Consider the following 57,671-nt stretch of genomic DNA (forward strand, 5'->3'; position numbering starts at 1 on the left):
AACCGAATTAGTCGCGCCGCAATCGCACGTGCAAGTCCCGCCAGCCTGCGCGGGCGTCACAGAAACCGATTCGCCGCAAGTACAGATGATTGAGTAGGTCAACGTTCTATTTTCGTCGGGTAACGCCTGCCGTCACCTTGCGGCCGCGATTAAGTTTGTGTTCAAAAACGCGTGTTTCGGCCGCTTAGGTGCACGGCATTGTTCTGCCTTTTGGCTTTCAAGTACGCGTCCGTCTCGCTCAACCGTCATCGAGCAGTTTCCATGCGATTCTGTGTTCGTCATACTTTGGCACGGGAAAGTTGATCTTCACCCGACGTCCACCGGGGGCTTGAACCGACCAGTTCGCTACAACAAATCCAGGGCCTGCATAGTTGTCACCCTCGGGCAGCAGGTCATTAGAAGAGTCGAACAAACGGCGGACGCGGGGATGCAATTCATTTGATACGTATTCGCCGACGAAGCAGTCAGGTTGAAATTCACGAACATTGTAAATTTCGAACGTGAGATCATCACGCCAGTAGATGCGGTAAGGCTCAGAATGTTGCGTCAATGGATCATCTGGGTTCACTGGCAGAACGGTTCGGTTCAGCGGGTGGCGGGAGTGCCCTTGCAAGCAAACGAAAACGGCGACCACCGCCACTCCGTTGCAACCGTTGGTTATCCGTCGTTTTCGGGGGAGTCAGGATCGGGAACAATGGGAGCAGCAAGCCATTCCAACAGAGCGCCACCTTGGTAGGTTTCGATGCTATCGGAGTCGAATTGGCGCAGTTGGTCAAGTGCGGCGTCATTGCCATCACGTTCAGACGTTTCTATCACGGCGGAGATAAACTGTTTTATCGCCCCAGAGTAGCGGATTGAGTTATCGAAAGAAGTGGCGAGCGTGCAATAGGCAGCAACAATTCCGCACGCAGCGAGTGTGAAGAGCGGTGCTGTCACGCGTCGAAGCCACGGCGTGTCGTTGGCCTCGCCAGCAACCCACCCGATTGCGAGCATCGCCGTCACAATGAGGAATATTAGTGGTTGCAATGTTGTCTAGATATTCGTGGGTAGGGTCATTCAGTCGGATAACGGTAGGGTTTTGCGGGCGGCGGCGATTGACTTGCAAGCAGAAAAAAACGGCGACCACCGCCGCTCCGTAACAACCCATGGTTATCCGTCAGCAAGAGGTCACGGATGGTCCGTCGTGAGTGCATACCGATCAACGATCTTGGTCGCGCGAACGATCACACCACGTTCGGTAATGTTCCCAGTGTCGATCCACTGCCAGTAATGTACCAATTCGTGTGCAAGAGAGTGAAGGTAGGATGCCAGGGCGTCGTCACGATCGCGTGTCGCGCTCGGCCTACGGTAGTCGCCAGTCGCGATCCGGATGTAGGGTTCAACGTTAGGTTGCCATGGAGCGAAAAACGTAGCGGACGCGGTTGTCCCGTGCATTGTCGTGAGTTCAGCGTGCGGCGAGAGGTAGACCGGACAACGAACGGGAAACGTGTAGGCAGTCCGAAGCCATCGCGAGAAGCGAACGATTGCGTCGCGAACGTCGGTTGAAGCACGGTGTCCGCGAATACGTAGTCCGCCTGTACGGTATGGCGTCGCCCACATCATGTGCTTCAATCGGATAACTTGTTTCTCACCTGTTGAGGTGAGTGTTAATACCGTGATTTGACTTGTTATCACGTGTTGGACCTTCGGTACCGTGGGGGGCGGGCAGACTTATTATCACCTGACGAGCTCTCGGTACCGGGTTGGTCATGGGCTTATTATCACCGGTTCTGGTGGGGGATGCAATCACATAATGCTGGGGTCCCCTGCTTCGGTTCGGGAATTGAGGCGACAAGGTGGTGAGGGCGTTTCGGGGAATGGGCGGGATCGATGCTGGGTGGATTGGTTGTGAGTTCACTTGCTCGCGCATCGTGCCTGAAATGCCGCATCTGGCTTGCAATGACCCTGTATTGCTTGTGACTGCTTGCTCGGTGTTTCTGGCTTCCGAGGTCGCTGTTTATCCCGTGGCGCTGTTGCGACCCTCCCGCGGACTGGTGTACGTTAATGCAGTGGTTCGGCGTGCATATGACTGAGATGTAGACGGCCGGGCGAATTGCAAGAAACGCTGTTTGTTGTTGGCGGGCTGGTTGGCGTGATCGCTGGTTGCCGCCTTGGTGAACGTTAGGGCAAGGGAGCGGCGAACATGTCAATGTTTGAAAAGCCATCGCAACAAGAGCAGGAATTGAAGTGGGCCAAGATTTGGTTCAAGCAGTTCAGCCACTTTCACAAGCGCAGCGGTAAGCCGAATTGGGATTTTTCACCCGACGATGTGATCCTGTTTTTGCAATCCAAACGTGACCAGCGGATGCCGGCATGGAAACGCATGAAGATCCTGAAGGGGCTGATGGTCTATCGTCGGTTTGAACAAGAGTTGCCGATCGATCCGTTCTCTTTCATCGTTGAAAAGATGAAAGAAATCGTTGCTAACGAACGAGCAAAGCAAGACGGCTATGACACGATCGAGGATGTGGTTGGCAAGATTGATCCGAAGGAACCGGATGCAATTCAGCAATTCAGACGGGCCCTCCGCAAGGATGGCATGCGGTTGCAGACGGAGCGTTCGTATGTCGCCAAAGTAAAAGCGTTCATGGCGGATCGCGGCCTGAGTTGCTTGGCCGATTTTGCGACAGTGGGGGCGTCAGATGTCGAGGCTCATTTGACGGATCTTGCTGTCGATGGCAACGTCGCCCCGTCGACGCAGAACACTGCGTTCCACGGCTTGCTGAAGTTCTTCACTTTGGTGCTGAAGCGTGACATGGGGCCGATCGAAGCGATCCGCGCGAGCAAAGGTAAACAGGTCCCGACGGTGATGAGCACTCGCGAGGTGGCTTTGGTTTTCGACGGACTGGAGGGACTTCATTTAACGATCGCTCAGTTGTTGTACGGATGCGGTATGCGGATCAGTGAGGCGATTCGATTGCGAGTGAAAGACATCGACTTTGACAATGGGTTGATTGAGATCCACGGAGCAAAGGGGAACAAGAGTCGTTTGGTGCCGTTGCCAGCGGAGCTTGCCGAACCGTTGCGACGATACGTTGAGTCTCGGCGGGCGCTTCATGAGCATGACTTAGCGAATGGTACGGCGTCGGTATGGTTGCCACACGCACTGCATCGCAAGTATCCGACGGCTCATCGTGAGTTTCGCTGGCAGTACTTGTTTGCTTCGCATCGATTGTCGCGTGACCCGCGAACCGGCGATCGTCACCGACACCATCTGCACTACGAAACGTTCCCGCGACATTTGAAAGTGGCGGTTGACCAGGCGGGCATCGACAAGCACGTGACTAGCCATACGTTTCGGCACTGCTTCGCAACTCATTTGTTGTGGACGGGCACGGACATCCGGGCAGTGCAAGAGTTGCTAGGGCACAGCGATGTCAAGACAACGATGATCTACACGCATGTCATGAACCGACCCGGCGTGCGAGTGGTTAGCCCGCTGGATCGATTGACGGGTGACGCGAATCGGCGGCGTGTTGATGCAGGGCCTAGCGAAGCAGGGCCTAGCGAAGCAGGGTTCGGCGATTCAGGGTTCGGCGATTCAGGGCGAGGCGATGCGGGACGTAACGAGTTTGCGAAAGACGAATTTGCCAGTTACGGCCAAGCGGGCGACGTCCAAGCAGGTGACGATTCGAATGGTGTTCGTGAGACGCCGTCGAATTATTTGGTTCGCTGACAAGGATGGGGGGCAAGCCCGATCAATTTCGTGTTTCGGCTTTCAAAAGCAAATTGTGCGAGTTGACCAGTGATGAGAATGCCCCGCGTGGCTCGCCTTCGTGTTTTAAGGAAGACCTGAGCGTAAGCGAGGGAAGGGGTCAAGTGACCGGCTATCTCCTCGCATAGACGCGACTCTCCCAAGGGCATTGGTATCTACACAACTAATCTTAACCCTCCTTGGGGAGGGTCGGATCCGAGGTACGAGGTTTCGGGGAGGGGATCCGCGACGGACGAAGACTTCCCATCTTGCCAGACGCCCCTCCCCGCGTCGTCGCAAGCTCCTCCGCGACCCTCCCAAGGGAGGGTGGATTCAATTCGTCAGACTTGTGTAGATACCAATGCCCGAGGGAGAGTGAATTTACATTCGTAAAATACGGTCCGGACTCAATGCGCTAAACCGAACGTTCTCTTACGTGTTGGCGGCTGACGGGTCGAAAGTCTCGACGTGTTTCGCTACGACAGCGTTGTGCGAGACGTTGGCGTCTGACGCATCCTAGGTGTCGCCGGTTAGCTTTTGGTTGAGGCGTAGGAGTTCGAGAACAGCTTCGGCGGTTTCGACTCCTTTGTTGCCAACTTTTCCGCCGGCGCGGGCTTTGGCTTGGTCGAGGGTGTTGCAGGTGAGGAGACCGAAGCCGATCGGTAGTCCACTTTCGACACCTAGATCCATCAGCGCGCTGCTGACGGATCGGTTGATGTGTTCGTCGTGGGTGGTTTCACCTTTGATGACGCATCCTAATGCGATCACGGCGACGACGTCATCATCATCAACGACGGTTCGTGCGACGGTTGGGAGTTCCCATGCGCCGGGGACTCGAACGATTGGCGTTAGGTGTTCAGGGTATCCTGCGTCGCGGATCGTTTTGACAGCACCATCAACGAGGGCGTCGCAAATTTCGCCGTTGTAGCGACTCGCTACGATGACGACTTTGCCTTCGGGTAGATCACCTTCGATACCAGTAATCTCGCCTTCGCGTGCGGCAGAAGCTGGCATTTTATCAGTCGACATCTTTTTGGCTCAGTAAGAATTCAGCGTTGTTTTGGGTTTTACACAGACCCGTAATCAGAGTTTTCATCGCATCAGCAGGTGACATTTCGGCGAGTGCACGACGAAGGTTCGATACTCGGCGATATTCGTCGGGATCCATCAGCATTTCTTCGCGGCGAGTGCCACTGCTGCTGATATCGATCGCCGGCCAGATTCGCCGGTCCACGAGTTCTCGGTCGAGGACGATCTCGAGATTTCCGGTGCCTTTGAATTCTTCGAAGATAACATCGTCCATGCGGCTGCCGGTGTCGACCAGCGCGGTGGCGAGGATCGTTAACGAGCCACCTTCTTCGACCTTGCGGGCCGACCCGAAGAGGGCTTTGGGTTTTTGCAGTGCGCCGGCGTCGAGACCGCCCGTCAACAACTTGCCGGTTGATTCACCGTCGGAGTTGTGGGCACGGGCTAGCCGTGTGATGGAGTCGAGGAAGATTACGACGTCGGTACCCGATTCAACCATCCGTTTGGCTTTTTCGATGACCATCTGGGCGACTTGGATGTGTCGCTGGGCTGGTTCATCGAACGTGCTGCTGATGACTTCGCATTGTGGGCCGCGGATTTCGCGCTTCATGTCCGTCACTTCTTCTGGACGTTCGTCGATCAGAAGAATGAAGGTGTAGGCGTCGGGATAGTTTTTCAGAACGGCCCGCGCCATCTGTTGCATCAAGATCGTCTTGCCCGCACGCGGAGGGCTGACGATCAGTCCGCGCTGTCCGAACCCGATCGGCGTCAGCATGTCGACGACGCGTGTCGACATTTCGGCCGCATCGTGTTCCATGATGATGCGCGAGTTGGGATGGAGCGGCGTGAGTTCTTCGAACGGAATCGCCTTTCCTCGCGCCGACGGGTCGAGGCGATTGATGGCCTCGATTCGCAAGAGCGCAAAGTAGCGTTCGTTTTCTTTTGGCGGACGAATTTGCCCTGCCACGTGAGAACCGGTCTGCAAACCGAAACGCCGGATCTGGCTTGGTGAAACGTAGATGTCGTCGGGACAGGACAAGTAGTGGTACAGCGGTGAACGGAGAAACCCGAATCCATCGGGAAGGATTTCGAGGGTACCTTCGCCGTACATCAAGCCATTCGCTTTCATGCGATGCTTGAGGATTTGGAAGATCAGTTGTTGACGCGACGTGATATGGCCGTCGGTGTCAGTATCGGTGTCGGAAACAGGCAGGCCGTCGGCGCGTGCGAGTTCAATCAGAGTTTCGAGCGACGAGTTCTGGAGATCCGAGATGCTCCAGACAGCTTGCGTGTTGTTTGTCGTTGGGATGCCAACACGCTTTCCAGCTTTGTTTGCTTCGCTGACGATTTCTTCGGGTAGTGACAGCGGATCACGTTCGGCGTCGAGTTCGCGTATCCGTTGGTCGACTTCTTTATCGGGATGCCGCGGACCGCTTTGCGATCGCCGGTAGTCACGATACTCGCGCGGACCAGTCTTGCGATTCGGTCCGGAATTGTCCCTGGAGGGATGCCGGTTAGGAGCCATGATGGACTTAGGAGAAGAGAAGAGCGGAGGAGGGAAGGCAGAGAGGGAAGGGAAGAGTTGGAAGGGGCAGTGAGGAGTTGCAATGCCTGGAGGTCGCGAGTGCGTCACGCCTCAGATGCAGTGCTTTGAATTGTCGGCGGGGGCTAGGGAGAGTCGTTCGTAGTTGTGGTCGACCTTTGCGATAAGTTCCGAAAGGGGCCCGTAATTGTTGATGACCAGTGTGCTGAGCTGCTTCTTTCGATGAATGTCGAGTTGGTTGGTTTCGCGGCGGCGGAGTTCGTTCGCATCCCAGTTTCGGCTGGCGGCTCTATCTAACCGTTTTTCGAACGAAGCGTCGATGCACCAAATTTGATCGCAGGCGAGATGCCAGTTGGATTCGAACAAAAGCGGCACGTCCAGTATGGCGACCGGTGCGCCGGCGTGAGCGGCTTTTTCAAGTTCTTGTTGGATAAGCTGCCGAGTTCTCGGATGAACCAAGCTCTCAAGATAGTTTAATGCGGTTCGATTTGGATCGTCAGCCCTGAAAACCAAGTCAGCTAATTTTGCACGGTCAATTTGGCCGTCGTGACCCGCAATTCCGGTGCCCCAACGGTCTATCAGTTGCCGGCGTACATCGGGCTGTTCGAGGACGCTGTGAGCGATTCGGTCTGCGTTGATCCAGGTCGCCCCGAGTTCCTGTAGGCGTGCAGCAACGGTCGATTTGCCCCCCGCAGGACTACCAACGATGCCAACGATAATCACAGTTTAGGCTCTAATTGTAGTGGCTGGGTGGATAATAACGGCTGGCAGAACGATCGATGTCGTGCCGAAACAGGGCAAGAATAGGCCGCCGAAAAATCTGGAAAAAATTTCGGTACTCTATGTGTTTCCGCTTGAACAGTCTCGGCAAGATGAGCGAAATCTCGATTCAGACCGCAAGGCTAGTTCGGTGGGATCGCGTCGATCTGTTCCAGCAGCGCTTTGATTGACGGACGATCGGAAGGGCTGGAGCCCACGTAGGAGAGCCGAACATTGCCCATTCGGTCGATCAGAAAAGTGGATGGGAACGCGAGGTGAGCAGCGATGCCTAGTTTTTTGACGGCTGCGAGGTCTTCGTCTAACAATACTGGGAATGGGAAAGCGTCAAGATCGGTCGACTCGCGACTGGCTTGTTGAAATTCGGGAAGCTGGTCTGTCGATCCTGGGTAGACCAACAGGACTTCCGTGTTCCGTTTCTTGAATTCGTCGTAGTTCGCGATCAACCGCGACGTCTGCGTGGTGCAAAACGGACACAGCATGCCGCTGAATCCGCGGGTGAAGACGAGCAGGACGTTTTGTTTGCCTTCGAAAGACTTCAGTGCGACCGTGTCGCCGTTAGTATCAATGAATGACAGATCGGTAATCGAGTTGTCATCTTCGCGATTGCTGGCGACGAGTTCCTTGAAGACGACGGCACGATGGCTGACTTCGGCGATTGAGTCCGGTGAGCCCGCGGCGGTTTCGACCGCGGACTTTGTGTCGCAACCGCCGATGAAGGCGATCAACAGCAAAATCACAACGGCGAGCGAGCCCGTTGTCTGCTTTAACGAGATCGACGAGATCATGAGGCTGTCCCTGTCGTTTCGGATTGACGTCGTTGCGGTTTGACGTTGGGGATGATAGGTAACGTAGGTCGTCGCTAGTTTGCGGTCGCTGGATTACGGTCGCAGGTCTTCGGGCATGTACAGGAAGGCGTTGCAGTTTGGGCAACGTAGCAGGACTGACATGCGAAGTGTTTCGAGGTGCTGGGTCGTCAACGTCTGGTAGCAGCCCCCACAGGACTGATCTTCCACGGCGGCGAGACCGTCCTCGCCTTTTGCATCGGTGACCCGCTTGTACTCGCCCTTGGCTGCAGCAGGAATTTTTTCTTCGTAAGCCGCTAATTGCGACTCAACGCGATCGAGATCCTCTTGAAGCTGTTCGCGTTTTGACTCGACATCTTGGGTCCGAGCCAGATGGTCGGATTCTTGTTTGGCAACTTCAAGTTCCGCGGCGCTGGCGGCAGCTTCGAGTTGGTCGATCAATTCGAGAGCTTCGAAGATCTCGTCACTCAAAACGAGGTTGGCTTGCTTGTCGGCTGCGATCTGGTCTTTCAGTGTCGAGAATTCGCGGTTGCTCGCAGCGTTGTTGAGTTTGGATTCGAGATCCGTAATTTTGGCTTCGCGGCTAGAGAGTTGAAGCTGCTTTTCGTCACTGACCAGCTTGGCGGCTCGCACGGCCGCGAGGGCCTCTTTGGCGTCGGCGGTGGCCTTAGCGACCATCAATTCGCCAGCTTTGATTTGTCTTGGCCCACGGTCTAACCGCGAACGAACGTCGGTTCGTTGACGATGGATTCGGTGCAGCGAGCGAAGGAGTTCGGTGCTGATTTCGATTTTCGATGCGCTGGACATGGACAATGGACGTACCGTCGGGGGTGAATCTCGCTAAGTCGGATCTCCAGCATATCGCGCTGGCGGCATTTTGGGGATAAGCTTGCCCGCCTTGAGCGCGATTTGACGGCGGTTAGGCATTGGTAGCGAAACAACGGCGCAGATTCGTTACTCTATCAGCGTTGTAATTCGCTTCTTTGTTGGGAACTTCGAGTGAACGGTTGGCTCATTGCGTTGGCGATCCTTGCGATTGTCGTTGTTGGTTTAGTGGTTCTGGCGATCATTTCGCCACGTCGATTCGTTCGGCTGCCGTTCCAGATTTTGCTGCCGATCCTGTATCGCCGCAAAATCGTGGGGCTCGAGAATTTGCCCACCACGGGCGGGTGCGCGGTGATCAGCAACCATGTTTCGTGGATCGACGGGATTTTGATCCTGTGGATGCTGCCTCGGAATGTTCGGTTTATCGTCGACGGAGGCAACTTCACTCACCCGATCGCGACGTATTTAGGCAATGCCTTCGACACGATCTTCATGATGTCGAACGTCAAGTCGATCGGGCGGGCGCTGAAGGCTGGGCGTCAGGCCCTGAACGATGGCGACGTGGTTGGATTGTTTCCCGAAGGCACGTTAAGCCGGACCGGTCAGTTGCAGGGGTTTCGGCCTGGGCTTAGCAAAGTGGTGAAAGGCACCGAGGCGCCGATCGTCCCGATGTGGATGGACGGGATGTGGGGCAGTATTTTCAGTTTTTCGGGCGGGAAGTTTTTCTTCAAATGGCCGAAACAGTTTCGCCGAACACTGACGCTCTACATTGGCGAGCCCTTGCCAAACGATACACCACTGGAAATCTGTCGCACTCGGGTGCAAGCACTTGGCGCGCAAGCGACGATCGAACATCGATCGATCTTTCCAGTGCTTGCCAAACGCATGATCCGGGTTTGTCGGCGTCGCGGCAGTGGTATGCAGGCGGCTGATTCGATGGGCACCGAAGTAACGGGACGCGAGATGTTGATTCGCATCTTGGCGCTCCGGCGGACGTTGCGACGTGAAATCTTTTCCGATGACGAGAAGTATGTGGGCGTTTTGTTGCCGCCAAGCGTTGGTGGCGTGATCGTGAACATCGCGTTGGCGATGGATCGGCGGATTTCGGCGAACCTGAACTACACGGTCAGCAGTGATGTGGTTAACCACTGCATCAAAGAGGTCGGTATCAAGCACGTTTTGACTAGCGAACGGTTTTTGTCGAAGATCGATTTGCAGATGGACGCCGAAGTCGTGCTGCTTGATTCGTTAAAAGACAAGGTCACGAAACTCGACAAGGCGCTGGCATTCATTCAGGCCACCTTGGTGCCGGCCTGGTTGCTGGACCGAGTGTTGGGGTTAAACAAGATCAAAGCGGATGATTTGCTGACCATCATCTTCACCAGCGGTTCAACTGGGATGCCCAAGGGCGTGCTGCTGAGCAATGCCAACATCAGTCACAATGTGGACGCAATCGAGCGCGCGGTAAAGTTGGACATGGACGACACAATCCTGGGGATTCTGCCGTTCTTCCACTCGTTCGGTTATTCGGTGACGTTGTGGGCTGCGATGGCGCTCGGGCCGCGAGGTGTCTATCACTTCAATCCGCTGGATTCCAAGCAAGTCGGAAAGTTGGCGGAGAAATATGGCGTGACTGTCTTGTTGGCGACACCGACATTCTTGCGTGGTTATGTGCGGCGGGTCACGCCCGAGCAGTTTTCGAAGTTGGATGTGGTGGTTGTGGGTGCCGAGAAGATGCCGGCCGAACTGTTTGATGCGTTCGAAAAGAAGTTTGGTGTGCGACCGGTCGAAGGCTATGGCACGACCGAACTTAGTCCGCTGGTTTCGGTCAACATTCCTCCGTCACGCTCGTCCGCGCTCTATCAAGCTGACCGTATCGAAGGGTCGGTGGGACGACCGCTGCCGGGTATTTCAACTCGAATTGTTTCGCCGGATTCGGGCGATGAGTTGATGGCAGGCGAAGACGGGATGCTGTTGGTGACTGGACCGAATGTCATGTGCGGCTATGCGAATCAGGAAGAAATGACCGGGAAAGCGATCCAGCAAGGTTGGTATGTGACGGGTGACATCGCGAATGTGGACGACCAAGGATTTATCCACATCACGGGCCGGTTGAGTCGCTTTTCGAAGATTGGTGGCGAGATGGTGCCGCATGTTCGAATTGAGGAAGAACTGGCAAAGCTGTTCTCCGAAGGCGAGGATGACGACCTGTTGAGAGTCTGCGTTTCGGCAGTGCCGGACCCCAAAAAGGGCGAACGTTTGATCGTGCTGCACTTGCCGACGGCCAAGGATATCGACGAGATCCGCAAGGGTTTGAGCGCAGCAGGTTTGCCAAATCTTTTCATTCCCGGTCGCGACGGATTTGTCGAAGTCGAAGCGATCCCCATGCTGGGAACTGGAAAGTTGGACTTGAAGGCGGCGAAAGACTTGGCAGCGGAACTCGCGGTCGGGAAGCAGACGCAGACGCCGACGAGTGATGATGGTGACGAGTAGGTCAGGATGCGCCAGCGCCGAGTTGCTGAGCAGACGAGCAGACGAGCAGACGAGCAGACGACGCTGAGGTTTAAACTCAACGCCACCCGAGCAAAAATGCTAAAACAAACGTGACTCTCCACCGACTTCGTCGTCACCGTCGACGTCGGTCGAGATTGCCCGTAGGCCAGAGTTCATTTGGACGAGCGTTTGCCGGGCGAGTTGGTTGATGATCATCAGTGCGTCTAGCGCCGTCGTTTCGCCGTCTGCGTTGACGTCGGTGGCCAACCGGGTAATTGAATTGGCGGATGTTTGCTCGCCAGTCGCCACGATCTTGGCAATTCGGTTGACGACCAGAAGTGCATCCATTGAAGTTACTGCGCCATCGCGATTGACGTCGTAGATGAATTCGCTTTCGCCGGCGGTGGACACTGTGATTTGCAGCGGAAGGCCGGTTTGGGCGATGTCCGCTTCGCCAGCTAACGCAGTATTGTTGGTGATGGAAGATTCAGCGATCGATCGCGAGGTTTGCGAGTCGTGGTTGATAAAGTCGAGACCGCCCGCAAAGGTACGTGCTTGGTTTCCGGTCACGGTTACTCGGTTCCAGTCGACACCGATGCCTACAATCGCAACTCCGCCACCGGATTTGCCCGCACGGTTTCCAATGATCATTGAATCGGTGATCAGCAGATCGCCAGTGATGCCGTTGGTGTAGGCACTGATGCCACCGCCAACACCGTTCTCGGCCGAGTTTGATTCGATCGAACTTTCGTTGATTGTCGCGCCAACGCCGACCAACATGACCCCGCCGCCTTCGCCAATCGCGACGTTGTTTTTGATTTCAGAATCGGTAACCGACAGCGAGGCGGAACTGGTGGATCGTGTCGCCGTGACTTCGATGCCGCCTCCGCCATAGACAATTGAACTCGCACGATTTGCGGTGACGATCGAACGAACAAGTTGCAAGCGGGCGTCCACGACAGAAACGCCTCCGCCGGTTTCGGCTGAGTTTTGGTCAAGCGTCACATTCAATAATTCGACCACTGGTTCGAATGTTTCACTGCCAACGATCGCAAGTCCACCGCCTTTTGAAATCTGCCAAGCATTCCCGGTTGCAATGTTCCCGATGAAGGTCACATCATCAAACGACGCGTCCAAGTTTTGGAGCATGATTGCGCCGCCGCTAGCGTCGGACTGGTTTTGTTCGAAGATCGTTGATGCGACTTCGACCGCGTCCGATAGCCCGGTCGACGACATTGCAAACAATGCTCCGCCGTTGTCACCGGACGCATTTCCACGAAACAGACTGTCACGAATGCTGACCCGGCCATCGACGACTTCGATCGCACCGCCACGGCGGATGGCGGTGTTTTGCGAGAAGGTCGAGCGCGCGACGTCAATCACACCGCCTTGCAGGCGGATTGCCGCACCAGAGACGGCTTGGTTTCCGGCAAAATCGCTGTCCTGAATCGAAACATTCTCGAGCTCCGCGAGGTCTAACGCTCGGCCATTGATGTTGGCGAAACTAGCGTCCTGAACCCATAATTCATCACTGCCATCGTTACCGTCGATGAACGTCGGAACCGCAAAAGCGTTGTCCAGTTTTTCAATCGTTGCCTTGTCATTTCCGTCGGACAACAAGATCTTCATTTGCTCCGTTGGATTCGCGAACACGATTCGTGTTTGCAGTCCGTTAGATCCCACGACTTCGTTCAAACCTGCTTGATTGTGGTCTCGAACGGTGAAGTCCAAATTGCTGATTGCGTCGAAATTTAGGACCAATTCCGACGCCTGGTCCGTCTCCACCAGTTCGACATCGTCGAACGAAATGCTCGGACCATCGCTAAGCCGAATTGAACCTTGTGACTGTTCGGTAAGCGTCATTGAGATCGATTGTGGCGAAACACTTTTCGCGCCCGAGAAAGCGATTCGGTCGCCTCGACCGGCGGAAACTTCGTTTCCGCCAAGCACGTGAAAATCGCGTGTGGTTCGCTGAGTCGCCAGATCGATGATGAAGTCGTCGTCGTCATTGCCGCCGCTGATGATGATCGGGCCCGACCGTGACTCCGTCCTGCCCAGGACAGATACTGTACCACCAGGATCGTTTGCTGAGATCGGCGACGAGTCGACATCGAGCGTCACCGAATCCGCCGCGATTGTTGCGACCGATTGGATCACGATTTCGTCACCCGCGCTGATTCGAACCGATCCGGAAGCTTGAATCGATGCGCCGTCTGAAACGACGATCAAATCGTTGCCCTCGACCGAGTCACGGACTTCTAAATCAACGTTGCCGTCGATTTGAAGCGATGTGCCGATCCGAAGTGGACCGCCCGAGATGACTACTAGTCCACCAAGCGCCGAACGACCGCCAACCTCGCCTAATAAACGGGTGGGCAGACTGGAGTCGATGGAAATCAAGCGGCCGTCCGCAGCATCGAGTGTCGAATCGAATGCGACCGCGCCGCGCAGACTGGTGAATTGTGACGGTAGAAGTCCAACTGACTGAACCGGTGTACGGAAACGCAAATCTCCATTGGAAATCACACTTTCGAGTAGCAGAACCTCGTCAACCGCCTGGGCATCGAGACTGCCGATTGGGACAGAGCCGCCCACACCCGCCGAAAAGCGGATCGAGCCAGCGCTGTCGATCAATAAATTCCCCGGGCCTATGACCGTTTCCGCAAAGTCAATTGAACTAGCAAGCGACTGTATTTCTGCGTTGTTTTGAATCTGAACGGGCGCGACAAAATTAATCTGGCCAGCGATAATTTGTGTCTGGTCGAGTTCGATCAAGCTTGATGATTGGCTACGCCCCAATACAACGTTCGCCGCTACCGAATCGACATCCGCAAAGACACGAACGTTGGCCGCATCGACATTCAAGGACGTCGTTCCCGTTGTGCTGGTGAAGTCACCGGACAGCGTCCATTGATCGTTGGCGACCGCGTCACCATCTTGAAAAGAAGCACTTGTGGTTAGCGATGTGCGAAAGGATGTAACGTCTACAAAGTCGTCACCGAGGCCGGTGTTTAACGTAAAAGTTCGTTGAGGCCGGGTCTGGACAGCAAATCCAGCGTTCGTCGAAACAAGGATCGAGTTGTCGTTGACGTTTGTTTCGACCGTGACGGTTTCACTCAACTGATTGCCCAGAATGACCGAAGAGTGAGCGACATCTGCTAGTAGATCGATCATTCCGACATTTAGCAGATCAATACGACGACCGTCTGCGACCAACGAAGCCATAGTCGCTCCGGTGACATCGGTGGTAGCGCGCGACAGGAACTCGCTGCTAAGCTGCAACCGATCTAGCGAGCCTTTGCCCTCGATGGTGAACGATCCGCTCGAGCTTGCAATGGATTCGAGGTCAATCGAGATGCTATTCGCGATTCTGCCGGTGGATCCAAGCGATATTGAAACTTCATCGGATGTAATTACCGCAGTGTCATTCACAACAACCGAGTCCGATGAAATGATCGAAACGGACTTTGCATCCAGGTCACCGCCTGCTTCAACAGCGACTCGATCGTCGGTTGGAAGCGATTCTAGCGTGCCGAGGATCTTGATCGCTGCGGATCTACTATCCCCCAGTGATGCGATGGTGACGTTATTGCTGATTCGCACGCCGCGTCCACCGTCACTCGAACCAGTCAACGAGACTTCACCCGAACGCCCTGCAAACCCGATCGAAGTCACCAACGTGGACGCGAACAATTCGACTCCGTCGTTTCCAGTATTGCGACCGCCGCCAACCGATGAACCAGTGATCGCAATGTTCGCGACATCACTAAGAATCTCGGATCCGACACCTGTAACGTGCACTCCGTCCGAGTCGCTGGCCTGCGGCGCGTTTACTCTGCCCTGGATTTTGATGGCTGTGTCAACGTTCGCGCTGGCAATCGAAACGACCCGGGCTGCCGAATGGAGCAGGACGCCGTGGTTACCTGTTCCGCTTAATGTCGAGCCTTCCACATTGCCGAAAACGTCAATGTTACCCGCCGATGTTATCGTGCCACCTCGAAGTTCAACGCCGTTGTTATTTGACGATACCGCGGTTCCGATGCCGGAAACGGTTCCATCGACCGCCACAAAACCAGACTGGCTGATAACCTGACCTGTAAACCGAACACCATCACTATCGTTCTGTGCATCCCCTGCGGATCCAACAATCAGCACCGATCCAGAGGTTGTGCGGATCACACCACCAATCACAACACCGCTGGCTGATGAGGCCGCTGAATCGAGCGGCAAAACGGTTGTGCCAACTCCTAGAACGGATACTTGCCCCGTGCCCGTCGAAATGCTGCCGTCGATAACGACACCGTCCGGTGCACCGGCATTTCCCGACGCAGGAATCGTGAGCGGGTCAGTACCGCCGCCAATCGTGACCGATCCGCCAAGCGTCGATAGACTTGCAGCCGCATCAATAAGAACTCGTCCACCATCGACGTTATCACGGTCGCTGTTAAAGGTTAGTTCGAGCGCAGCATCGCTGGATCCAGTGCTGCGAATCGAACTTAAAACGACAATGTCATTGTCAGCCTGAAACGTCAAACCGGCCGGCCCCGCCGTACGCTTAACGATCGCTGATCCAATCGTGATATTGCCGCTGACGGATTCGGTGTCGATAGTGGTGTCGACGACGACACGATGACCAGCATCCAAATCGTTCGCAATCGTCGAAGCGTCGATCTTTGCTAGACTAGACAGGGGCGAATAGGTCACCTCGCCATCTAGATCGAGTGTCCTTCGATAGGTAGCGACGTCACCCATTCCATTGCTGACAATTTCGACATCGCCGGCAAGAGTCCGTCGATGGTCCAGCGATTCGAAAAGTAGTCGCCGAGCGTGACATCTACGCCGAGAAACGTCCGCGTTCGCGCGCACCCAAGATTGAAATATTGACGGCCGGCCCATCAACAACTATTGCTTTCGTCGACGGCGTATTGCCACCATCATGGCAAGCCCGGTAGCGGCTGCGGTAAAAGATGTCGGTTCGGGAACCGCAACGACCTGCAAGTTTGCGGATGCTGGTGCAGCAGAAACGAAATTAAGCGGGGACGGTCCGAGCGTCACGCCGCCAAACGCATCGGGTGTAAGCGTCAGCCCATAGGTACCGCTCGCCGTGGGTCCCAAATCTAAACTCGCGGTGCCCAGCAGAATAGAGTTTACCCCGCTAGCAACAGTAACTGGCAAAAAGTCAAAGCCACCGGGGGCTATATCCGACGAAGCCGCGTAGACGCCCGATGCAGGGTTGCTGGTGTCTTCGAGCGTGTTGAAATCTAGTCCTGACGCAAATTCGAATGTCCCCGAGCCGCCAAGTGAGATGCCATCGGTGCGGGCGAGATCAAAGATCAAATTGAAGCTACCAACACCGAGATCATTCAACCGAGTGTCAGGCGATCCGGCGAAATCACCTGTCTGAGATAGGTAGAACTGTACTTTGACGGTCTCGCCATTCGATCCCGAAAGGACCGGAGTGCCAATGTTTCCGTTCTGGCCGATCTGAAGCAGGATCGCCGCCGAAGCTGGAGACGCTATTACAGAAAACGCCACGCAAAGCATGGCGTGCCGTAGGGATTTAGTGTTCGCCATGACGCAATTTTGATCGTTTTAAAAGTGCACAAGTCAGTAGTACAACGAAGTGTAATCGGAACGGCAACACTTTTGCCAACAAAAGAATCTTGAAAACGCAGAACTAAATGAGGCTTTCAGAGCCATAAAGCGAGTGCCGGCGTTTCCCTCGGATGGACATCCCCCCCCCGACAAGAATCGCAAATGCGAAAAGCGTGGACGAGCTTAACTCGGGCACTGCAATGACGTGAATAGATAAAGGGCTAACGACTGGCGACACCGCTCTCCCTTCTATTCCGACCCCCGTTGTAAGAAACGGCTCTTCGGAATTCGGCGTCGCATTGAGAATGTAGCCTCCTGTCGCCAAATCAGTGATGTCAACCAACACGGTTCCGAGCAAAACCGAATTGGGTAGTGACAGAGTGGGCTTCACAGCATTTAAGACAATGTTCCCGTCAGCGGTAAATTCAATCTGCCCGATAGCACCCACTAGGTAACTGATCCCTCCCGATACTTGAGGCAAACGAAACGTTGGGAAATCTGCTGAATAAGCAAATGAGTTCTCCACGTCAGTGTCGACTGCCGCGAACTGAACCGAGTTGTCGTTCGCTAGACTAGTTAGCGTTAAATTAAACTCGAATGAGCTAAGCCCAGGCCCATCGAGAATTCCGTCACCACTATCCTGGCTCACAAACACGTCGATGCTTATTCGAGTGTCGGGAGCAACGCCAATCGCGGATCCACCACCCAAGCCCGACACGAATGGAACTCCAGCGTGTCCAAATTCAAGAATCAAGTCTGCTTTTGCATCCGATACAAAACATGAAAACAATGCAAGTGCACTACAACGAAGGAGACGTAAGCGGAAGTTGCTAGTGACGATCATAGAATCAGATTTTGAATTACAGGAGCTAGCGGAATCGAATCGGTTCTAATTAACAGTCGGAAGGGTCTTCTAGAAGGTCAAGACTTTACGGTATTGAGTCTGGAACTTGAAGAAATCGAATATGTTTATCGATCCGCTGTTATCGCTATCGAATCCTACTTGGAACTTGGATGAGCCACTGGTCGAACGGTAAGAGTATTGAAACTGGAAGAAGTCAATGATATTGACGCTCTTGCTTCCATCGATGTCGCCAAACAGGCGAAAAAACTTGTCTGCTTCAAAATTTCCAAATGTGTAGTCATCATTGACCACGCCATTTCGGTTTGCGTCCAAGCCATTCATTGTGACGCTATGCACCTTCGTGGCATCGATCGTTAGCGTGTGATAGCCGTCCTTTAGCGATGTGAACTCCGTATTGACTCCCGTGAACGTCACCCGGAAAACTGACTTGCCGCTGACGTTGCTTAGTGGACTGATTGTGTAGTCCACGGCGCTACTCGTCGCTTTGTTTAAGATTGTGAAGGCATCGGAATCGACTGTCACAACCCCATCGAACTCGACCAACAGCGATGTGACTCGTGATCGCTGGGCGCCAACGCCATCATTGACCAGGACTTGCGATACTTCGACCAAATCGATGACCGCAAGGTCGATGACTTTTTCGAGTGTTGACCCTGTTGAGTCAGTGACACGAACACGAACGCTGTAATCGGGCTTTGTTTCATAATCGACCACTTCACCGGAGTTCAGAACCAACTGATCTCCAACGATATGAAATCGAACGTTATCGTCATCGCCTTCTCCCGTGACCAATGTGAAGGTGTGAGAATCGGAATCGGTCGGATCAACAGCAGCCAGCGATGCGAAAACGATATCGTTGGCAACGTTGTCGGTATTCTCGGCAATCGCGAATTTGGTTTCCACGATCTCGGTCGGCCCGTCGGTTCGGACAAGCGAACCGTTAAGACGGAACGATGTGAAGTAAGTGACACTGTTGGTTAGATTGTTGTAGCGACCATCCAACATGTAGATGCGGAATTCAATCGGATTCTCAGTGTCGAAACCGTCGAACGGCAAGCGAAAGTCGAATGTAGTTTTCGGTTGATAGTCGACAAAGGCAGCAGATTCATAGAGGACATCAGAGGTTGTCGTGAAGCCATCAACGCTGGACATGACGGCGAATCGACGAGCCGAGTGAAACCCGACACGATCAACCGTGAACTCCATGGGTGCTCCGTTCAGATCAAGACGCGCAGAAGTCGTCAATGAATTTGGATCGATGGTAAAACTAATGTAGAAGTTGCTAACGATCGCATCCTGGAGCGATGCGGGTTCCGATGGGTAGTTCCCCGTCGTGAAGGTTAGGGCTTGCGGATTTACGGTCGACGTCGGCGATAGTCCAGAGCCAAGAGTGAATCCAGAATACTCGACATCCGCAGCAAGTGAATTTGTTGCACTCCAAACGCCATTGACGGCGGGTGCAGCGAAATTGGCATCAAGAATGGTTTGAATTGCTTCAGCCGACGAAAGCACAATCGTGATCACGTCCTCGCTTACGCCACCGTCGTTGTCCGTCACTTGCAACGTTACTTCCGTGATGCCGATCGACGCGTCGTAAGTAAAAGTCGAAGCGGTACTTACCGACTGACCGTTGACGATCCAGTTGTAGCTAGCGATAGTTCCATCAAAGTCACGCGAACGAGTGCCGTCCAAGGTGACATTTTCTCCATCGTTGCCGATGTCAAAAAGAGCGAAGTCTTCGCCAGCGTTGGCACGAGGAAGATGGTTCGAGACTGGATTTGCGAAAGCCCAATCGACGACCGCTTCGTACTTATAGGACTGTTCCGAAGTCGGATCTTGATTCTCTTGCAGACCCCACGAACCGAACTGATTCGGCGTGTAAATGTAGTTAAAACTACTGTGCAGGACGACTCCTTTAGCAAGCAATAGATCAAGGTAGTTCTTGTAAACGTCGCCCATCAATGGGCTACGGTTCGCCGCGATGAGTTTGTTCGTCAGATCGGTATTCTGGACGTTGGTGCCAGTCGCGGCGAGGTGCTGCCCGCCTTCATAGGTGATCAGCCACAAGCCATGTCGATCTGCAACGGCTTTTTGTTTAGCAAGGTCGGCAGCAGTTTGGTTTGCTAATTCGTCATTTAGCGAGTTGATGATACTCTCGGTCGTCGCCGTCCCCAGGGTCCCGTCAGCCACTAGTTTGTCGGCAATCGAAAAACCGAAGTACGCACCGATCGCAAGACTGTCCGGCATGATGCCACCGGGATTAATCGTGGGATCATTCAGGGCAGCCATCAACTGATCGCTAACGCCGATGTTCACGAACTGTGTGGCAATGACTTTGATCAGTTGGTCGCTTGAACGATTCCCGAACGACTGCTCGAAGATTCCCCAGACTTCGGCCGAACGCATCGCGTGATAACGTAGTCCAGCCTCGAAAGAAGTTGTCGACAGTCCTAGTGCTAGTCCCTTGCTTTGGATGTACGCCGCCTGATTGAAAGCACCATTCCAGGTTTCGTTGCTGTACTCAACAAAGACCTTTAAACCCGAGTTCAGATTCGCATGCAGGTAGTCAGCCATGTCAGCTACGTACGCATCGCTTGCCTTTGCGGGAATCGTGATCCACGGATCTTGCCCAAGCTGGTTGGCGAGATCGACGATGTATTCGATGGCGACACCACTCGGCAGCGATTGGGTGTAGTCAGTGGTCAACGTTCGATCCGAAACATCGACAACATCGCTGTTGTTCGTCTCTTGCCACTCCATGAATCGCAGATTCGAAAATGCATCGAGATCGTCGGTGTAGGTCGGATCAAAAGGATCCGTTTCGTAATCGGAAAGACTGCCCGGTGCGATCAAATGCATTTCACGAAGATGATCGTTCGGCGAACTTGAGTTGATGTAGAGGAATAGATTTCCGTTGCCGTCGCCGTACTCGGAATTAAAAATTTCGAATTGAAACTGTTGTGGGATCGAGTCGCCGTTTGCATCCACTGTGCCAGACAGACTAATCGTTTGCGATATTATATTTGGCGTGTTCGGATCTAGCAGTCCAGTGCCAGCTTCGATCTGCACCGTACCCGTGCCAGTCGCGATGAATGTGTAAATTCCTTCGCCGCGGACAGGAATCACCGTGTGAATGATTTGGGGCTCGGTTACATCGTAGGTGTTATCAAGGGTGAACGGCGACTCGGTTGGCCATCCACTTGCGTCCAGATCAATCTGGTCAGCATGCTCAGAGTTGTAGATCCCTTGACGATCCTCGTCGGTGGTCTGCCAAGACCTCGCTTGTTTCATGACGTCAACGAACGCAACGGCAGAATAGTCGGCTACCTCGGGAAGATTGACACCAAGTGACAGACCGCCAGCAAGGAGATTCCGACGTTCGAGGCTCTCGAACCGAGACTTGCGACTTGGTCGTTTCATGGGATCGCTCTAGGGGGGAGAATAGGCAATTGGCAAAGTTATCCCAATTTGCCACCTCAAAATCGAGCGTCGGCGGATCAAAACATCAAGAAGGGCGTTTTCCCTCGCCTTGCAGCCCCCCCAAGGGAACGGCAGAGTCTTGGGGTTGTCCATCAACGCCACCTCTCTCAAGTTTTTGGCTTTTTGGCTCGGATTTGCGAGATGGGGATTCGGCAGAAAACACCTAGAAGTCGGTGAGTGATTTCGGTCGGATCGCGACTCGCAGGGCGTTGACGACGGCGACAACGTCGATGAATTCTTGCGTGATTGCACCGGCGACCGGCGGTAGGTATCCGGCGGCGGCGAAGAACATTGCGATGATGCTGATCGCCATTCCGCCGACCGCGCTTTGCAGAGCGATTCGGCGCATTCGTCGGCTGATGTGCAACAACTCGTCGACCTTTGCCAATGACGAATCCAAAATCACTGCGTCAGCCGCTTCGGTGGTCACGTCGCTGTTTTGGCCGAACGCGATGCCAACCGTCGCCGCCATCAATGCCGGTGCGTCGTTGATCCCGTCACCGACGAAAATCGTGTCAGCCCGCTTGGTTTCTTGGCGTACGATTTCCAGTTTCTGTTCAGGCGACTGATCGGCCAAGATATCAGTGACTCCGACTTTGTCGGCCAAATAGCGGACTTCGCTTTCGCGATCACCTGACAACAGCATCACTCGATTGATGTTGTGCTGCGGACCGAGGTGGCCAATGAACGACGCACCGTCGCTTCGGGGTTGGTCTCGGAACTGATATGTCGCCGCATAGGCTCCGTCTACCATCACTACGCACTCAAGACCCGCCGTCGTCGGCGGCAGCTCCGGTGCATCGCCTTGGGTCTCGTCCAATAATGTTTTTCGATTTGTGATCCGGACTTCTCTGGCGCCGACGGTCGCAACCAATCCCAAGCCCGGACGTTCGCGTATTTCCGAAGCGACTTTCATCGGCAACTCACTCTTCTTGGCAGCCATCACGATAGCTTCGGCAAGAGGGTGCTTGGAATAGCGTTCAACGCTGGCAACAAGCGACAACAAATCGTTCTGGTCGTGCTGGGACGCCACGAACTGGCCCGTCAATTCAGGTTTACCGTACGTCAACGTTCCCGTTTTGTCGAAAATGACTGTTCGGCATCCGTCCATCCGTTCCAGGATCGCAGGATCACGTATCACGATCGCTCGCTTTGCCGCCAGCGAGATTGATCCGATGATCGCGACTGGAATCGCGATCAACAATGGACAAGGTGTCGCGACGACCAGAACAGCCAGGAAGCGAACGGGGTCTCCGCTGGCGAACCAAGCGCCGGCGGCAACAATCAGGGCGACCGGCGTATAGAAAGCGCCAAGTTGATCGCCGAGACGCCGGATGCGGGGGCGAGTCTGTGACGACACTTCCATCACCTTCATGATTTGAGCATAACGTGAATCGATCGCTAGTTTCTCGGCGCGAATGGTAATGGCCGATTCTCCATTGATCGCGCCGGAAAGAACCGCCGTTCCAGGCGTCTTGCTCATCAAGTACGGTTCGCCAGTCAGGTAGGACTCGTCCATCACCGTGTGTCCTTCGACGACCTCGCCGTCGATCGGACAGACCTCGTGAGGAAACAAAACGATTTCGTCGCCGATCGTGATCTGATCCAGCGGGATGTCTTCGATCTCGGAGTCGACTTTGCGATGCGCCCTCGATGGCATCCGTTTGGAAAGTGCATCTAGGACCGAGGATGCGCTCTGGACAGCGTAAGCTTCGAGTGCTTCACCGCCGGAAAGCATCAGTACAACGAGAGTGCCGGCCAGGTACTCGCCAAGCACCGCTGCGGTCACGATCGACATTCCGGCGAGCAGATCGGATCCGAATTCGCCTCGGAATAGGTTGCCGAGCAGCCCCCACACTAATGGGACGCCGCCCAATAGAATCGCTACGTAGAGCGGCCAGTTCTGGACATCGCCCCCAGAATCGTACCCAAATCGCAGCACCAAATGCATCACAATCGATACGATCGCTAGCGCCGCGATCGCAATTTGAATCCTGCCTTCGGTCAACAACTTCGGTGGGTCGGCGTTTTTATTCATCACAGGATTCATCCGGTCGGCAAATTGCATCGGCTTGTTGCGCGTGTTCGGCTATGATGCCGGTTGGAAATTGACCTTCTTCGAAACAAATCGAGAATGGCTGTGGAGCTTGCACTGTGCGTCGGAAACTTTAATCCGCCAGGGATTCATCATATCGAGATCGCGCGGGCGCTCGTTCGCACCTTCAATCGAGTCGTCATTGTGCCCGCTGGGCCGCGTGCTGAGAAGCGAGAGCAAAATGCGATCGCCAGCAGTTTTCGGGCTGCTCTGGTTGACTTGGCCTTTCGCGGCATCGAAGGCGTCGAGCTGGATTTTTCTGATCTCGAAAATCAGACGTCGACGCCGAATGACCAGCTCGAGAAACGCTACCCGGGTTACGACGTTTGGCACGTTGTGCCCGAAGAGTTTGTTAAAGGCGGTAACGAGGGAAAATCGCTGATCCACAAGTACTGGTGCGATGCTCAAAACCTTTGGCAAACGGCGAACTTTGTCATCATCCACACTTGTCAGACGAAACCAGACCCGAAGGACCTGCCACCGCATCATCGATTGTTGGAAGTCAATACCGAAGGCAGTTCGCATCAGATTCGTTCGGCGCTGGTGCAAGGTCAAAACGTGACCGACATGATCGATCCGGCGGTACTGAACTTCATCGAGAGTCGCGGGCTGTATCGACTCAGTTCACCTGCTCATTCGCGTACCGTGTCCTTGCACGGAAAACGCGGCCATGCGTTCTTTGATCCTCGCAACAAGGCAGCCGCAAAATGGGCCGACGGTTTCGCTGGTGTCGCGATCGAAGAGGCAGACTATGTCGTGGTTCTCGGCGGCGACGGCACGATGCTGCAAGCGATTGAGAAGTTCTGGGAGCGTAGAATTCCGTTTTTTGGCGTCAACTTCGGTCACCTCGGCTTCCTGCTTAACGATCGCGAAGACGTCTCGAATTCGTTGTTTCCGTCGGAAGACGTTATTGTGCGTGACTTGCCAATGCTTCGAGTCGACTCAAAGTTGGCGGATGGCAGTCACGAAGTCGACTTGGCGTTCAACGACGCGTGGCTGGAACGGTCGACTGGTCAAACGGCTTGGATCGAAGTCGTGGTTGACGACCAGGTCCGTTTTCCAAAACTCGTTTGCGACGGAGTGCTGACTTGCACCGCAGCAGGATCGACGGCGTATGCGTCGTCGATGGGGGCCACGCCGATGTTGGCCGACACCGAGGCCTGGATGTTGGTGGGATCAAACGTGATGACGCCACGCAACTGGAAGTCCGCACCAATCTCGATGAACTCGTCGATCACGGTTCGCAACTTGGATCCGATCAAACGTCCGGTGCGTGGGTTCATCGGCGGAACGCCGTTGGGTGATGTCTTGGAAATGAAAATCCGCCCGTCTCGGACCGCATTTGTTGAGTTGGCATTCTTGCCTGAACACGACATGTCGCGGAAAATTGCCGACGTTTTGTTTCCGAGCCACTAAGCATCGCGCAAGCAAGTCGTTTTCTGTGCAACGACAAACTTGCCTACGCATGAGAAACGGCGGCTAGCCAGGCTATTCCGATGATCAACACGGCCGAGACGCCGGCGATCCATTGGACTTGCCAGTTCGCCAACCACCGCTCCGGTGCGCGACACGCGACCGCTCCCAACAACAGCCCGGCAAAGAAGCCAGCGGCGTGGGCGCCCACGTCGGTTCGCTCGCCCTCAACGCCCAACATTGCGAACATCAAGACACCGCCAACGAGTGGTGCAAATCGCTTCATGCGAGATCCGGAGGTCCGAGTCAGTGGTGCGAGAGCATGTGCCACCATGATCCCGAGCGCACCAAAGACTGCCGTCGACGATCCGATCGAAACATGGCCCGCATCGCGAGCCCAAGCATTGATCAGATTCCCCAGCGACCCAGCCAACAAAATCACTAGCCATCCGACACCGCCACCAAGCACACGTCCCACCAGCCAGCCAAAGACACCGCCGAAAATCAAGTTCGACAACCAGTGTTGCAAGTCGACGTGCAACGTCAGTGCCGTCACGACTCGCCATCCGTCACCGCCCATCACATCGCCGGCACGCATTGGCCCAACGCGATCCATGATCTGGTCGTAGGGCGGCGTCCAGCCTACGAAGGTGATCGCATTGATGATCACGGCGAACGCAAAAACACCCAGCACACCACCGCTGTACAATCGCGTGCGTTGGTTTGGCCGAGCGACGACCGCAGCATTATCACGCTGGTAGGCCTCGATTTCGTAGACCGCCGACGCCTGGTTTGCGTCATCAACTGACAAGAACCATGTGCCGTTGCGTTGCACGACATCGGATGCGATTCCGGCCGCCTCCATCACCAGTCGCAATTCGCGACACTGACGATGAGAATCGGTTTGATGCACAACGATGCGCGGCACGGCGGATCCTTCCTAGTCTTTGTCGGCACGAAGCACCGACACGAACGCTTTTTGAGGAATGTTGACGCTGCCGAACTGCTTCATCTTTGCCTTGCCCTTCTTCTGCTTTTCAAGCAGCTTCTTCTTCCGCGTTACATCGCCACCGTAAAGTTTCGCCGTCACGTCTTTGCGGAACGGAGCAATCGTGGCTCGAGCAATGATCGTGCCACCGATGGCGCCTTGGATCGGAATCTTGAATTGGTGACGAGGAATTGCTTCGGCAAGCTTTTCGCAGTAGTGAAGTGCTCGCGTCCGAGATTTTTCCCGGTGGACTAAGTAAGACAATGCGTCGATTGGTTCTTTGTTCACCAACATGTCGACCTTCACCACGTCCGTCGTCCGGTACTCGATCGGCGTGTAGTCGAACGAGCCGTAGCCACGCGTGATCATTTTCAGTTTGCCATAGAAGTCGAACAAGACTTCGCCAAGCGGCATCTCGCTGGTCACCTCAACTCGCCCGGCCGACAAGTAATTCATCGTTTGACTTTCGCTACGGTGTTCGCGGCATAACTCCATCACGGGGCCGACGAACTCTTCGGGCGTCAAAATTGAGGCCTTGATGTACGGCTCGGACGCCGAGTCGATGTTCGAAGGGTCCGGCCAGTAGCTTGGGTTGTCGACGTCAACCGTCGTGCCGTCCTTCAACTTCAACGTGTACTTTACCGACGGAGCCGAGATGACCAGTCCGAGATCGAACTCGCGTTGCAATCGTTCTTGGATGACGTCCAGGTGCAGAAGTCCGAGGAATCCACATCGGAAACCGAAACCCAGTGCTGCCGAGCTGTCTTTTTCGTACGTCAATGCAGCGTCGTTGATCGAAAGCTTTTCGAGCGCCTTGATCAGATCCGGATACTCGTCGGTGCTCATCGGATAGACCGACGAGAACACCACTTGTTTGGCCGGTTGGTAGCCGGGAATCGGCTTGTCGGCTTGGCGGTCCAACAGTGTGATCGTGTCGCCGATCTCAATGTCCTGAACGCTCTTGACACCCGCGACGATGTAACCGACTTCGCCGGCCGCCAATTGTTTTTGGGGAATCAGTTTGAACTGGTTATGACCAACTTCGTCGACTTTGAAATCGCGATCCGCATGCATAAAGTGGATCACGTCCCGCGGCTTCAGTGTGCCTTCCATCACACGGCACTGCAGAATCACGCCGCGGTACTTGTCAAAGTGCGCGTCGAATACAAGTGCTTTCAGCGGAGCGGCAGGGTCGCCTTTGGGAGGCGGCAAATGTTTGACGATGCCTTCCAACACATCTTCGATTCCAACGCCCGTCTTCGCCGAAACCGGAATCGCCAAGAACGGATCGAGCCCCAATTCTTCGTCGATCGCCATCCGAACGCGGTCGACGTCCGCGGCTGGCAAGTCAATCTTGTTGATCACCGGCAATAGCTCAAGATCGTATTCCAATGCCAGGTACAAGTTGGCGACGGTTTGAGCTTCCACGCTTTGCGATGCGTCAACGACGATCAGGGCTCCCTCGCATGCCATCAGCGATCGACGGACTTCGTGCGAAAAGTCCACGTGGCCCGGGGTGTCGATCAGGTTCAACTGATACTCTTCACCGTCGGAAGCCGTGTAGGCCAGCGTCACCGTGTTGCTCTTGATCGTGATCCCTCGCTCGCGTTCGATGTCCATCGAATCAAGCATCTGATCATGAAACTCTCGCTGCGTGATGCCGTTGCAGGCCTGGATCAGCCGGTCGGCCAGAGTCGATTTGCCATGATCGATGTGGGCGATGATGCAGAAGTTCCGAATATGTTTCATTCGATCGTTGCGGCTGAATTGGAGGACGCGTGGGAGCGGTTAGATGAAGCCGTAATGGTAATGAAAGAGTCGAAATCCCAACAGGCAACGCGTTTCTCTGCGTAAACGGGCGTCCCTGCGGCGGCTAGACGTGCCGCAAATGGCAGCCGATTCGGCATTGGGACTGCCCCTGGCCATATTCAAGTCGGATAAACTGGTGGGGTTGTAACTGTCGTGCAATCTCCTTCGTCTACGTCTTACGTTTCCAATGACCCGCTACAAGGTTCCCATGAACAATCGCCGCGACTTCCTGAAGTCTTCCGCCGCCGTGGCGGCTCCGTTACTGGTTTCTGCACGTTGTTTTTCGGCGGATGCACCGAGCAATCGGATCAACGTCGCTTTCATTGGTACTGGCAACCAGGGAATGGGCATGCTGAAACGGTTTTTGGCCGCAGACCTTGGCAACGTCCTGGCCGTGTGCGACGTCAACGAAGGTAGTTATGGCTACAAAGAACCGGAACATTTCTACGGACGTAACCCAGCCAAAGAAATGGTTGAAACCGACAATTTGCGACGCTCGAAAAGCGGCACGGCAAACAAGTGCGATGTCTATTCGGACTTTCGGCAGGTGCTGCAACGAGAAGACATTGATGCGGTTGTCGTTGTCGTGCCCGACCATTGGCACCGTACGATCACGGTGATGGCACTTGAAGCCGGCAAAGATGTTTACTGCGAAAAGCCGCTGACGTTCTCGGTTGCCGATGGGCGGCAAATGATCGAGGCGACACGAAACAACAATCGGATTCTACAGACCGGCAGCCAGGAACGATCCAATCCCGTTAGCCAGTTCATTTGCGAAGCCGCGAAGGCGGGACGAATCGGCAAACTTACCCGGATCGTCACCAAGGTCGGCTACAACAATAAGGTCGGTCCAGGCCCCGGTTGGGACGCGATGCCCGTGCCGAAAACGCTTGACTATCCAACTTGGCTTGGCCCAGCACCGGTGGCACCGTATCACGACGACCGCTGTTTGTATCGGTTCCGATTTAACTATGACTACTCAGGCGGCCAGATCACGAACTTCGGCGCACACTGCAACGACATGGCACACTGGGGCATGGGCATTGATACCGGTGGCCCCGTCGAAGTGGAATGTTTAGACGCGAAGTTCTTGCCCGAGGGAAGCCTGTTCAACACGGCTACGGAAACCCGGTTTCGCTGCAAATACGTGAGCGGTGTCGAGCTGATATGCGAAAGTGGTCCAGAATCCGTTCAAACTCGATTTGAAGGCAGCGACGGTTGGCTGCAAACGGGATACAAAGGCACGACGGCGTCAAACCCGGAACTGCTGGTCGGCCTGCCAAACAAACCAACCGGCACCCAAGATCCGCACTCTGCGCACTTGGCGAACTTCATTGAATGCGTAAAGACGCGAAAAGAACCGCGTGCGCCGGTCGAAGTTGGTCATTCATCGGCCGTGCTGTGTCACATCGCCAATGCCATGATTCGGTTGTTTCCCGAAACCGGGCCCGGACGTGTTGCAAAGTGGGATGCCGCAAACGAAACGTTCGTGGGCGACGAGCGCGCCAACGAAATGTTGGTGCGACAGCAACGTGATCCGTTCAGCGGTGGCTAGTGTTCGGCGGAAGCTCAATTCACAGAAACACGGCGTAGCGAAAGTCTCGACGAGTGTCGCTGCACGAGCGTAACTTTGCGGGGGACATTCAAGACGTCTTGGCGTTTGCGGTGATCGCGGGGTAACTTGAGCGTTCGAGAACGCCGATCGACGGTCGCTCCCACCCACTTTGAAAAACACCGCAATTCTGCCTGCTTGCTCCTTGTCTGCTTCCATGACTTTGTTTCTAAAGAAAATCAAGCAACAGGGGATCTTTCATCTGATCGAGACTCGGTTCAACCAATGGGTGCCCGCTTGGGTGTTTCGTTTTTCGGTTGGCGACGTTTTAGAGATGGACCTCGCAAAGTTGGCCGCTCAATGGAACCAAAATAAGTCAGACGACTTTATTGCATCGGTCGTGCAATCACCTGACGATCGTGATCGGTTGCGAAAATTCACTTGGAATTCAGTACCAGTCGAAACGACGCATGATGACCTCGGCTATGCCATCACGTCGGCCGCAACTCCAAAGACCACAATTGGCGGCGTTTGGGTGGGGACGCATGATTTCTTGGAATCGAATCTTGGATTCCAAATCAAACTGACAGAATGCCAAGCGTGGCTTTACTGTGCGTATGTGGATCCAGCGACACGCGGCTTGGGAATCTACCAACGAGTGCTGTCGTTTGCGGCCGATGACGTTCAGTCGAAAGGCTTCGAGCGACTGCTGGTCGTAATCCAGCCTTGGAACCGCTCGTCGATGCGTGTCCACCAAAAGTTTACTCGCCAACGAGTCGGCCGAATCATGGTGATCCGAGTGATGCGGTGGTCGTTTGTTTTTTGCAATGGATCAGTAACGAAAGACAAAACAATCGTTAAGCACGTGGCGGATCTGCAGACTCAATCGGCATCGCATTTGCGAATCGTGTAAAGGCGCTGGATCAAACACCATTGTCGGCGACACGGCGTTATCGCAGGAATGAGTTACGAGGTCACGAATGTGACAGACTCGATTCCTGGTAAGAGTCGCAGGGCGACAAGGATCAATTGCTTGTCATTACGTTCGATCTTGCTACAGCAAATCGTGGCGACACCGTCTTGAATCTCAGTCACCCGCGCGTCAGAGATCTTGAGTCGGTCAATCGAACGCTCAGCTTTTTCGATCAATTCTTGGTCGGTTAAAGTATGCAACGAACTGGTCTCGAGAAGAAAAGAATAGTTACCGAAGACTCGGAGCCATCACCATGACACACTCCCAGTCCAATTGACTCTGCCATCCATGACAAACTCGAATCCGACAATCTGCAAATCGGACTACTTGTCTGAACTCACCAGAAACCGACCTTCGATGCAAGCCATCAACTTTTCGAGATGAGGTTCTGCAATTTGATAGTAGACACGGCGTCCTTCCCGCTCGCTAATCAAAAATCCGCACCGCTGTAGCAACCGCAAGTGTTCCGACCCCACGTTGTCAGCGATTTCGCAATCCGCAGCCAGTTCGCCAACCGTATACCGGCCGTGTAAAAGCAATTGAACGATCCGAAGACGGACAGGATGCGCTAGCGTTTTCAAACACTCCGCCGCCGCCGCAAAGTCCTGAACATTGCCCCGAGGCTTGGAGTTCTCGCTTGAATTTGCCGACTCACCGGAACTGCGTTTCGTACTAGGTTCTTTTTTCTCAGGCATTGAATCTCCATAAGTTCTAACTCAATATATCGCAACCTTGGGAGATGTCAAGGAATTGGAAAGAGATCAATGCGTCAGAGCCGATAAATTTGACGTTTAGCCCCATTCCAAATCAATCACGGACCCGCGTTAATTCACACAAATCGGTTGCGATATTTAGTGTGGCAACGTGTCAATCAAAATCCAACGCGTCGAGCGACTGTTCGAGAGATAGTGGGGACTTGGGAGTTGGATCCTGTGCGGCCAAATCATCCTCCGTTGCCAATCGCACCTGCACTCGACCAGCCAGAACTCGTACCACAACAACGGGTGAACCTGCGTCGATCGGCATTCCAGTGCTCGACGCGTCGATTTTGTCGCTACCGATCACGACCCGACCGCTTGGCAGCAGCGGGCTCTTCGCGACGCCGATCCGCCCAACCAAATCATCCAGTTTGGTTCCGCCGGTGGTTGTTCGCTGCGGTGCCATGGGCGCCGCTTGTCCCGGGCGTCGGTTCAGGATTCGTCGTCCGATCGGCGTATGCGGCCAGACTTTGACCAGGCCGGTGACCAACAACGGCGTCGACACCAATACGATCGCCGACATCACGGCTCCTGCCATAACGCTGTGCGAAAACGCGATGACGAGCATCGAGATCAATGCCACCGCGGCGCCGAATCCCAGCAGTCCGCCGGTGGGCAAAAGAAACTCGCCGATCAGAAAAAGATAGAACGCAAACAGCAGTGCGATAGCGAAGAAGAGGGACATCAGTTCTCGATCGCTTCGACAACGACTTTGGTGGCCTGCACCAAGATGACTCGGACCGGCTCGCCCGCCGATACGGATGTGCCGTCGCTGACCACTGCAAGGATTTCGTTTCCAAATCTCGCTTTGCCAGAGGGGCGAAGGGGCGTCGTCGCAACACCGGACTGACCCATCAGGTGCCCAAAGTCCCCGAGCTTCTCGGCTTCGTCAATCGCTTCGGCATCGGGTGCTTCCATGATCAAGCCTTGGAACATCGGCACGTGAGGCAACAGAATGCGCATCGCAATGAATCCACCGACCATTCCCGCTGCACCACCAAGCGCCAACCAGATTCCCTTGGACAATAGATTCAACTGATAAACGTTGTGCGGGATCACGAACGTTTGGCTCATCAACACCACGCCCAAAACCGTCAACATCAATCCGCCGACGCCAAAGATCCCAAACCCTGGCACGACGAACAGTTCGATGCCGATACAAATCAATCCGACGGAGAGCGCGACCAGTTCTAGCCACTCGGCCGTTCCAGCCAAAAACTTCATCCAGAAGAACAGCGAAAAAGATACGATCGCCAGGAAAGCAGGCACGCCGAGTCCGGGCGCGTTCGCCTCTGCCGAAATCGCGGCAAACCCAATAAACAGCAGCAGAAACGACAGCGTCGAATTGCGACCGAGACGTTCAACCAAACGCACCAGCCCGCGGTCGGCAACGACGGGCGGAGTGGCCGGCAGACCGATTTGCCGCGACGCAGCCTCCAACGACGGACTTTCGCCATCGGCAAGCCCCAATAAAACGGCTTCGCTTGCCGACAAACCTTCGGACAGATCGATTCGTTCGCCGCGTTCCCACTTTGCCCGCTCGGCGTCTGGGTTTTCGACATCGCCGGCCAAGTCTTCTTCGGTCGAGTACCGAATGCGGCCCGTTTTCTGATGCGTGTAACGATAAACAGCTAACTCGGTGTCCAGCAGGCCGCGAATCAGTGCCGACGAACGCTTCGTTTGCTTGGCGATCTGATCGATCAGTTCTTCGTAGCGAACAACGTCTTCGGGAGCGATCGATTGGGCGCCGGGGCCACCCAACCGAGCATCCGGTTTCATCAGCAACGGTTTGCATGCCAACGCGATGATCGCCGAGTCGCCGCGGGCTTCGCCACGTACCAATCCCGCCACCGTTTGCAGAGGAGGCTGTGGTGAAGCAAACCAACCCGCGATGGTAAAGCTGTCGTCCAGGTTGCCGCCGATCGAATCGATGCTGATCATCCACGTGTTGATGTCGCTTGACCCGGATAGAGTCGAGTCGAGATTGCTTTGCCAACGTCTGGCTCGACCGCTGGCGATCGAGCCAGTGATTTCAAGCAACACACCTTTCGCTTCGCCTATCGCCGCGTTTTCGTTTTCACGTTTCAATTCGGCCAAGTCCAACAACTCGGCAGCTTGGTCAACGGATTCGACCAGCCCAGCAGCGATCCGAGTCGAACGAAGTTGTTTGGCATCAAGACGCAGCGGAACGCCAGACGCGCTGATGACTTCTTCGCCCAACAAGCCACCGTCCGCACGCAATTGATCCAGCGTTGCACCGGCGGCAAACGACTGCTCGCCACCCACTTTCGAAACCAACGCCAACTCGAGCTCCGGATCCACCAGCGCCGACACCACCGCAGCCGGAAACAATCCGCGTCGCTTGGCAATCGACTGATAGATCAGCGGGATGGTGTCGACTTCCCCCTGCTCGCCCTGCGCCGCATTCGCAATCTCGGCGTTGGGCCCCACGATCAACAAATCCGATGCCAAGATCGGCAAAGTCGAGTGCCCGTCGACGGTTCCTTCGACCAACGAAACCATCCGAACTTGCCGCAACTCGTTGCCACTCATCGCGCGAGCCAGACGAAGCGCACTTTCGAACTCCGTTTCGTCACCGCCAACCGAATCGGGCGGATAACGCAGTACCACCGTGACACGCTGGCCAACAGGGGCGGAAGCGTTGATGCGAATCAACGTCGCGACCAGACTCTCGGCGGCGTCGCTGGACATCGGCACTGGCATATCGATCCGTACACCTGTCTTGACCGTCGTTTCCGGTTGAGGCGTCGACGGATCGACGTCTTGCGCCTGCGCAGCGGCCGCGCAAGACAAACCAAAAAGCAGCAATACGACGACCCAGCCGGCGAAACCGCGTTGCAGCCGCGCTCTACGGGGTTCGGTCATGCGATTGGTCCACCCGTGCAATTTCATCCCTCGCGAATTCACTGTGGTGGATGGCTGATTTTCGGTCACAAACATGTCCCTGGCCGTCACCGTCATTGGATGGGGGGTGAATCCCTCGAAGACAAAACGCTGTCTCATCGGAATTGTACGCCCATGCAAATTTTGGTGGCGAAGATGAGCCAAAATTGAGAGGGATTTCTTGTCAGTTTGCCGGAATTGCTTGACTTTTACAATTTCGCCTCGCTACGCTATTGGGTGGCGGTCACCAGACTCAGGCGCTACCGCTCGTATGATGCTAGACGTCTCGATTCCTAGACGGTTCTCACGGAGGCGATTCAAAAAATGGCTGTGATCAGTACGGCGACCGCCAAGACGGTCAATCCCGCTTTTCTGCAAGAGATCAAGGACAGCAACCCAGATCTTTGGACCGTTGCAGAAAACCTCCGCCGGGCCTATCGCGCCGACGGCGAACCCACCGAAGTTCTACGACGTCTAACTCGTCTACTGAACGATCTTCGCGACGCTTTGTCGTTGCAGTTTTCGTTGGAAGAATCTTACGGCTACATCGCGGTTCCCGAACCGCACAATGAAGCGTTTTCGGATTTGGCAATTAAAGTGGCTGCAGAGCACGGGACACTGTATTTGATGATCAGCGATTTGGCTGAACAAGCTGAGGAACTTCAGTATCGAGGTGTCCAGAACGATCATCTGTGCCGATTGATTGAACAGACTCGTCAGTTTGATCGACTCTGGTGCGAACACGAACGGTTGGAAGCCGACATGATTGATCAATCATTCGATTCCATTAATAGGTAATGCGTGGCTTTTGACACGTAGAATTGGCTAGTTCAGACGGAATTACTCTCCATCGAGGTGACGGATTATGCACAGCGAATCAAAAAACCGACCCATGGAAATCCTGTTGGTCGAAGACGGTTGGACCGACGCGCGAGTTACGATCTTTGCACTGCGTCGCAGTCGGGTGCATCACCGATTGACTTTGGTCCGATCGGTTAGCGAAGCGACGGCGTTTCTGCGCCGCGAAGGTATCTTTTCTCGTGCTCCTCAACCCGACCTTTTGTTGTTGGACATGATGCTGCCCGACGGTACTGGGTTAGATGTCCTGGAAGCGGTCAAGCGGTCCAACGTTGCAGACGTGAACACCTGCGGTACCACGACGGTCGTCCTCACTGCATCAAGTGATCCTGAACTTCGAGCCCGTTGCGACGAACTCAACGTGCACGATTACATGAAGAAACCCGTTTGCGAAGAGGACTTCATGCGAGTGGTCCGTGATCACAAGAAGCTGATGATCCACAGCACGCCGATCCTAGAGCCCGTGCTCGTCTAGTTGCGATTCTGTTTAGCAACACTACTGTCTAGCAACGAGAGAAGCGTTCTGGTTGATCTTCCCGTCAATCCGCTGAGATCCGTCGAGACTTGAGCAACACGAGACTTGAACAACACGAGACTTGAACAACATTCAATCATCCTCGGATTCCAGTGACGCAGCGACCACGGCACCAACCGACGATCAGATCGCAGTACGTCAGTACATGGCGTCCGACAGCTTTCGCGATTTCCGTAATCGACCGCGAGATGAGCCTTTCTCACCCTTGTTCAGTGTCGTTGGCGGAATCGGTTCGTTGAGCCTGTTGTTAGCCGTCGCCGCAGTGTTGATGATCGGAACAACCAAACTGGCCGAAGATTGGTTGAACAGTCTCGCTAGCTTTACTTTGGTTATGCTGATGATTCAAACGATCGCGATCCCGACGCTTGCGATCTTTTCATTTGTGACCGCTACATCGTTCTTCTGGTTTCGCTCGGTGTTGTTGCGAGTGATTGTTGCCGCGGTCGCGGTTAGCTTTGGTTTTGCTGTCTTCGCCACGATGTTTCGTTTGATCGAAGGGGCGTCTATCGAAGAGATGCTTCTGCAATCCGGAACATGCCTGTTCGCGCAGTTCGTTGCGACTGCAACGGTGGCGTTGTTCGTACAGTTCTTTACTCCCTACACGCTGTCGCACGCCCAGCCACTGGATTCGGCGCCGATCCCACCAACCGGCCTGCGAAACTTTTTTGAACTAACGGTCTTCTTCGCCGTTGGATTCGCAATTCTCGTCGCTGTTGGTACCGAAGACCTGCATGCTGGTCTAGTTTTCTTCGGTGCTTGGGGAGTCGTTTCGACAATCTCGATCATCACTCTGATGATCAGCACGATGCAGTCAGGTGCCAACAATCGGATCGGCTGGTGGGTTGCGATGTTCTTTGCAATCGGGTGCTCGGCATTGCTCAATGGCTTCTACGCGGTCGGACTATTCGGATGGAGCTTTCAGTTGACCAATGCGGCAATCGTTGTCGCTGTATCGATCTACGGTGCACTCGTGTTCGCAGCATCGTTCGCCGTTTGCATCGCCCTCCTGCAAGAATTTCAGTGGTCCGTGATCAATCGCAACACGGTCACGACCGAACATTCCTAACTAGCGAAAAACAAGCTGCCTACAATTGTTGCAACCGTTTCCGAGCCTCTTCGACCGCGGGCTCCGCCCAGCCGAGATCGCCAAACGTTTCGATGATGCCCGTCAACTTTTTGCGAATCTCATCCTTATTCGAAAGCAATCGAATATCCCGCACTTCTTTCAACAACTCGGCAGTTCGCGAATCTTCGATCCGCTGTGGCGATCGAGTTTTCAACCTGTCCCGTTGATAGCGAGCAAGTTCAAGTAGTTCCGCCAGAACAGGGGCCGATTCAGCCTCTGCGGATCCATCGAACACGTTCAACCACTGCCCGACTCGTTCTGCCGATTCATTTGGCTTAGTCTTCCGGTCCTTTAACGCCGCAATGAACCCCAGCTCGGCTGGCCCTAACTCGACGATGCCGATTTTGTCTTGGGCCGAAAATCTTCTCAACGTAGCGGCGACTCGCAGCTCCATCTGCAGATCGCGAATCTCGTTGGCACGTTCATCGTCCGGGAAACGGCGAAGAAACGAACTTAACTTCGCAACTTCACCCGATTCGATTGCTGCCTGATAACTAGCGTCTGGCCCCAGCGGCTGTAGCATTCGAAACGCTAAATACCCAACTGCCATCAACACCGCGATCATCCCAGCAATTGCGATTCCATGCAGGAGTGGATGACTCCGGTGTTCTGGCGATCCCAGGATAGGCGATTCTAAATCGACCGTCGCAAATCTCGCCCGCCGAACCTCACCGTTTTCCGGTGCATTCGATTGATTCGGAAAATCAAGCGACTCGCCCCCTGACGTTGTGGATTCAACCGTCTGGTCTCGCCGCGAGACTGCGGTCGCCAGACCAGGAGTCGAAATCTCGTCGGCGACTCGGTATCGACGCGACGTTTCAGACGATCGGGGGCTGGTTGCAGTGCTAAGCGGAGTTTCACCGCGCGGTAGGAAACCTTCGCGCGTGTCATCGGAATCTGTTGTTACCGGATCAACCAGATTCGTCTCACCATCGGATCGGTCACCAATGTTAGTGGCCGATGACTTGCCGGTCTGAGTCTCGTGATGACGCGGTTCGGCCAAGATCGCTTTCAATCGATTGATGACCGACAACGCGGTCGGCGGCCGATCTTCTGGCTTCTTTTCTAGCAGTTGATGCACGAGCGCCGTCAATTCTTCAGGCAACGCCGAATTGACCAAGTCCAGGGGTACCGGGCGGTCACGCCGCAACGCATCAATCACGTCGGTCGCATTCTTGCCTTTGAATGGCGCACGGCCAAGCAACATCGCGTACATGACGCTTCCGAGCGCATACAGGTCAGTACGCGGAGTGATCGGACCGCCGACCGCCTGTTCGGGCGCCATGTAGTCAGGCGTGCCAAGCACCGACCCCAATTGCGTCTGTTCTCGGTCATCACCAAAGACTTTTGGGATTCCAAAGTCGACTAACTTAACGGTGTCATCGGCGGTCAAGATTAAGTTGGCCGGCTTCAGGTCACGATGAGTCACGCCGATGTCGTGCGCGTGCTTCAGCGCGGCCGCGATTTGAATCGCAATGCCGACGGTGGACTGCCACGACAGCTTCTTCTGTCGCCGAATCCTAGCCTGCAAAGTCTCGCCGTCGATCAATTCCATCGAATAAAAAAGACGCCCCTCTTCGTCTTCGCCCTCGCCAATGATCCGTACGATGTTGCGGTGTTTCAGCAATTTCAAAGCACGGATTTCGCTATCGAAACGACGCCGAAACCTCGGGTCGTCCGAAACGTGCGCGGCGATTAGTTTGACAGCACACTTCTCGCCCGTTTTGGCATGCTCGCCCGCGTAAACCGCACCCATGCCGCCACGTCCGATCAGGGCACCGATCTTGTAGGGGCCAAGGTATTCGTCGGGTGGCATCGTTCACCTGCAGAAAGAGAAGCAGAAATCCGTTCGCTACATTCTAATCCACCGTTCCCGTGGCCGCGACGCCGCCAGTAGCATCAAACTGTGGTTCCCAAATTCCAAATCCCAACCACCAACGGTCAGTTCCAAGCACCCCGGATCCGCTGGCACAACCGATCTTCGGCTTGCCCTCGCACTCTGGTACCATTCGCCCGCTATGGACGAACCAAAACAAACGCAAACCAATCCGAACCAAGTCGCTCTGATTGCACTCGCATCCGTATCGATGCTGTGGTTAGCAGGTCCACCCCTTGGCATTTGGCCGCTTGCATTCTTTGCGATCATGCCGTGGCTGTACCTAGCGACGTCTCCCACACCACTGACCCGAAATTGCTATTGGTTCATTTGGATTGCGTCGACCGCATATTGGTTGATCGCACTTCAAGGACTGCGTCACGCTCACCCAGTCATGTACGCGTGCTGGATCGCGTTGTCCGCATATTTGGCCGTCTACCACGTCGCCTTCGTTGGCGTGACTCGGCGCGCGATTTCGCGTGGCGTTCCGCTTCTTGTCGCGGCTCCGATCGTTTGGGTCGCAACTGAACTGGTTCGAAACTACTTCCTGACGGGAATTTCCGCCGCGATGCTCGGTCATCTAGTCGTGGACGTCCCGGTGATGATCCAAATTGCGGATTTGTTTGGTTCCTACGGCGTCGGCGTCGTGCTGGTGTGCTCCAATGTCGCGACTTTCGTAACTTGGCAACGATGGCGGGGTTTGGCGAGTTCAAGGTCTGCGTTGGTTGCGAGTTCGTTCGCCTCCGCTCTGCTGATCGCATCGATTGCGTACGGAATGTTTCGTACCTCCGAGCCAATCGGTGAATCGCTAGGCACGTTTGCGCTGCTTCAACGAGACGAAGAAGTCAACTACGTACAAAGTCCCGAACGTCAAGAAGAGATCTTTCAAAACTATGCGAACCAAGCCGTCAAAGCGGTTCGCGAATCCGAAGAACCGATCGCCATGATCGTCTGGCCCGAGTCAATGTTCTCGGGTGCAACACCTTGGATGACTGCTGCACCGGACGCTACCATTCCCGCCGAAGCGTCGATGACGGCCGAAGAATTTCAGGCTGGTGTCGCCGATCACCAGCGGTACTTTACCCAGCGTTGCAGGTACATCCAGCAATTGATGGTCGGTGCGAATTCGAAAGTGCCTCCGCCAGAACTGCTTGCCGGTTGCGGAGTCATCGATTATGCGGATACGCCGCAGATGTTCAGCGGCGTGATTCACGTCGACACAAATGGCGACATCGTCGACTGGTACGGAAAGACTCATCTGGTTCTGGTCGGCGAGAACATACCTCTGGTTTGCGATCTGCCTTGGATCGGCCAAATGGTCCCTCACCTGAACAAAGGCGAAGGCGGCAAACGGATGGAGATTGCCGGGATTGGCGTATCACCCAACATCTGCATTGAAACCGCGGTCGAACGAGTCACGGTCAATCAGATGCGATCTCTCGCTAGCACTGGCGAAATGCCGAATATGATCGCAACGGTGACCAATGACGGGTGGTTTGATGATTCGTCGGTCCTTGAACATCACCTGCGCTGTGCTCAGTTGGTAGCCGTCGGAATCCGCCGCCCGATCGTCTCGGCCGCGAACAATGGCCCCACGGCACACATCGATTCCAATGGAAAGGTTGTCGCGCGACTAGCCAATGGCACCAACGAGACGCTAATCACAAAACCTCGCAAGGATGACCGCAGCAGCGTGTACGTCAGGATTGGCGACCTTCCCGCTTGGTGCTGTGTTCTGATTGTGGCGTTCTTTGTGTTCCGCAAACAGGGATCAGACGTCCCGCTTGCCGACGCAAAAAAAACGTCAAGCTGACGGGCGGCCTGTTCGACCTAGCTGTCTACTCGTGTCCGACCTGATACAGCGGCATATGCCGATAGTAGACTTCCAAGCAATAGATCGACAAACAAGTCGTATAAAGACGCCCATAAGATCCGTATGCGTCACCCTGAGGCGACCAACTGCCGTCTTCGCGACCACTGCGAATTTGCATCTTCGGCAGTTCGACCTTCATGATGTCGTTCCAATTTCGCCAAGCAGAACCGCCGAAGTGGTGCAGAGCCTGCGTCGCGTAATACCAGTAGTAGACGTCCTGGTCATTGGCGTCGAACGGATAGTCCATCGATAACGCTTCGATGCCACGAACCATCGGAACATCGTCTCGATTCCAACCCAAGTACTGGCGGCACAGCAGACCTTCGGCGGTCATCGCTGGCGAAGGACCACCGCGGGGCTGATAGGAATACGCGGCGCCCTCGTAAGACGCCGCAGTGTCTAAATAATCGCTGACGTGCCGCAGCTTCGAATCATCCACTTCGATGCCCGCGCTCTGCGCGCTCTTCAACGCCAGCACGAACCATCCGGTAACCGAAGTGTCTGAATCTTGGTTGGGGGTGTAACGCCAACCGCCTTGGTCGGACTGAGCCTTTTGTGCAAAGTCAACGGCCAACTCGACTCTCGGGCGAAGCCAAGAGTCCTTCGTCATGCCATACAGTTCGCACAACGCGATCGTTGCTTGGGCTTGCGAGTACATCTGTTCGTGACCGCGAGCACTACGTGCCATGAAGCCGGTGCGATCCTGCATCGCGACCAAGTACTTCATCGCCTTTTCCATCTCGTCGGTATAGTCGCCGCTGCGGTGAGTATGCCCGTCACCCAGGAACGCCAGCATCGCCATCGCCGTCGCAGAAGTCTCGTTCTCGCTATGGTTGCCGTCGCGATACGGCCCCATCATGCTCCAGCCGCCTTTCTTTTTTTGGTTGCGCTGCAACCACAGCAAGCCTCGCTTGACGGCATCCTGAGTCTCGGCGGTACCGCCAAACATTGACATCAACGACGCCTTCAACGCACCCGTGCGGCCGCCGAACATCGGTTGCATTGATTCCGAAGCAGCCAATCCCATGTCGAGCGGTACCAGTGTCGGTGCTTCGGACGAATCCTCGACAGCTTCGAAAAGCTCCGGTAACTCGATGTTCATCTCCGACTCAACTTCTGACGGCAATACCGAGTCCGCTTCGACCAACGTGTCTGTCGAAATGTCGAAATCAGTGATTTCTTCGTTCGGATCGCCATCCGCTGAGCCCATCGTCAAAATGAACTTACCGATTCCCGATCCCGCAGGCGTTGTGATCAACGCCAAGGCCAACAGAAATACCAAGTGGATGATCAAGCTGACTAACCAAGGAGGCGCGGAAAACCGAAACCGGTCTTCACCCGGATCAATCATGTCCTCAGGCGGCAACGCAGCCTCACCTGCGACCGGCGGCATCGACGCCGAATTTTTGATTCCGTCCAGCTCACCACGCCATCGAACGCCCTTGGCCCAACCAACGCCGGACGGCGCGCGGCCATCTGCTGCTTGTCGGACCGGCGGAAGAGTTGATCGGGGCGGTGGCGGTGGCGGAACAACCGCCTCACGATTGGTGGACGCAGGACGCTGATTCTTTCCAGCCGCTGGCGGCATCGTTGCCCCAACTTTATCGACTACCTGGCCCGACGTTTCGACCCGCGGCGGCACCGTCGGCGCAGCGACTGTCGGCGGAGGCCCAACTGGCGGCGGGCTGGCAGTTGGTGGACGAGCAGGCTGTTGCCCTGGCGACTTCTCGTCACTTGGTGCCGAACCGGCGGTCGGAGGCGTCGGTACGGACGGTCCCGACCCCATCGAAACTGGGCCGTTGGAATCGTTCAGCCCAGCGTCGTTCGAGTAATCGGCTTGTGACATCGTGGCGAACTGTCAGGATCGAAGAAGAGAAAAGAGACGCCCAGAGAGCCGTATCAGGAAAGCCGCGTCAAAACTAAGGCAAAATTCTAAGGATAAAGCACAGGCACACGACATCAACCAACAAGTTTGTTCTCGAGTTTTAACCTGCTATAGGATAAGGGCCTCCGCCGCCGAAAGCGAACTCCACGGCCAAACAAGCAAAACAAAGTCCAATTAGTCCGGTAATGCAGGTCGCGACACCCACTCCAAACAAAGTCTAAGCAGTGCGTCACCATGCCGTTGACAACCAACCAAGTTTCGCCGATAACACGTGGGTCGAGACGAAACCGCAAGGAATTGTCCGGCGAACTTCACCGCGGGATGGAGCAGCCCGGTAGCTCGCGAGGCTCATAACCTCGAGGTCGTCGGTTCGAATCCGGCTCCCGCAACTTCAATTCGGCATGTTGGTTTAAACCGACCGCCGGGTTATCGAATCAGCCGACGTTGGTCTTCATGACTGGCGTCGGCTTTTTTCGTGCTTTACCGCTTATCTGGCAAGGACTTACGTCATCGCTGGCCGGCCAGAGATCTCTCGGAGTGTCTCTGGAATAGTACTATCGGGCCGCCGGCGAACCGGTCTCTGGGCCGATCTCGGCCAAAGGTCTCTGTTGTCTCTGTACTATTTGACCTCGAGGTTATGAAGTACCGGAGGGCTATCGGAAGAAAGTGGTCAACGTTCCTAAAATCGTCCTAAACGGGAATGCCCGAGGGGAAACCATTTTCCGAGACACCCCAAACCTCCAACTCACTTTTGAGACAACCGATATGCAAGTCAAAGACGCCATCTTCAATCGCCGAGCCATCAAACACTTCGACGCCGACCACAAAATGACGGCGGCCGAGGAAAAAGAGCTACTCGAAACCACCATCCAGGCCCCGACCAGCTTCAACATCCAGCACTGGCGGTTCGTCATTCTCCGCGATCCCGAACTGCGAGCGAAGATCCGCAAGGAACACGGCAACGACCAAGCCCAGATGACCGACGCGTCACTGCTGGTCCTGTTCACCGCCGACATGAAGGCATGGCAGAAAGAGCCGTCGCGTTACTTTGCGAACGCGCCGAAGGAAGTCGCCGAAATGTTGGTTAACTGGATGGGGCCATTCCACGAAGGCCGCGAGTGGCTGCAGCGCGACGAAGCCCAACGCTCGATCGGCTTGGCAATGCAAACGATGATGTTGGCCGCTCAAGGACTGGGCTACCAATCCTGTCCGATGATCGGCTTCGACATCGAAGCCGTCGCCAAACTGATCAACCTGCCCGACGACCACGTCATGGGCCCCATGGTCGCCATCGGCAAAGGCACCAAAGAAGCTTGGCCGAAACCGGGACAACTACCGCTCGACGAAGTAGTCATTGAAAACAGTTTTTAGGGCACGGTTGATCGTTTCGCATCGTCTTGACGTTCGCGGCGGACCATTCGGAAACGTTTCCTTGAAGGCCGCCTTTAGCAACACGAAGGTAATCATTCAACGTTGACAGCGGGGGCTTGGTCGCCAGATTCCCAATCGAAGTCGGCAATGATGTCTTCCTCAAGTGTTTCGGTCCATTTTCGTTTGCGAGTCACTTCCTTATTTCTGATCGTCTTTGTCACTTCCTCAGACATCATGACAACACGCATCGCTACAAAATAGTCCCTGCCATTCCCACCAATGAGCACATCCTCATCGCCATCCATTTCGCCGTCGATGTAATCGTCGCCGTTTTCCCCAAACAAATAGTCTTTTCCGGAACGACCGAAGAGTTGGTCGTCGCCTTGGCCGCCAAAGATATGGTCGTTGTCCGCGCCGCCATCAATGAAGTCATCGAGCGGTCCACCGAACAATAGATCATTACCCGCTTCTCCAAACAGGGTATCGTTTCCAGCGTCTGTCGGATTCAACGAAACGCCCTGATCGTGACCAAGTATTGTGTCATCGCCAGAGCCGCCGCCCAGTCGATCACTACCTGGACCACCAAGAATCATGAAAGGCACAGCAACATTGGGGTGCACGATGACAACATCATCACCCTCGAGTACTCGTACTTCGACTCGGTCAAATTGATCGAGACGTTTACGCACAATATCGCTCTCATCGGCATATTCTAAGGCACCCTCGACAGTCATGGCGATTCCCATCCTGGCGAGCTCTTCAAACTGTGCGATATGAATTGTCAAGTGATTTGGGTATGACGGATCAATCGAAAACATCACAAGATCATGAGTCCAGTCAGTGTCGACATAGAGAACTTCATTTCGGATCTCGACATCGTTTTGAATCTGCTGGGCGGACAGTACCGATTGCCAAATCAATCCAAACAATAGTCCCCAGCAACCGAAAAAGAACTTTTTAGTCATGGCTTTATCCCCACGTTGACAAGGTAATTGCAAAATCGAAATGTTTGGCATACCAACGTAAGCGGGAACATAATCGGTTCGTTACAGGCCTTTGCCCTAGCTCTTGAAGGTTTCTTTTCTGGCCGAGCTCGCAAGTGAACCGAACCGTCGATCCAATCGAACGAAATTTGCAAAACGGTTGGCAGTTGCGGTTTTTGGTTAACCCTGCTGAGTTCTCTCCTACATAACCCTGAGGGCGGTTGCCGGTTTGTTCGGTTCGCTTGGGATTGGTTTTTGGAGGAAGGGTTATATGGCGTTGAAGTATGTCCAGCCTGCCGTGCAGGTGCGGAGAGTGGCGAAATTGCTGGAATTGGTGACGATTCGGGTGAAAAACGGCGAAGTGCCAGAGACTTTGGAAAGTTCTCGCGAGATTGAGGAAACGGGACTTGAGATCTTTCCGCCGTCAGTGATCACTGTGTCTCGCGGTGACTGTTTTGCAACGGGCAAGACGGTCCGCGATGAACCCTCACACAGAAACGGTGATCCCATTGAGCGAACAACAACGCGAAGAGATCGCGACCATTTTGGCGCGGGCGATTCGGCGAACGCTGTACAAGGCGGCTACGAAAAGCAGCAACGACACACCTCAACTTCCGACGCATGCCGGAGGTAGCTGATGAGTCCTAGTGCAGCATTTGAAATCGCCGAGCTGGCCGACCTAACGATTGACCAACTGGTGGCGAAGTTCGAGGTCGTTCATCAAGAGAAATGTCGTTCCCGAAATCGCAACTTCATCGTCCGCCGCATCGCTTGGCGGATTCAAGCGAACGAAGAAGGCGGACTGAGCGAACGAGCATTGCTTCGAGCCGGACCAATCGCCGACGAATCGGTGATCCGAGTGACGCCGCCGAAACCGAAAGTCGGCGGCGACGTAGTGCGAACAAAGATGCCACCGAATTGGGATCCTCGGATTCCTCCGCCAGGGAGTTTCGTTGAGCGGCGATACAAGGGCAAGATTCGGCGTGTGCTGATTCTGACCGACGGCTTTGAATACGAGGACGAGCGTTTTGACTCTCTGTCGGCGGTCGCCAAATCCATCACAGGAAACCACTTGAGCGGCTTCCGATTTTTCAAGTTGGGAGAACACGCATGAGCAAGAAACAAGAAACGCAACAAGTGAAGACGATCCGATGTGCGATTTACACTCGCAAGTCGACTGAAGAGGGCTTGCAGCAAGAGTTCAATTCGCTGGACGCACAGCGTGAAGCGGGCGAAGCGTTCATCGCCAGTCAGAAAGCCGAGGGCTGGCGCTGCCTGCCGGAGATGTATGACGACGGAGGTTTCTCGGGCGGCAACCTCGAGCGGCCGGCGATGAAGCGACTGATGGAAGATATCGAGGCCGGCAAAGTCGACTGTGTGGTGGTTTACAAGGTCGACCGACTGAGTCGCTCGCTGATGGACTTTTCGCGGGTGATGGAAACGTTCGACAAATTTGGTGTTTCGTTTGTGTCCGTGACCCAGCAGTTCAATACGACGCACTCGATGGGCCGGCTGACGCTGAATATTCTACTGTCGTTCGCCCAATTCGAGCGTGAAATCATTGGCGAGCGGATTCGCGACAAGATCGCTGCGATGCGAGCCAAGGGGAAATGGTCTGGCGGGATGCCGGTGCTCGGATTCGACGTTGACCGCAGTGGGACGAGTCCGAAGCTGGTCGTGAATGCAACCGAAGCGAAACAGGTTCGTAAAATCTTTGAGATGTACTTGGAGTATCGTTCGCTGTTGCCGGTGGTGAAACGCCTCCAAGAATTCGGCTGGCCGAACAAGATTTGGCGAACTCGTACTGGGCGGACACGTGGTGGTCGAGTGTTCGACAAGCCGGCGGTTCACTCACTACTTACCAGTCCGCTCTATGTGGGCAAGATCGCCTACAAGGAGCATATCTACGAGGGTGAGCACGACGCAATCATCGACCAAGATACGTTCGACGCGGTCGGCAAGATGCTGAAGGCGCACCAAAAGGGAAGAGCACAGCGGCTGGTCAACAAGTACTCGGCACTGTTGAAGGGCATCCTTGTTTGTCCATACTGCGACTGCCGGATGGTTCATCGAACGACAAAGAGGAAGTCGAGCGTGTATCGGTATTACGCTTGCCAAACGACGGTGAAGAGTGGTGCCGATGCTTGTGAGATGGGTTCAGTGTCAGCTGCGATGATCGAAGCTGCGGTCGTTGATGAACTCCGAGTCATTGTTGATGACCAAGGCTTGCGCGACGCCGTGTACCAAGGGTCGAAGGGATTGCTTGATAAGGAGCAGGCTGAAGTTGAAACGCTCCTGGCTCAGTTAAAAGCTCAAATCAACCGGGACACCAAGGAGGTTCAACGAATACTGAAGCACGAAGTGTTCGAGAACCTGAACGATATCCGAGTCGAAGACCTGAAAGCACGGATTGCAACGGCGGAAGCCGACGTTGTTGTCGCGACGGAAAAATTGAAACAGGTCGCCGCCCGTCAACTCTCGCGGCTCGACATCGACATTGCGATGTCGGACTTTAAAGTGGTTTGGACTTCGCTGACGGCGAAAGAACGGGTTCACCTTGTCGAGCTGCTCATCGCGAGAGTTGTCTACGATCCTGACGCCGGTTCAATGGCGATCTCGTACCACCCGACGGCGATCACCGCGCTCGTCGAAGAGTGCGAGGAGGCGGTCGCATGATTACGGTTCGCAAGACGATCGCGGTGACGACATCGCGTCGTCACAAAATCGTCGACGAGAAGGAAGCTGTTCCGGGCACGCTGCCGCGAATCACGCGGCTGATGGCGTTGGCGATTCGGTTTGACGAGTTGCTCCGGTCCGGTCGGGCGACGGGACTGCAGCACATTGCGGAGATCGGTCATGTGTCGCAGCCTCGGGTTTCGCAGATCCTCAGCCTGACATTGCTTGCTCCCGATATTCAGGAAGAGCTGCTGTTCCTGCCTCGGATGAAGAAGGGCAAGCCGCAAATCTCGGAAAAACTTCTGCGACCGCTGACGATGGAAATGGACTGGGAAAAGCAACGTGTTTTGTGGGCTGAATTGCGGTCTGGCCCACCGTCAAAACCGGACCAGTCGTAACGGCTGCGAAGAATTTTCTGGTGACGATGGACCAGACGTGTCACAGGACATGTGTCTGATAAACAGGAGCACGGAGTTTGCTAGCAATCGCTAGTCGCCTCGCCATTCCCCAAGGATGTTCATCGCCAAAGCTGATTTTTCATGAGTCCCAAATGCCCGCTTTCCGACCACCGAGTTTCCTCAACCATGCCCTCGGATCCGTCGACCTCGATCTTCTTCGCGACTTTCTGTTGCCGTTCGCGGACTACTTCGCCGCGCGGAAATTCACGATCTCAGCCGACACCAGTTTCGACGAAGACCAATTCAAAAAGCTCGCACGTCTGCTGAGGACACCGACGCGGTCCGCTCCCAGTGAGCTGATCGAAGCTCAATTCCACATCGACGAAGTCGCCAACGATCGAGGAATGGAGTCCTTGATCTTGGCCTATTCCAAAGCCGGCATTCCGCTACCAACCGACCAAGAGCTGACGCCGGCCGACCTAGCGATGCGAACGTGGATGAGTTATCCCGAATTGCTGCGACGATCGAACTACGAGCGTATCGCGACCAGCCAGCGTTCGTTTCGCCACTACATGAATCGGCACGAGAAACCGATGCCGTTTCAGTTGCCGACCACGGTCGTCATCAATGCGATGGAAAAACGTTTGTCGACGTTTAACCGCGATCGGCACCGCGGTGGTGGGACAGCGTTGTGGATGCACGACGTGGGCGACGTTGTGGCATTCGTTGTCCGTCGTGGGGAGAACCTAAAACGCGGTGAATACATCGAGGGCGAAAAGAGTCGCTATCAAGTCCAACGACCGGCCGGCTACGACACCATCCTCGTTCAAAAGCAGCTTGGAGAATTGCACGTTCACGCTTCGTTGATCAGCGAGCACCGTGAATACTGCCGTTTGATCGGCGAGTACCTATTCGGTGACGAGGACTTCTTCCCCACGTCGGAGTTGTTTGATCTGTCACCGATTCATGAACTCGGTGAAGACATTGAATCGCCAGCTTTCATCGACGGAATTGAATCTGTTCAGCTCGATGAAGTCACTGAGATGTTCATGGGCAGTCAGAACCTGACCAAGACCTTTCGTGGGCGACGCATCTTCGTCCAACTACGTGAACACCAGCAGCAACTCACTCTCGGTACCCGGATCACGAAAGCAAAATTTCGATTCATGTTGCGGGACTACCCCGAAGTCACGGCGACGATTCACTCGGGAAACATTATCTCGTATTCGCGACAAGTCGGCGTCGAACTGATCGAAGCCTGGATGACTCACCACGGAATCAAGACCACCGGACTGCCTCGTGACCCTGCAACACCTACGACTTTGGCAAACGCTCTCTCGGATCCCAAGCCTGCGAGCACCACGGCGAGCGTGGCAGGTCGAGCTGGGTGAACATTGGGAACTGTGCCACCAGTTCCTTTCCGCGACGCCAGACCTGGCTGCATGGACGCTGGCCAGTGACGGTGTCACCGCTTGCGACGTCATCGAGCACGATGACGGAACCTTCGTCGGCATCAATCGTTTGCAGGGCGAAGTGTTCGATGTCGAACGAAATGAGTTGTCGATTTGTACGTTCAGCGTTGCAAAACTTGCCAAAACGTTGATGTCGTTGCTTGGTGGGCGTGCCGAGAGTCTGCCCGCTGTTCCGAATGGTTCAGTCCAGAAACTTGGTCGGCTACCACCTCGCTTTGCATCAACGATGGTTCACTTCTGCGCTCGTACAGATCAGACGTCGCTTATCGAAACGGCAATGAGTGTTGGTGCGAAGACGGTACTGCTTGTCCCGTCGCTTTCTGGGACTCGCATCGACCTTGACTCGATCGAGCGTACGTTCGAGGTCACGGTCATCGCCGCCGACGATCTGTTCTTCATCCAGGAGGGGACGATCGTTGTGAGTACTGCGGCATTGGACGAGCTTCGCTACCGACTCGGGCTGGGCGATGATTCTCCACCAAACTCTTTCCGCATGACCGGCGATCACTGGGAGATCTGTTTCGAGAAGAATCGGTTCGTACTCGCCGACGCGATTGGCATGTGGTATCTCGCAGAGTTCTTGTCACGTCCTGGCAGAACACTGAATCCCGTCGAACTCGAAAACGCTCGCACCGGGATCGTGGCTCGGTCTTCCACCAGCGGCACGGGCGAGGCATTCGACGAACACGCTCGTCGTGAGTACAAGCGGACCCTGGCCGACATCAGTGCAAGAATCGCGGAAGCCGAACGCAACAACGATTCAGGTACGCTCGAAACGCTGCAGACCGAACAGTACGAGATTCTCTCGCAACTTCAAAAGGACACAGGCAGGAACGGCAAAGCCCGTGTCCTCACTGACGAATCCAAGTCACGCAAAAATGTCCGACAAGCCGTCAACCGCGACATCAAACGCATCGCCGAGCATCATGCGGAGCTCGCTGAGCACTTAAAGCTCGCATTCAAAGGCAATGCAATGTGCTATCGGCCAGATGCTGATCCAAACTGGGAATTGTAAAATTTCTCCTCGACTCACGCCATGTGCCAAAGACTCACGCCATGAGTCGCCGTGACTCCAGCTGAGAGATTCGCCTTCGTGCTGATCCCGCTGGCCCGTGTTTCCCTGTGAACGATCGTCCGTTCGCAGCACGGTATTTGCCGGCCGGAGTCGTCGAACGAACCTCCAGCCGGAGGATATTCGTTTGAAAACTCAGGAAGTCTCAAAAGTCAGCGACATCGACTGGAAGTACATCCAGGCCAACATCCGCTGTCAAGCGTGGCGTGGCTACAAGGCCGGTGCGTACGCACGACAAGAACTCCGCGACATCGAACAATCGTTGTGGACGATGGTCGAGCGGTATCTCGAAGATTTCACGCCCGAGCGTGCGACGTTCAAAACGTACATCGACATGATCGTCTCGCGGGCACTCGCCAAGATTCTCGAGGCTCGCAAAACCGCGTTTCGCACTCCGCCCGGCGGCCCTGTCGTTTCACTCACAACGATGGTCGACGATCCCGACGGTGGCCCGCCGGTGGAATTGGCCTCGGCACTTTCGCTCGAAGATCGAGACCGCGCAATCGGCAGAGAGACTCGCAGTGAAGAAGCAGTATTCGAGGAAGTCGAAGCGTTCCGCGTTGTCTTCGCTGAACTGCCCGAACATCAGCAAGAACTCTGCAAGCAAGTCATGGAGCATGGGCGCATTGCGACGCAGAAGCAGTCTGGCATGACCCGTCGCGCCTTCCACTCAATGTTGCAAGACATACAGCAGCGGTTCATCGACGCCGGCATCACACCACCTCGCGACAAACGCTGGAAATAGCGGCGTTCTGAAAGTCGCTCTTCATTTTCTGGTCATACCCCCGTCCCGTTCGCCTAAGTAACCCAGGAGGGGACATGTCATTCAAACACCAATCAACACCACCAAACGAGAACTCATGAAACAACTCGATATCGAACGCCGCGTCGCACTCTCGCTCGCCGTCGGCCGTTACTTGCGATCCGCCGAACGCTTCAACGAAGCCTCACGCGAATTCACCGGATCCTGCAAATCGCTCCGCAATCAACTCGGCGCCGAACAGCGTTTCGTCGTGCAGAGCGACTTCAAGCATTTTCTGGTGACCAGTGATCGTCACGGAAATTTCGATGTCGAACAAATCCAAACCCTTTAGCCAACCATCTCACCTATCCATCAAGGAGTTACCAATCCAGTGACCAACCTACTTGAAACCATCCAATTCGGCCGACAATCGAAGCCGCCTCGTGTCTTGCTCTACGGAGTCGAAGGCATCGGCAAGTCGACCTTCGGCAGCGAGGCTCCCAAACCGATCTTCATTCAAACCGAAGACGGGCTCGACGAAATCGAATGCGATCGCTTTCCGCTGGCGACGAAGTTCGATGATGTCGTCGCAGCCTTGAAAACGCTCGTCAATGAGAAGCACGATTACGAATCCGTCGTGATTGACTCACTCGATTGGCTGGAGCGTCTCGTCTGGGACAAACTCTGTCAGCAGTACGCCGTTGAGTCGATCGAAAAGGTCGACGGCGGGTACGCTCGCGGTTATATGCACGCCCTCTCCCTGTGGCGTGAAGTGCTCGATCTTCTCAATGTGCTGCGTTCTCGCGGCATGGTGATTGTTCTGATCGCCCATTCCAAGGTCGAACGGTTCGAGGATCCAGAATCCTCGCCCTACGACCGCTATTCGCCGCGACTGCACAAGCACGCCGCGGCCCTCGTGAAGGAATGGTGCGACGCCGTGTTGTTCGCGACTCGCAAGATGCGAACGCAAAGCGAAGACGGAGGTTTCAACCGCAAACGCACCATCGCTCATGCGATCGGCAAAGACGGTGGCGAACGCGTCGTGCGTGCTTACGGATCTCCCAGTTGCGTTGCCAAGAACCGCTACGGCATCGCTGAAGAATTGCCGCTCTCGTGGTCGGCGTTCGTGAATGCACTGACCAACAACTCACCCACTCCTCAAACCCAAGGTAACTAACCATGGCCAACCTCAACGGCTTTGATGCCAACACTGTCGAACCAGCCGACGACCTCGAACCGATCCCTTCCGGCAAGTACGTCGCCGTCATCACAGACAGCGAAATGAAACCCACGAAATCTGGCACGGGCAACTACCTGCAGTTGACGTTTCAGATCGTGGAGGGCGAGTACGCAAACCGTCTTCTCTGGGTGCGTCTCAACCTCGACAACCCCAACGCGACCGCGGTGGAAATCGCCCGGCGGGAGTTGTCTGCGATCTGCCGGTCGGTTGGCGTCTTGGTGCCAACCGACTCGGCGGACTTACACAACTTGCCTTGCGTGATTCACGTGCGAGTCAAACGCCGCAACGACACCGGCGAGTTGCAAAACGAAGTGAAGGGCTACTCGAAGAAGGACGCCGTCGCTCAGCCGATCGCCGCGTCGCATGTCAGCGGCACGGACGCCCCTTGGAAACGTTGATCTCGGTCACCGTTTCCAAGCCCGACAGCCGGCCGGCCTCCTAATTCCGGTCGGCTGTTTTTTTGTCTGCCGACACCGATTCAAGTGATACATCATGCTGCGACTGCAACTTCCGTTTCCTCCCTCAGTCAATCGCTACTGGCGACACGTCGGCACCCGCGTGCTCGTCAGTAAAGAAGGTCGCGAGTACCGCCGGACGGTTCGCGGTCTGATGAAGCTTCAAGAGGTGAAGAAGCACGATGGCGACCTGATCGTTGACATTCGCTTGATACCTGTGGACCGGCGTCGCCGCGACGTGGACAACTCGCTCAAGGCATTGCTTGATGCGATGCAAGCTGGCGGAGCGTATGACGACGACAGCCAGATCGTTCGATTGACGGTCGAGAAGTTCGAGCCAGAAGCGAACTGCCCACGAACGGAGGTCATCGTCCGTCGCGTGCCCGCAAAACTGGGCGAGCCTGGTTACCGATTCTGTCTTCGCTGCGATGACGAGTTCTATTCGCTCGGCCCAGGAAATCGTCTCTGCGAGGAATGCACGCGTTGGCGTAGCCGACTCACCGGTTTCGTTCCGATTGCACGCGGTCGCAAGTATCGTAACGGAGCGCGGATAGCATGAAGTTGCGTTCCTACCAGCAAGCCGCAGTTGATGCGGTCTACGATCACCTTCGCAACCGCGACGACAATCCCGTCGCGGTGTTACCAACGGGTGCCGGCAAGAGTCTCGTGCTCGCAAAGATCGCGTCCGACGCCGTGACGCAATGGAATGGGCGTGTATTGATCTTGGCTCACGTCAAAGAGCTGCTCGAACAGAACGCTGACAAGGTTCGGCGACTGTGTCCCGATGTCAAGGTCGGGCTTTATTCGGCCGGCCTTAAGAAGCGAGACACAAACACACCAGTTCTCGTTGCAGGCATTCAAAGCATCTACAAGCGAGCGTGTGACCTCGATCCGTTTGATCTGATAGTCGTCGACGAAGCCCATCTGATTTCAAAGAAGGGCGACGGCATGTATCGGCAATTCCTGGCCGACTGCAAGATTATCAATCCGCACGTTCGTGTGATCGGCCTGACCGCCACTCCGTTCCGCCTCGATTCCGGCATGATCTGTTCGCCGGACCATTTCCTGAATGAAGTCTGCTACGAGATCGGAATCAAGGAACTAATCCGTGACGGATACTTGAGTCCGCTCATTTCCAAAGCCGGCGTGCATCGAGCGGATTTTGGAGGTCTGCACATCCGGGCCGGCGAGTTTGTCAGCGAAGAAGTCGAATCGCTGGTCAACGACGACGCCCTCGTGTCGGCCGCGTGTGCCGAAATCGTCGAACTGACGGCTGATCGCCGGGCGGTCCTTATCTTCGCGTCGTCCGTCGCACACGGGCGGCGTGTGGTCGAGGTGTTGAAAGGAAATCACGGTATCGAGTGTGGTTTCGTAACCGGCGAAACACCGGCTGGCGAACGAGACGAATTGTTGGCCCGCTTTCGCGGCGATGCTCCAGCATCGTTAATCGAAACCGAACCGCTACGATTTCTTTGCAATGTGAATGTGCTCACCACCGGCTTCGATGCCCCCCGTGTCGACTGTGTCGTGATGCTGCGTCCAACGATGTCGCCCGGACTGCTCTACCAATGCGTCGGCCGCGGTTTCCGCTTGCACCCGGATAAACAAGATTGCCTCGTCCTCGACTTTGGCGGCAACATCGAACGTCATGGACCGATCGACCAGATCAAACCGAAGGACAAAGCCAAACGTCCGGACCAAGGTCCACCGGCGAAAGAGTGTGAAAAGTGTCACGCCTTGGTCGCATGCGGCTATGCCAACTGTCCCGAGTGCGGTCATCCGTTTCCGCCTCCGCAGCGTGAAGCCCACGACGCCGAGGCAAGCGAGGCCGGCGTGTTGTCTGGTGAAGTGACCGACACCGACTACGACGTCCAAGACATCATCTATCGCATCCATCGCAAACGCGACGCCGACGAAGATGCACCACGATGCCTGCGCGTCGACTACATGATCGGCCTCGAACGTTGGCAGAGCGAATTCATCTGCATCGAACACTCTGGCTACGCACGTCGCAAAGCCGAAGCGTGGTGGCGTGACCGTTGCCTCGATCCTTGTCCTACGAACGCCGAAGAAGCGATTGATATTGCCGAATCAGGTTTGCTCGCGGCGACCGAAACACTAACAGTACGCTCAATCGCCGGCCAGAAATACGATCGCATCATCAAACAGACGCTCTGCGAGATTCCAAACGTTGCGTTGGAGGAGGCACCCTTTTGATGGCCGATGTGCGCGAGCAAGTCACGATCTATCGACAGCGTGGTTGGTACAGCGTGCCGCTGCGCCCGCGATCGAAATCACCGGCACGTCGTGATTGGACGAATCTTCGATTGAACCCCGAGGTCTTTCCCGAACAAGGCAATATCGGAATCATCCTTGGCGAGCCATCTGGTTGGCTCGTCGACGTTGATCTCGATTGTCCCGAAGCGATCGAATTGGCTGATAGTTATCTGCCCCCAACGCAAGCAATCACCGGCCGACCGACAGCCCAGCGATCGCATCGTTGGTACATCGCAATCGGCGCGACCACTGAAAAACATACCGATCCGAGTGATGGCTCGATGATCGTCGAATTGCGTTCAACCGGAACGCAAACCGTCGTCGGGCCAAGTATCCATCCCGACGGTGAAGTTTACGAAAGACTCGATGGCGAGCCAGCGTCCGTTCCCTCGTTGATGTTGGCCGCATGCGTCAAAGCACTTGCGGAGGCCGTCATCCATCGGCGTGGAACTGCGAAGCCACCGCAACGAACCGCCACATTGCCGCCGCAGTCGGTGCGTATGGGCAACGACGTGGAATCGCGGGCGATTGGTTATGTCAACGCAATGCCGCCAGCGATCGCCGGCAGTGGCGGTCACTCGCAAACGTATGCCGCCGCGACGGCGCTCATTCACGGTTTTGGCCTCGACCCGGCGGAATCGCTCGCCATTCTGACCAACTATTACAACCCTCGCTGCAATCCGCCTTGGTCCGACAAGGAACTGCAACACAAAGTCAACCAAGCGGCAACGAAACCGCACGATCGCCCATTCGGCTGGCTTCGTGATGATGGGGCGATCGAGACCGCCGCCAACGATGTAGACCTAAGCCAGTTCATGGTCGGCAAGCGATCGCCGGAGGTTGCCAGCTCACCTCCGCCGGTCGAAACAACTCCAGATCCTGGACAGCTACCCGAGCGACTATTCGATGTGCCGGGCTTTGTTCGCCGTGTCATGGATTTCACGCTCGCGAATGCTCCCTATCCGAATATCGGCCTGGCGTTTTGCGGCGCGATGGCACTGCAATCGTTTCTCGCTGGACGAAAGGTCTGCACGTCGGGTGACCTGCGAACGAATCTGTATCTACTCGCTCTCGCCAGCAGCGGAACGGGCAAGGAGTTTCCTCGCAAAGTCAATTCGCAGATTCTGTTTCAAATCGGCATGTCCGCATCAATCGGAGACAAATTCGCTTCCGGCGAAGGCATTCAAGATGCTCTCGTCCGCACCGGCCGGATGCTATTTCAGAACGACGAGATGGACGGAGTGCTACGCCAGATCAATCTCGATCGTGAAAACAGCCGCGAGTCCATCCCGAATATCCTGCTCACGCTCTACACGTCGGCCGGCGACGTCTATCCGATCCGCGTGAAGGCGAATCAGAAAGAAGCGATCCACGTCGACCAGCCGCACTTGACGCTCTTCGGCACCGCGACGCCCCAGTACTTCTACGAATCGCTCTCGAAGCGAATGCTAACGAACGGCTTTTTCGCACGCCTCAACATCATCGACGTCGGCAAACGTGGCTCAGGCCAATCGCCAGGTTCCGCTCGTGATCTGCCCGAGGAGATTCTCGAAACAGCAAAGTGGTGGGCGGACTTTGAGCCTGGCAGTGGCAACTTCCTGAACTTCCACCCCAGGCCGCTCGTGGTGCAAGCCACCCCGGACGCTGCCGAAGCGATCGACAGCCTGCGGTTGATGACAGAGAACGAATACAACGCAGCGGAAGAGGCACTCGATGAAGTCGCTCGTACGGCATGGAGTCGTACGTGCGAACACGCTAAGAAGCTGGCGTTGATCTATGCGTGCAGCGAAAACCACATCGAACCGCTAATCGGCTTGCCAGCGGTGGAGTGGGCGACCGAGTTCGCAATGCACCAGACCCGCCGACAATTGTATCTCGCGTCCGTGCACGTCGCCGAGAATCCGTTTCATGCTGAGTGCTTGAAGCTGCTCAAACGACTCGGCGAGCAACCCGAACAGCGAATGCAACGACAACACATTCTCAAGTACATGAAGTGCAAGGCCGCTGACTTGGACCAGATCATTTTGACGCTCGTGCAACAAGGCGAGATCGAACCCATCACCATGCCGACCGCCACCAAGACCGCGAGCGGCTTCCAGCGTGTCGTTGCGGAATGAAACCTTCACCTACGCTTCCCAATCCTTCCCCAAATAGAGAAGGATTCGACCCGAAAGCAGTGAATCGTTCCCAAACCTTCCCCAGCGTTGGGGAAGGATTAGAGAAGGATTCCAAAGGACGTTTGACTAACAAATATAGGAACAATCTCTCTCTTTCTATGAATACTTCCCCTGTTCCCCCGCTCATGCCCGCGATGACCAAATCTCAGACCGCCAGCCCTCGCACGGGGCTGGGGAAGGATTCGAGGGAAGGATTGCCCCAACGGACCGACCGCAAAACGATTAGGTACTCCCGGCGGATCGTATCTCTGGTCAGGGCCACGGGAACAGCAGCCTTATTAGGCACAGTTTGTTTCGCTTGTCCGAATGAAAATTGATTAAACGTCATTCAATGTTGAACAGGGCGATGATCTCAGGTTTTCCTTCATCGGCTGCGATGTCGATCATGGACTGTCCCTCATCGTTGCGATGGTTGGGATCGGCCCCCGATTTGAGAAGCAATCTGACGAGACGGCTGTTCTCACCGAGGATCGCCTCGCGTAGAGCATTGTTTCCCACGTCGTCGGTGGCATTTGCGTCCGCTCCAGCGTCGATCAGAAGCCAAGCGATTTCAAAGCGACCGTCATAAGCAGCTTGAAAGAGAGGCGTTTTCTTCAGCGCGACCGATCGAATATTGGGGTCCGCTCCACCCTTCAAAAGTACGTCCACCGTCGGAACTGCGTTGTTGCGGACCGCATACGTCAACAGCGAATCTTCTGCAGCATCACCGTTTCGCGAATTCGGATCGACTCCGGCTTTGAGTCGCCCTTTGATGAAGGAAGGACTGAGAATCGCAGCCCGGCTAAAAACGGGAGAATCTTCGTTCAACGCCAATGCAGCATCTGACAGTGATGGTTCGCCGCATCCAACCACAACAAGCAAACCAGCGATCGCAAAGAATGGGAGTTTCATTGATTGTGTTTCAGGGAACTAATGCAAGAGGAAAACAGGGGGCAAAAACATTCTGGCATAGTGTATCCGATTGCGATGTCTGGCTCGCGCTGTTGCGATCGAAGTAACCAACGAACCAGCACATTTGAG

The 57,671-nt window shown here is 55.1% G+C and carries 46 protein-coding genes and 1 tRNA gene; 24 read left to right on the plus strand and 23 right to left on the minus strand.

The window, feature by feature from the left end; genetic code table 11:
• Positions 1-238: 238 nt before the first annotated feature.
• From Poly59_RS25270 to Poly59_RS25280, 3 genes are all read right to left on the minus strand, one after another.
• Positions 239-550, minus strand: a complete 312-nt coding sequence (locus Poly59_RS25270; RefSeq protein WP_186776514.1) for a hypothetical protein — start codon at positions 548-550, stop codon at positions 239-241.
• A 107-nt stretch (positions 551-657) separates the two neighbouring features.
• Positions 658-1,026: a hypothetical protein gene (locus Poly59_RS25275; protein ID WP_146536933.1), complete on the minus strand. Its 369-nt coding sequence runs from the start codon at positions 1,024-1,026 to the stop codon at positions 658-660.
• Between the two features lie 141 nt (positions 1,027-1,167).
• On the minus strand, positions 1,168-1,674 hold the full coding sequence (locus Poly59_RS25280) for a hypothetical protein (protein ID WP_146536934.1): 507 nt from the start codon (positions 1,672-1,674) through the stop codon (positions 1,168-1,170).
• 508 nt (positions 1,675-2,182) lie between these two features.
• Here Poly59_RS25280 and Poly59_RS25285 point away from each other — a divergent pair.
• Positions 2,183-3,715, plus strand: coding sequence for an integron integrase (locus Poly59_RS25285; protein WP_222436170.1), 1,533 nt, complete (start codon positions 2,183-2,185; stop codon positions 3,713-3,715).
• Between the two features lie 534 nt (positions 3,716-4,249).
• Here the strand turns inward: Poly59_RS25285 and ribH are convergent.
• The 5 genes from ribH to Poly59_RS25310 all read right to left on the minus strand — a co-directional run bounded on the left by ribH (position 4,250) and on the right by Poly59_RS25310 (position 8,692).
• On the minus strand, positions 4,250-4,762 hold the full coding sequence (gene ribH / locus Poly59_RS25290) for a 6,7-dimethyl-8-ribityllumazine synthase (protein ID WP_246151939.1): 513 nt from the start codon (positions 4,760-4,762) through the stop codon (positions 4,250-4,252).
• A complete protein-coding gene (gene rho, locus Poly59_RS25295) occupies positions 4,752-6,284 on the minus strand; it encodes a transcription termination factor Rho (RefSeq protein WP_146536935.1) in 1,533 nt (510 codons plus the stop codon). The genes ribH and rho overlap by 11 nt, the downstream gene beginning before the upstream one ends.
• Positions 6,285-6,395: 111 nt before the next feature.
• Positions 6,396-7,025, minus strand: a complete 630-nt coding sequence (gene coaE, locus Poly59_RS25300) for a dephospho-CoA kinase (RefSeq protein WP_146536936.1) — start codon at positions 7,023-7,025, stop codon at positions 6,396-6,398.
• A gap of 179 nt (positions 7,026-7,204) precedes the next feature.
• Positions 7,205-7,867 carry a peroxiredoxin family protein gene (locus tag Poly59_RS25305; protein WP_146536937.1) on the minus strand — a complete coding sequence of 221 codons (663 nt, stop codon included), beginning with the start codon at positions 7,865-7,867 and terminating at the stop codon, positions 7,205-7,207.
• A gap of 93 nt (positions 7,868-7,960) precedes the next feature.
• Positions 7,961-8,692, minus strand: a complete 732-nt coding sequence (locus Poly59_RS25310; RefSeq protein WP_186776587.1) for a zinc ribbon domain-containing protein — start codon at positions 8,690-8,692, stop codon at positions 7,961-7,963.
• Positions 8,693-8,884: 192 nt separating this feature from the next.
• Here Poly59_RS25310 and Poly59_RS25315 point away from each other — a divergent pair, with 192 nt between their 5' ends.
• Positions 8,885-11,203 carry an AMP-binding protein gene (locus Poly59_RS25315; protein ID WP_246151940.1) on the plus strand — a complete coding sequence of 773 codons (2,319 nt, stop codon included), beginning with the start codon at positions 8,885-8,887 and terminating at the stop codon, positions 11,201-11,203.
• Positions 11,204-11,302: 99 nt separating this feature from the next.
• Here Poly59_RS25315 and Poly59_RS25320 read toward each other — a convergent pair whose 3' ends face one another.
• The 5 genes from Poly59_RS25320 to Poly59_RS25340 form a co-directional block, all read right to left on the minus strand.
• On the minus strand, positions 11,303-16,069 hold the full coding sequence (locus tag Poly59_RS25320; RefSeq protein WP_186776515.1) for a dockerin type I domain-containing protein: 4,767 nt from the start codon (positions 16,067-16,069) through the stop codon (positions 11,303-11,305).
• 36 nt (positions 16,070-16,105) lie between these two features.
• Complete coding sequence (locus Poly59_RS25325) at positions 16,106-16,777, minus strand: hypothetical protein (RefSeq protein ID WP_146536940.1); 672 nt, start codon at positions 16,775-16,777, stop codon at positions 16,106-16,108.
• Between the two features lie 103 nt (positions 16,778-16,880).
• Positions 16,881-17,642, minus strand: coding sequence for a hypothetical protein (locus Poly59_RS25330; RefSeq protein ID WP_146536941.1), 762 nt, complete (start codon positions 17,640-17,642; stop codon positions 16,881-16,883).
• Between the two features lie 69 nt (positions 17,643-17,711).
• On the minus strand, positions 17,712-21,083 hold the full coding sequence (locus Poly59_RS25335; protein WP_146536942.1) for a PKD domain-containing protein: 3,372 nt from the start codon (positions 21,081-21,083) through the stop codon (positions 17,712-17,714).
• Positions 21,084-21,306: 223 nt separating this feature from the next.
• A complete protein-coding gene (locus Poly59_RS25340) occupies positions 21,307-23,181 on the minus strand; it encodes a heavy metal translocating P-type ATPase (RefSeq protein ID WP_146536943.1) in 1,875 nt (624 codons plus the stop codon).
• 96 nt (positions 23,182-23,277) lie between these two features.
• Here Poly59_RS25340 and Poly59_RS25345 point away from each other — a divergent pair, with 96 nt between their 5' ends.
• Complete coding sequence (locus tag Poly59_RS25345) at positions 23,278-24,654, plus strand: NAD(+)/NADH kinase (protein ID WP_146536944.1); 1,377 nt, start codon at positions 23,278-23,280, stop codon at positions 24,652-24,654.
• A gap of 43 nt (positions 24,655-24,697) precedes the next feature.
• On the opposite strand, the gene Poly59_RS25350 is transcribed toward Poly59_RS25345, so the two are convergent.
• The gene (locus tag Poly59_RS25350; RefSeq protein WP_146536945.1) at positions 24,698-25,579 is read right to left on the minus strand and encodes a rhomboid family intramembrane serine protease; all 882 of its coding nucleotides are present in this window, start codon (positions 25,577-25,579) and stop codon (positions 24,698-24,700) included.
• Positions 25,580-25,591: 12 nt separating this feature from the next.
• Positions 25,592-27,388 (minus strand): translation elongation factor 4, encoded by a 1,797-nt coding sequence (gene lepA, locus Poly59_RS25355; RefSeq protein ID WP_146536946.1) that lies wholly within the window; start codon positions 27,386-27,388, stop codon positions 25,592-25,594.
• A gap of 268 nt (positions 27,389-27,656) precedes the next feature.
• Between lepA and Poly59_RS25360 the strand changes: the two genes are divergently transcribed.
• Together Poly59_RS25360 and Poly59_RS25365 are read left to right on the plus strand one after the other, a co-directional pair.
• Positions 27,657-29,003 (plus strand): Gfo/Idh/MocA family oxidoreductase, encoded by a 1,347-nt coding sequence (locus Poly59_RS25360; RefSeq protein WP_186776516.1) that lies wholly within the window; start codon positions 27,657-27,659, stop codon positions 29,001-29,003.
• A 214-nt stretch (positions 29,004-29,217) separates the two neighbouring features.
• The gene (locus Poly59_RS25365) at positions 29,218-29,913 is read left to right on the plus strand and encodes a GNAT family N-acetyltransferase (RefSeq protein WP_146536947.1); all 696 of its coding nucleotides are present in this window, start codon (positions 29,218-29,220) and stop codon (positions 29,911-29,913) included.
• Positions 29,914-29,966: 53 nt separating this feature from the next.
• On the opposite strand, the gene Poly59_RS25370 is transcribed toward Poly59_RS25365, so the two are convergent.
• The 4 genes from Poly59_RS25370 to Poly59_RS25385 all read right to left on the minus strand — a co-directional run bounded on the left by Poly59_RS25370 (position 29,967) and on the right by Poly59_RS25385 (position 33,617).
• Positions 29,967-30,173, minus strand: coding sequence for a hypothetical protein (locus tag Poly59_RS25370; protein ID WP_146536948.1), 207 nt, complete (start codon positions 30,171-30,173; stop codon positions 29,967-29,969).
• A 123-nt stretch (positions 30,174-30,296) separates the two neighbouring features.
• Positions 30,297-30,668, minus strand: coding sequence for an ArsR/SmtB family transcription factor (locus Poly59_RS25375; RefSeq protein ID WP_146536949.1), 372 nt, complete (start codon positions 30,666-30,668; stop codon positions 30,297-30,299).
• A 172-nt stretch (positions 30,669-30,840) separates the two neighbouring features.
• Positions 30,841-31,416 (minus strand): NfeD family protein, encoded by a 576-nt coding sequence (locus Poly59_RS25380; protein WP_146536950.1) that lies wholly within the window; start codon positions 31,414-31,416, stop codon positions 30,841-30,843.
• Entirely contained in the window at positions 31,416-33,617 is a 2,202-nt protein-coding gene (locus Poly59_RS25385; protein ID WP_186776517.1) for an NfeD family protein, read from the minus strand. Before Poly59_RS25385 ends, Poly59_RS25380 begins: the two co-directional genes overlap by 1 nt.
• A gap of 342 nt (positions 33,618-33,959) precedes the next feature.
• On the opposite strand from Poly59_RS25385, the gene Poly59_RS25390 reads away from it, so the two are divergent.
• The 3 genes from Poly59_RS25390 to Poly59_RS25400 all read left to right on the plus strand — a co-directional run bounded on the left by Poly59_RS25390 (position 33,960) and on the right by Poly59_RS25400 (position 36,094).
• Complete coding sequence (locus Poly59_RS25390; protein ID WP_146536952.1) at positions 33,960-34,433, plus strand: hypothetical protein; 474 nt, start codon at positions 33,960-33,962, stop codon at positions 34,431-34,433.
• A 94-nt stretch (positions 34,434-34,527) separates the two neighbouring features.
• Positions 34,528-34,968, plus strand: coding sequence for a response regulator (locus Poly59_RS25395; protein ID WP_246151941.1), 441 nt, complete (start codon positions 34,528-34,530; stop codon positions 34,966-34,968).
• A 121-nt stretch (positions 34,969-35,089) separates the two neighbouring features.
• Positions 35,090-36,094, plus strand: a complete 1,005-nt coding sequence (locus tag Poly59_RS25400) for a hypothetical protein (RefSeq protein ID WP_146536954.1) — start codon at positions 35,090-35,092, stop codon at positions 36,092-36,094.
• Positions 36,095-36,113: 19 nt separating this feature from the next.
• Here Poly59_RS25400 and Poly59_RS25405 read toward each other — a convergent pair whose 3' ends face one another.
• On the minus strand, positions 36,114-37,970 hold the full coding sequence (locus tag Poly59_RS25405) for a serine/threonine protein kinase (protein ID WP_146536955.1): 1,857 nt from the start codon (positions 37,968-37,970) through the stop codon (positions 36,114-36,116).
• 202 nt (positions 37,971-38,172) lie between these two features.
• On the opposite strand from Poly59_RS25405, the gene lnt reads away from it, so the two are divergent.
• On the plus strand, positions 38,173-39,843 hold the full coding sequence (gene lnt / locus Poly59_RS25410) for an apolipoprotein N-acyltransferase (protein ID WP_146536956.1): 1,671 nt from the start codon (positions 38,173-38,175) through the stop codon (positions 39,841-39,843).
• A gap of 25 nt (positions 39,844-39,868) precedes the next feature.
• Here the strand turns inward: lnt and Poly59_RS25415 are convergent, their stop codons facing one another.
• Positions 39,869-41,749, minus strand: coding sequence for a prenyltransferase/squalene oxidase repeat-containing protein (locus Poly59_RS25415; protein WP_246151942.1), 1,881 nt, complete (start codon positions 41,747-41,749; stop codon positions 39,869-39,871).
• 354 nt (positions 41,750-42,103) lie between these two features.
• On the opposite strand from Poly59_RS25415, the gene Poly59_RS25420 reads away from it, so the two are divergent.
• Positions 42,104-42,177 (plus strand) — tRNA-Met (locus tag Poly59_RS25420).
• Between the two features lie 376 nt (positions 42,178-42,553).
• Entirely contained in the window at positions 42,554-43,159 is a 606-nt protein-coding gene (locus tag Poly59_RS25425) for a nitroreductase family protein (RefSeq protein ID WP_146536957.1), read from the plus strand.
• Positions 43,160-43,251: 92 nt separating this feature from the next.
• On the opposite strand, the gene Poly59_RS25430 is transcribed toward Poly59_RS25425, so the two are convergent.
• On the minus strand, positions 43,252-44,124 hold the full coding sequence (locus Poly59_RS25430; protein ID WP_186776518.1) for a calcium-binding protein: 873 nt from the start codon (positions 44,122-44,124) through the stop codon (positions 43,252-43,254).
• 497 nt (positions 44,125-44,621) lie between these two features.
• Between Poly59_RS25430 and Poly59_RS29770 the strand changes: the two genes are divergently transcribed.
• The 13 genes from Poly59_RS29770 (at position 44,622) to Poly59_RS25490 (ending at position 56,591) form a co-directional block, all read left to right on the plus strand.
• Positions 44,622-44,780, plus strand: coding sequence for a hypothetical protein (locus tag Poly59_RS29770; RefSeq protein ID WP_186776519.1), 159 nt, complete (start codon positions 44,622-44,624; stop codon positions 44,778-44,780).
• Positions 44,780-45,256, plus strand: a complete 477-nt coding sequence (locus tag Poly59_RS25435) for a DUF2924 domain-containing protein (RefSeq protein WP_146536959.1) — start codon at positions 44,780-44,782, stop codon at positions 45,254-45,256. The genes Poly59_RS29770 and Poly59_RS25435 overlap by 1 nt, the downstream gene beginning before the upstream one ends.
• A complete protein-coding gene (locus tag Poly59_RS25440; RefSeq protein WP_146536960.1) occupies positions 45,253-46,818 on the plus strand; it encodes a recombinase family protein in 1,566 nt (521 codons plus the stop codon). Before Poly59_RS25435 ends, Poly59_RS25440 begins: the two co-directional genes overlap by 4 nt.
• Positions 46,815-47,216, plus strand: a complete 402-nt coding sequence (locus Poly59_RS25445) for a hypothetical protein (protein WP_146536961.1) — start codon at positions 46,815-46,817, stop codon at positions 47,214-47,216. The genes Poly59_RS25440 and Poly59_RS25445 overlap by 4 nt, the downstream gene beginning before the upstream one ends.
• A gap of 152 nt (positions 47,217-47,368) precedes the next feature.
• On the plus strand, positions 47,369-48,607 hold the full coding sequence (locus Poly59_RS25450) for a hypothetical protein (protein WP_146536962.1): 1,239 nt from the start codon (positions 47,369-47,371) through the stop codon (positions 48,605-48,607).
• A complete protein-coding gene (locus Poly59_RS25455; protein WP_146536963.1) occupies positions 48,516-49,703 on the plus strand; it encodes a hypothetical protein in 1,188 nt (395 codons plus the stop codon). The genes Poly59_RS25450 and Poly59_RS25455 overlap by 92 nt, the downstream gene beginning before the upstream one ends.
• Positions 49,704-49,887: 184 nt before the next feature.
• Positions 49,888-50,505 carry a hypothetical protein gene (locus tag Poly59_RS25460; protein WP_146536964.1) on the plus strand — a complete coding sequence of 206 codons (618 nt, stop codon included), beginning with the start codon at positions 49,888-49,890 and terminating at the stop codon, positions 50,503-50,505.
• Positions 50,506-50,620: 115 nt separating this feature from the next.
• Entirely contained in the window at positions 50,621-50,854 is a 234-nt protein-coding gene (locus tag Poly59_RS25465; protein WP_146536965.1) for a hypothetical protein, read from the plus strand.
• A 39-nt stretch (positions 50,855-50,893) separates the two neighbouring features.
• The gene (locus Poly59_RS25470) at positions 50,894-51,679 is read left to right on the plus strand and encodes an ATP-binding protein (RefSeq protein WP_146536966.1); all 786 of its coding nucleotides are present in this window, start codon (positions 50,894-50,896) and stop codon (positions 51,677-51,679) included.
• A 2-nt stretch (positions 51,680-51,681) separates the two neighbouring features.
• Positions 51,682-52,140: a DUF669 domain-containing protein gene (locus tag Poly59_RS25475; protein WP_146536967.1), complete on the plus strand. Its 459-nt coding sequence runs from the start codon at positions 51,682-51,684 to the stop codon at positions 52,138-52,140.
• 94 nt (positions 52,141-52,234) lie between these two features.
• On the plus strand, positions 52,235-52,756 hold the full coding sequence (locus Poly59_RS25480) for a RusA family crossover junction endodeoxyribonuclease (RefSeq protein WP_146536968.1): 522 nt from the start codon (positions 52,235-52,237) through the stop codon (positions 52,754-52,756).
• Complete coding sequence (locus Poly59_RS25485) at positions 52,753-54,414, plus strand: DEAD/DEAH box helicase (protein WP_146536969.1); 1,662 nt, start codon at positions 52,753-52,755, stop codon at positions 54,412-54,414. Before Poly59_RS25480 ends, Poly59_RS25485 begins: the two co-directional genes overlap by 4 nt.
• Positions 54,414-56,591, plus strand: a complete 2,178-nt coding sequence (locus Poly59_RS25490) for a bifunctional DNA primase/polymerase (RefSeq protein WP_146536970.1) — start codon at positions 54,414-54,416, stop codon at positions 56,589-56,591. Before Poly59_RS25485 ends, Poly59_RS25490 begins: the two co-directional genes overlap by 1 nt.
• Before the next feature lie 384 nt (positions 56,592-56,975).
• Here the strand turns inward: Poly59_RS25490 and Poly59_RS25495 are convergent, their stop codons facing one another.
• Positions 56,976-57,542, minus strand: a complete 567-nt coding sequence (locus Poly59_RS25495) for an ankyrin repeat domain-containing protein (RefSeq protein ID WP_146536971.1) — start codon at positions 57,540-57,542, stop codon at positions 56,976-56,978.
• Positions 57,543-57,671: the final 129 nt, after the last annotated feature.

Origin of the sequence: Rubripirellula reticaptiva, from assembly GCF_007860175.1 — a bacterium.
GTDB classification, from domain to species: domain Bacteria; phylum Planctomycetota; class Planctomycetia; order Pirellulales; family Pirellulaceae; genus Rubripirellula; species Rubripirellula reticaptiva.

Excerpts from the sequence above, each read along its gene's own strand:
- Poly59_RS25285 (WP_222436170.1), top strand. The coding sequence starts at position 2,183 with ATGTCAATGTTTGAAAAGCCATCGCAACAAGAGCAGGAATTGAAGTGG.
- ribH (WP_246151939.1), bottom strand. The coding sequence starts at position 4,762 with ATGTCGACTGATAAAATGCCAGCTTCTGCCGCACGCGAAGGCGAGATT.
- rho (WP_146536935.1), bottom strand. The coding sequence starts at position 6,284 with ATGGCTCCTAACCGGCATCCCTCCAGGGACAATTCCGGACCGAATCGC.
- Poly59_RS25305 (WP_146536937.1), bottom strand. The coding sequence starts at position 7,867 with ATGATCTCGTCGATCTCGTTAAAGCAGACAACGGGCTCGCTCGCCGTT.
- Poly59_RS25310 (WP_186776587.1), bottom strand. The coding sequence starts at position 8,692 with ATGTCCAGCGCATCGAAAATCGAAATCAGCACCGAACTCCTTCGCTCG.
- Poly59_RS25325 (WP_146536940.1), bottom strand. The coding sequence starts at position 16,777 with ATGGCGAACACTAAATCCCTACGGCACGCCATGCTTTGCGTGGCGTTT.
- Poly59_RS25330 (WP_146536941.1), bottom strand. The coding sequence starts at position 17,642 with ATGATCGTCACTAGCAACTTCCGCTTACGTCTCCTTCGTTGTAGTGCA.
- Poly59_RS25335 (WP_146536942.1), bottom strand. The coding sequence starts at position 21,083 with ATGAAACGACCAAGTCGCAAGTCTCGGTTCGAGAGCCTCGAACGTCGG.
- Poly59_RS25340 (WP_146536943.1), bottom strand. The coding sequence starts at position 23,181 with ATGAATAAAAACGCCGACCCACCGAAGTTGTTGACCGAAGGCAGGATT.
- Poly59_RS25345 (WP_146536944.1), top strand. The coding sequence starts at position 23,278 with ATGGCTGTGGAGCTTGCACTGTGCGTCGGAAACTTTAATCCGCCAGGG.
- lepA (WP_146536946.1), bottom strand. The coding sequence starts at position 27,388 with ATGAAACATATTCGGAACTTCTGCATCATCGCCCACATCGATCATGGC.
- Poly59_RS25360 (WP_186776516.1), top strand. The coding sequence starts at position 27,657 with ATGAACAATCGCCGCGACTTCCTGAAGTCTTCCGCCGCCGTGGCGGCT.
- Poly59_RS25365 (WP_146536947.1), top strand. The coding sequence starts at position 29,218 with ATGACTTTGTTTCTAAAGAAAATCAAGCAACAGGGGATCTTTCATCTG.
- Poly59_RS25375 (WP_146536949.1), bottom strand. The coding sequence starts at position 30,668 with ATGCCTGAGAAAAAAGAACCTAGTACGAAACGCAGTTCCGGTGAGTCG.
- Poly59_RS25380 (WP_146536950.1), bottom strand. The coding sequence starts at position 31,416 with ATGTCCCTCTTCTTCGCTATCGCACTGCTGTTTGCGTTCTATCTTTTT.
- Poly59_RS25385 (WP_186776517.1), bottom strand. The coding sequence starts at position 33,617 with ATGACCGAACCCCGTAGAGCGCGGCTGCAACGCGGTTTCGCCGGCTGG.
- Poly59_RS25390 (WP_146536952.1), top strand. The coding sequence starts at position 33,960 with ATGGCTGTGATCAGTACGGCGACCGCCAAGACGGTCAATCCCGCTTTT.
- Poly59_RS25395 (WP_246151941.1), top strand. The coding sequence starts at position 34,528 with ATGGAAATCCTGTTGGTCGAAGACGGTTGGACCGACGCGCGAGTTACG.
- Poly59_RS25405 (WP_146536955.1), bottom strand. The coding sequence starts at position 37,970 with ATGCCACCCGACGAATACCTTGGCCCCTACAAGATCGGTGCCCTGATC.
- lnt (WP_146536956.1), top strand. The coding sequence starts at position 38,173 with ATGGACGAACCAAAACAAACGCAAACCAATCCGAACCAAGTCGCTCTG.
- Poly59_RS25415 (WP_246151942.1), bottom strand. The coding sequence starts at position 41,749 with ATGTCACAAGCCGATTACTCGAACGACGCTGGGCTGAACGATTCCAAC.
- Poly59_RS25425 (WP_146536957.1), top strand. The coding sequence starts at position 42,554 with ATGCAAGTCAAAGACGCCATCTTCAATCGCCGAGCCATCAAACACTTC.
- Poly59_RS25430 (WP_186776518.1), bottom strand. The coding sequence starts at position 44,124 with ATGACTAAAAAGTTCTTTTTCGGTTGCTGGGGACTATTGTTTGGATTG.
- Poly59_RS29770 (WP_186776519.1), top strand. The coding sequence starts at position 44,622 with ATGAACCCTCACACAGAAACGGTGATCCCATTGAGCGAACAACAACGC.
- Poly59_RS25435 (WP_146536959.1), top strand. The coding sequence starts at position 44,780 with ATGAGTCCTAGTGCAGCATTTGAAATCGCCGAGCTGGCCGACCTAACG.
- Poly59_RS25440 (WP_146536960.1), top strand. The coding sequence starts at position 45,253 with ATGAGCAAGAAACAAGAAACGCAACAAGTGAAGACGATCCGATGTGCG.
- Poly59_RS25445 (WP_146536961.1), top strand. The coding sequence starts at position 46,815 with ATGATTACGGTTCGCAAGACGATCGCGGTGACGACATCGCGTCGTCAC.
- Poly59_RS25450 (WP_146536962.1), top strand. The coding sequence starts at position 47,369 with ATGCCCGCTTTCCGACCACCGAGTTTCCTCAACCATGCCCTCGGATCC.
- Poly59_RS25465 (WP_146536965.1), top strand. The coding sequence starts at position 50,621 with ATGAAACAACTCGATATCGAACGCCGCGTCGCACTCTCGCTCGCCGTC.
- Poly59_RS25475 (WP_146536967.1), top strand. The coding sequence starts at position 51,682 with ATGGCCAACCTCAACGGCTTTGATGCCAACACTGTCGAACCAGCCGAC.
- Poly59_RS25480 (WP_146536968.1), top strand. The coding sequence starts at position 52,235 with ATGCTGCGACTGCAACTTCCGTTTCCTCCCTCAGTCAATCGCTACTGG.
- Poly59_RS25485 (WP_146536969.1), top strand. The coding sequence starts at position 52,753 with ATGAAGTTGCGTTCCTACCAGCAAGCCGCAGTTGATGCGGTCTACGAT.
- Poly59_RS25490 (WP_146536970.1), top strand. The coding sequence starts at position 54,414 with ATGGCCGATGTGCGCGAGCAAGTCACGATCTATCGACAGCGTGGTTGG.
- Poly59_RS25495 (WP_146536971.1), bottom strand. The coding sequence starts at position 57,542 with ATGAAACTCCCATTCTTTGCGATCGCTGGTTTGCTTGTTGTGGTTGGA.